This window comes from Bradyrhizobium semiaridum (assembly GCF_020329505.1).
In the GTDB taxonomy this organism is placed as follows: Bacteria; Pseudomonadota; Alphaproteobacteria; order Rhizobiales; family Xanthobacteraceae; genus Bradyrhizobium; species Bradyrhizobium semiaridum.
Genome location: NZ_JAGKJJ010000010.1, coordinates 112,900 through 168,046, shown reverse-complemented (window position 1 = coordinate 168,046; position 55,147 = coordinate 112,900). Strand labels below are relative to the sequence as shown.

56 protein-coding genes (2 of these 56 running past the window's edge) are annotated in these 55,147 nt (G+C 65.5%); 25 read left to right on the top strand and 31 right to left on the bottom strand.

The genetic code is table 11. The annotated features are described in order from the left end of the window. Window positions 1-1,140, bottom strand: partial view of an LLM class flavin-dependent oxidoreductase gene (locus J6500_RS14810; RefSeq protein WP_225713437.1) — the 5' portion only. The gene continues 66 nt to the left of window position 1, outside the view; only the first 1,140 of its 1,206 coding nucleotides appear in the window; the start codon lies at window positions 1,138-1,140; its stop codon lies off the left edge, out of view. 239 nt (window positions 1,141-1,379) lie between these two features. Between J6500_RS14810 and J6500_RS14805 the strand changes: the two genes are divergently transcribed. The 5 genes from J6500_RS14805 to J6500_RS14785 all read left to right on the top strand — a co-directional run bounded on the left by J6500_RS14805 (window position 1,380) and on the right by J6500_RS14785 (window position 5,075). Then, the gene (locus J6500_RS14805; protein ID WP_225713436.1) at window positions 1,380-2,489 is read left to right on the top strand and encodes an ATP-dependent DNA helicase; all 1,110 of its coding nucleotides are present in this window, start codon (window positions 1,380-1,382) and stop codon (window positions 2,487-2,489) included. A gap of 342 nt (window positions 2,490-2,831) precedes the next feature. After that, window positions 2,832-3,551, top strand: a complete 720-nt coding sequence (gene msrA / locus J6500_RS14800) for a peptide-methionine (S)-S-oxide reductase MsrA (RefSeq protein ID WP_225713435.1) — start codon at window positions 2,832-2,834, stop codon at window positions 3,549-3,551. Between the two features lie 167 nt (window positions 3,552-3,718). Next, window positions 3,719-4,132: a peptide-methionine (R)-S-oxide reductase MsrB gene (gene msrB / locus J6500_RS14795; protein ID WP_225713434.1), complete on the top strand. Its 414-nt coding sequence runs from the start codon at window positions 3,719-3,721 to the stop codon at window positions 4,130-4,132. 263 nt (window positions 4,133-4,395) lie between these two features. Continuing rightward, a complete protein-coding gene (locus J6500_RS14790; protein ID WP_225713433.1) occupies window positions 4,396-4,560 on the top strand; it encodes a DUF3309 family protein in 165 nt (54 codons plus the stop codon). Window positions 4,561-4,784: 224 nt separating this feature from the next. Further along, window positions 4,785-5,075, top strand: coding sequence for a hypothetical protein (locus tag J6500_RS14785; protein WP_016844322.1), 291 nt, complete (start codon window positions 4,785-4,787; stop codon window positions 5,073-5,075). Between the two features lie 79 nt (window positions 5,076-5,154). Here the strand turns inward: J6500_RS14785 and J6500_RS14780 are convergent, their stop codons facing one another. From J6500_RS14780 to J6500_RS14765, 4 genes are all read right to left on the bottom strand, one after another. Next, a complete protein-coding gene (locus tag J6500_RS14780; protein ID WP_225713432.1) occupies window positions 5,155-5,691 on the bottom strand; it encodes a DUF4112 domain-containing protein in 537 nt (178 codons plus the stop codon). Between the two features lie 241 nt (window positions 5,692-5,932). Next, window positions 5,933-6,370, bottom strand: coding sequence for a DUF5413 family protein (locus tag J6500_RS14775; protein WP_225713431.1), 438 nt, complete (start codon window positions 6,368-6,370; stop codon window positions 5,933-5,935). Window positions 6,371-6,549: 179 nt separating this feature from the next. Continuing rightward, window positions 6,550-8,097, bottom strand: coding sequence for a hypothetical protein (locus J6500_RS14770; RefSeq protein WP_225713430.1), 1,548 nt, complete (start codon window positions 8,095-8,097; stop codon window positions 6,550-6,552). Window positions 8,098-8,132: 35 nt separating this feature from the next. Continuing rightward, the gene (locus J6500_RS14765) at window positions 8,133-9,425 is read right to left on the bottom strand and encodes an adenylosuccinate synthase (RefSeq protein ID WP_225713429.1); all 1,293 of its coding nucleotides are present in this window, start codon (window positions 9,423-9,425) and stop codon (window positions 8,133-8,135) included. Between the two features lie 405 nt (window positions 9,426-9,830). On the opposite strand from J6500_RS14765, the gene ybaK reads away from it, so the two are divergent. Beyond that, on the top strand, window positions 9,831-10,313 hold the full coding sequence (gene ybaK, locus J6500_RS14760) for a Cys-tRNA(Pro) deacylase (RefSeq protein WP_225713428.1): 483 nt from the start codon (window positions 9,831-9,833) through the stop codon (window positions 10,311-10,313). A gap of 18 nt (window positions 10,314-10,331) precedes the next feature. Here ybaK and J6500_RS14755 read toward each other — a convergent pair whose 3' ends face one another. From J6500_RS14755 to J6500_RS14745, 3 genes are read right to left on the bottom strand one after another with little or no spacing between them, the layout of a single operon-like run. After that, window positions 10,332-10,550, bottom strand: coding sequence for a hypothetical protein (locus J6500_RS14755; RefSeq protein WP_225713427.1), 219 nt, complete (start codon window positions 10,548-10,550; stop codon window positions 10,332-10,334). Window positions 10,551-10,588: 38 nt separating this feature from the next. Then, window positions 10,589-11,944, bottom strand: coding sequence for a cytochrome P450 (locus tag J6500_RS14750; protein ID WP_225713426.1), 1,356 nt, complete (start codon window positions 11,942-11,944; stop codon window positions 10,589-10,591). Beyond that, complete coding sequence (locus tag J6500_RS14745; RefSeq protein ID WP_225713425.1) at window positions 11,883-12,560, bottom strand: acyl-homoserine-lactone synthase; 678 nt, start codon at window positions 12,558-12,560, stop codon at window positions 11,883-11,885. Before J6500_RS14745 ends, J6500_RS14750 begins: the two co-directional genes overlap by 62 nt. Before the next feature lie 82 nt (window positions 12,561-12,642). On the opposite strand from J6500_RS14745, the gene J6500_RS14740 reads away from it, so the two are divergent. The 5 genes from J6500_RS14740 to J6500_RS14720 all read left to right on the top strand — a co-directional run bounded on the left by J6500_RS14740 (window position 12,643) and on the right by J6500_RS14720 (window position 17,405). Beyond that, window positions 12,643-13,416, top strand: a complete 774-nt coding sequence (locus tag J6500_RS14740; RefSeq protein WP_225713424.1) for an autoinducer binding domain-containing protein — start codon at window positions 12,643-12,645, stop codon at window positions 13,414-13,416. 164 nt (window positions 13,417-13,580) lie between these two features. After that, window positions 13,581-13,976 (top strand): hypothetical protein, encoded by a 396-nt coding sequence (locus tag J6500_RS14735; RefSeq protein WP_225713423.1) that lies wholly within the window; start codon window positions 13,581-13,583, stop codon window positions 13,974-13,976. Between the two features lie 179 nt (window positions 13,977-14,155). Continuing rightward, window positions 14,156-15,085 carry a DMT family transporter gene (locus J6500_RS14730; protein WP_225713422.1) on the top strand — a complete coding sequence of 310 codons (930 nt, stop codon included), beginning with the start codon at window positions 14,156-14,158 and terminating at the stop codon, window positions 15,083-15,085. A 248-nt stretch (window positions 15,086-15,333) separates the two neighbouring features. Then, the gene (locus tag J6500_RS14725; protein ID WP_225713421.1) at window positions 15,334-16,143 is read left to right on the top strand and encodes an MlaD family protein; all 810 of its coding nucleotides are present in this window, start codon (window positions 15,334-15,336) and stop codon (window positions 16,141-16,143) included. A gap of 44 nt (window positions 16,144-16,187) precedes the next feature. Next, window positions 16,188-17,405 (top strand): alpha-hydroxy acid oxidase, encoded by a 1,218-nt coding sequence (locus J6500_RS14720; RefSeq protein WP_225713420.1) that lies wholly within the window; start codon window positions 16,188-16,190, stop codon window positions 17,403-17,405. Window positions 17,406-17,749: 344 nt separating this feature from the next. Here the strand turns inward: J6500_RS14720 and J6500_RS14715 are convergent, their stop codons facing one another. After that, a complete protein-coding gene (locus J6500_RS14715; RefSeq protein WP_225713489.1) occupies window positions 17,750-18,151 on the bottom strand; it encodes a DUF1330 domain-containing protein in 402 nt (133 codons plus the stop codon). 136 nt (window positions 18,152-18,287) lie between these two features. On the opposite strand from J6500_RS14715, the gene J6500_RS14710 reads away from it, so the two are divergent. The 3 genes from J6500_RS14710 to J6500_RS14700 all read left to right on the top strand — a co-directional run bounded on the left by J6500_RS14710 (window position 18,288) and on the right by J6500_RS14700 (window position 21,775). Beyond that, window positions 18,288-19,133 (top strand): HD domain-containing protein, encoded by an 846-nt coding sequence (locus J6500_RS14710; protein WP_225713419.1) that lies wholly within the window; start codon window positions 18,288-18,290, stop codon window positions 19,131-19,133. Between the two features lie 319 nt (window positions 19,134-19,452). Beyond that, window positions 19,453-20,418, top strand: coding sequence for a DMT family transporter (locus tag J6500_RS14705; RefSeq protein WP_225713418.1), 966 nt, complete (start codon window positions 19,453-19,455; stop codon window positions 20,416-20,418). A gap of 379 nt (window positions 20,419-20,797) precedes the next feature. Continuing rightward, on the top strand, window positions 20,798-21,775 hold the full coding sequence (locus tag J6500_RS14700; RefSeq protein WP_225713417.1) for a Bug family tripartite tricarboxylate transporter substrate binding protein: 978 nt from the start codon (window positions 20,798-20,800) through the stop codon (window positions 21,773-21,775). A 167-nt stretch (window positions 21,776-21,942) separates the two neighbouring features. Here the strand turns inward: J6500_RS14700 and J6500_RS14695 are convergent, their stop codons facing one another. After that, the gene (locus tag J6500_RS14695; protein ID WP_225713416.1) at window positions 21,943-23,628 is read right to left on the bottom strand and encodes a methyl-accepting chemotaxis protein; all 1,686 of its coding nucleotides are present in this window, start codon (window positions 23,626-23,628) and stop codon (window positions 21,943-21,945) included. 259 nt (window positions 23,629-23,887) lie between these two features. Here J6500_RS14695 and J6500_RS14690 point away from each other — a divergent pair, with 259 nt between their 5' ends. From J6500_RS14690 to J6500_RS14675, 4 genes are all read left to right on the top strand, one after another. Continuing rightward, window positions 23,888-24,931: a C-terminal binding protein gene (locus J6500_RS14690; protein ID WP_225713415.1), complete on the top strand. Its 1,044-nt coding sequence runs from the start codon at window positions 23,888-23,890 to the stop codon at window positions 24,929-24,931. Between the two features lie 169 nt (window positions 24,932-25,100). Continuing rightward, window positions 25,101-26,447 (top strand): ABC transporter substrate-binding protein, encoded by a 1,347-nt coding sequence (locus tag J6500_RS14685; protein ID WP_225713414.1) that lies wholly within the window; start codon window positions 25,101-25,103, stop codon window positions 26,445-26,447. A gap of 204 nt (window positions 26,448-26,651) precedes the next feature. After that, window positions 26,652-27,608: a carbohydrate ABC transporter permease gene (locus tag J6500_RS14680; protein ID WP_225713413.1), complete on the top strand. Its 957-nt coding sequence runs from the start codon at window positions 26,652-26,654 to the stop codon at window positions 27,606-27,608. A 52-nt stretch (window positions 27,609-27,660) separates the two neighbouring features. Continuing rightward, window positions 27,661-28,503: a carbohydrate ABC transporter permease gene (locus J6500_RS14675; RefSeq protein WP_376707807.1), complete on the top strand. Its 843-nt coding sequence runs from the start codon at window positions 27,661-27,663 to the stop codon at window positions 28,501-28,503. Window positions 28,504-28,804: 301 nt separating this feature from the next. Here J6500_RS14675 and J6500_RS14670 read toward each other — a convergent pair whose 3' ends face one another. The 7 genes from J6500_RS14670 to J6500_RS32095 form a co-directional block, all read right to left on the bottom strand. Further along, on the bottom strand, window positions 28,805-29,629 hold the full coding sequence (locus J6500_RS14670) for an energy transducer TonB family protein (RefSeq protein WP_512699711.1): 825 nt from the start codon (window positions 29,627-29,629) through the stop codon (window positions 28,805-28,807). After that, on the bottom strand, window positions 29,629-30,075 hold the full coding sequence (exbD, locus tag J6500_RS14665; RefSeq protein ID WP_225713410.1) for a TonB system transport protein ExbD: 447 nt from the start codon (window positions 30,073-30,075) through the stop codon (window positions 29,629-29,631). The genes J6500_RS14670 and exbD overlap by 1 nt, the downstream gene beginning before the upstream one ends. 3 nt (window positions 30,076-30,078) lie before the next feature. Next, the gene (gene exbB / locus J6500_RS14660; protein ID WP_225713409.1) at window positions 30,079-30,873 is read right to left on the bottom strand and encodes a tonB-system energizer ExbB; all 795 of its coding nucleotides are present in this window, start codon (window positions 30,871-30,873) and stop codon (window positions 30,079-30,081) included. 56 nt (window positions 30,874-30,929) lie between these two features. Beyond that, entirely contained in the window at window positions 30,930-31,439 is a 510-nt protein-coding gene (gene hutX, locus J6500_RS14655) for a heme utilization cystosolic carrier protein HutX (RefSeq protein ID WP_225713408.1), read from the bottom strand. Window positions 31,440-31,450: 11 nt separating this feature from the next. Next, complete coding sequence (gene hmuQ / locus J6500_RS14650) at window positions 31,451-31,786, bottom strand: heme-degrading protein HmuQ (protein WP_225713407.1); 336 nt, start codon at window positions 31,784-31,786, stop codon at window positions 31,451-31,453. Window positions 31,787-31,926: 140 nt separating this feature from the next. Then, complete coding sequence (locus J6500_RS14645; protein WP_225713406.1) at window positions 31,927-34,272, bottom strand: TonB-dependent hemoglobin/transferrin/lactoferrin family receptor; 2,346 nt, start codon at window positions 34,270-34,272, stop codon at window positions 31,927-31,929. 216 nt (window positions 34,273-34,488) lie between these two features. Next, a complete protein-coding gene (locus tag J6500_RS32095; RefSeq protein WP_312018217.1) occupies window positions 34,489-34,620 on the bottom strand; it encodes a hypothetical protein in 132 nt (43 codons plus the stop codon). Here J6500_RS32095 and hemP point away from each other — a divergent pair. From hemP to J6500_RS14620, 5 genes are all read left to right on the top strand, one after another. Next, on the top strand, window positions 34,568-34,744 hold the full coding sequence (hemP, locus tag J6500_RS14640; RefSeq protein ID WP_225713488.1) for a hemin uptake protein HemP: 177 nt from the start codon (window positions 34,568-34,570) through the stop codon (window positions 34,742-34,744). The two genes, J6500_RS32095 and hemP, sit on opposite strands and share 53 nt — an antisense overlap. Before the next feature lie 8 nt (window positions 34,745-34,752). Continuing rightward, complete coding sequence (locus tag J6500_RS14635; RefSeq protein WP_225713405.1) at window positions 34,753-35,697, top strand: heme/hemin ABC transporter substrate-binding protein; 945 nt, start codon at window positions 34,753-34,755, stop codon at window positions 35,695-35,697. After that, complete coding sequence (locus J6500_RS14630) at window positions 35,694-36,794, top strand: FecCD family ABC transporter permease (RefSeq protein WP_225713404.1); 1,101 nt, start codon at window positions 35,694-35,696, stop codon at window positions 36,792-36,794. The genes J6500_RS14635 and J6500_RS14630 overlap by 4 nt, the downstream gene beginning before the upstream one ends. Next, on the top strand, window positions 36,791-37,582 hold the full coding sequence (locus J6500_RS14625; RefSeq protein ID WP_225713403.1) for a heme ABC transporter ATP-binding protein: 792 nt from the start codon (window positions 36,791-36,793) through the stop codon (window positions 37,580-37,582). The genes J6500_RS14630 and J6500_RS14625 overlap by 4 nt, the downstream gene beginning before the upstream one ends. 125 nt (window positions 37,583-37,707) lie before the next feature. Continuing rightward, on the top strand, window positions 37,708-39,060 hold the full coding sequence (locus tag J6500_RS14620) for an esterase-like activity of phytase family protein (RefSeq protein WP_225713402.1): 1,353 nt from the start codon (window positions 37,708-37,710) through the stop codon (window positions 39,058-39,060). 274 nt (window positions 39,061-39,334) lie between these two features. On the opposite strand, the gene J6500_RS14615 is transcribed toward J6500_RS14620, so the two are convergent. Next, a complete protein-coding gene (locus J6500_RS14615; RefSeq protein ID WP_225713401.1) occupies window positions 39,335-40,996 on the bottom strand; it encodes a mucoidy inhibitor MuiA family protein in 1,662 nt (553 codons plus the stop codon). A 104-nt stretch (window positions 40,997-41,100) separates the two neighbouring features. Here J6500_RS14615 and J6500_RS14610 point away from each other — a divergent pair, with 104 nt between their 5' ends. Then, complete coding sequence (locus tag J6500_RS14610) at window positions 41,101-41,316, top strand: hypothetical protein (RefSeq protein WP_225713400.1); 216 nt, start codon at window positions 41,101-41,103, stop codon at window positions 41,314-41,316. Between the two features lie 62 nt (window positions 41,317-41,378). Here the strand turns inward: J6500_RS14610 and J6500_RS14605 are convergent, their stop codons facing one another. The 10 genes from J6500_RS14605 to J6500_RS14560 form a co-directional block, all read right to left on the bottom strand. Next, window positions 41,379-42,551, bottom strand: coding sequence for a thiolase family protein (locus J6500_RS14605; protein ID WP_225713399.1), 1,173 nt, complete (start codon window positions 42,549-42,551; stop codon window positions 41,379-41,381). A 350-nt stretch (window positions 42,552-42,901) separates the two neighbouring features. Continuing rightward, complete coding sequence (gene serA / locus J6500_RS14600; protein ID WP_225713398.1) at window positions 42,902-44,491, bottom strand: phosphoglycerate dehydrogenase; 1,590 nt, start codon at window positions 44,489-44,491, stop codon at window positions 42,902-42,904. Between the two features lie 202 nt (window positions 44,492-44,693). Further along, window positions 44,694-45,866: a phosphoserine transaminase gene (locus J6500_RS14595; protein ID WP_225713397.1), complete on the bottom strand. Its 1,173-nt coding sequence runs from the start codon at window positions 45,864-45,866 to the stop codon at window positions 44,694-44,696. Window positions 45,867-45,944: 78 nt separating this feature from the next. After that, window positions 45,945-46,157 carry a hypothetical protein gene (locus tag J6500_RS14590; RefSeq protein WP_225713396.1) on the bottom strand — a complete coding sequence of 71 codons (213 nt, stop codon included), beginning with the start codon at window positions 46,155-46,157 and terminating at the stop codon, window positions 45,945-45,947. Window positions 46,158-46,324: 167 nt separating this feature from the next. After that, the gene (locus J6500_RS14585) at window positions 46,325-46,795 is read right to left on the bottom strand and encodes a GNAT family N-acetyltransferase (protein WP_225713395.1); all 471 of its coding nucleotides are present in this window, start codon (window positions 46,793-46,795) and stop codon (window positions 46,325-46,327) included. 18 nt (window positions 46,796-46,813) lie between these two features. Then, entirely contained in the window at window positions 46,814-47,404 is a 591-nt protein-coding gene (locus tag J6500_RS14580; RefSeq protein WP_225713394.1) for a glutathione S-transferase family protein, read from the bottom strand. Window positions 47,405-47,473: 69 nt separating this feature from the next. Continuing rightward, on the bottom strand, window positions 47,474-48,373 hold the full coding sequence (locus tag J6500_RS14575) for an outer membrane protein (RefSeq protein WP_225713393.1): 900 nt from the start codon (window positions 48,371-48,373) through the stop codon (window positions 47,474-47,476). Window positions 48,374-48,554: 181 nt separating this feature from the next. Next, the gene (locus J6500_RS14570; protein WP_225713392.1) at window positions 48,555-49,406 is read right to left on the bottom strand and encodes an outer membrane beta-barrel protein; all 852 of its coding nucleotides are present in this window, start codon (window positions 49,404-49,406) and stop codon (window positions 48,555-48,557) included. A 413-nt stretch (window positions 49,407-49,819) separates the two neighbouring features. Next, the gene (gene glmM / locus J6500_RS14565; protein ID WP_225713391.1) at window positions 49,820-51,166 is read right to left on the bottom strand and encodes a phosphoglucosamine mutase; all 1,347 of its coding nucleotides are present in this window, start codon (window positions 51,164-51,166) and stop codon (window positions 49,820-49,822) included. A 215-nt stretch (window positions 51,167-51,381) separates the two neighbouring features. Continuing rightward, window positions 51,382-51,555 carry a hypothetical protein gene (locus J6500_RS14560; RefSeq protein ID WP_225713390.1) on the bottom strand — a complete coding sequence of 58 codons (174 nt, stop codon included), beginning with the start codon at window positions 51,553-51,555 and terminating at the stop codon, window positions 51,382-51,384. A gap of 164 nt (window positions 51,556-51,719) precedes the next feature. Here J6500_RS14560 and J6500_RS14555 point away from each other — a divergent pair, with 164 nt between their 5' ends. After that, a complete protein-coding gene (locus tag J6500_RS14555; protein WP_225713389.1) occupies window positions 51,720-52,856 on the top strand; it encodes an alpha-hydroxy acid oxidase in 1,137 nt (378 codons plus the stop codon). A gap of 189 nt (window positions 52,857-53,045) precedes the next feature. Here the strand turns inward: J6500_RS14555 and J6500_RS14550 are convergent, their stop codons facing one another. From J6500_RS14550 to J6500_RS14540, 3 genes are all read right to left on the bottom strand, one after another. Then, a complete protein-coding gene (locus tag J6500_RS14550) occupies window positions 53,046-53,654 on the bottom strand; it encodes a hypothetical protein (protein WP_225713388.1) in 609 nt (202 codons plus the stop codon). Between the two features lie 289 nt (window positions 53,655-53,943). Further along, entirely contained in the window at window positions 53,944-54,522 is a 579-nt protein-coding gene (locus J6500_RS14545) for a hypothetical protein (RefSeq protein ID WP_225713487.1), read from the bottom strand. Between the two features lie 132 nt (window positions 54,523-54,654). Next, window positions 54,655-55,147: the 3' portion of a shikimate dehydrogenase gene (locus tag J6500_RS14540; RefSeq protein WP_225713387.1), read on the bottom strand. It continues 350 nt past the right edge of the window; only the last 493 of its 843 coding nucleotides appear in the window; the start codon falls outside the window, past its right edge — the gene reads right to left on this strand; its stop codon occupies window positions 54,655-54,657.

Sequence of the window (55,147 nt, the reverse complement as noted above, 5' to 3'; positions counted from 1 at the left end):
CTCCGTGTCGATCTCCTCAAGCTGGATCGCGCCGGAGAGCACGCCCTTCTTCCATTCATCGTGCTCGGGGTCGTGCTGGAACTCCGGCATCACTTCCTTGCCGAACAGTTCGAGCGACTCGCAGATGTGCTCATGGGTGTTCTTGCCGGCCTGGTTGAGCAGGATCACCTGGTCGATATGCGACGACCGAAAACGCCGCAGCTTCCTGCGGAGAGTCTCCGGCGAGCCGATCAGGCCGCCGCGCAATGCCGCCTCCTGCGCCTCCGGATTGTCGCGCTTCCACTTGTTGTACTCGTCCCACATGTTGACGGTGCCGGGCGCCGGGCGCTGCCGGTTCTGCGACTGGCCGTAATAGCGCAGCGCAAACTGGAAGAAGGTGGCGCCGTCGGCGCGGCGGCGCGCCTCCTCGTCGGTCTCCGCGCACATGAAGAACGAGACCAGCGCCATGTTCGGATTAATCTCGTAGTCGGCGAGCTTGTTCAGCCGCTTGGTGATCGCGTTGTAATAGGCGTGCACCCAGGCATGCGCGGCCTCGGCGCTGACGAACTGGAAGCCGAGCGCGCCGAAGCCGTTCTGCCCGGCGCGCTCGATGGTCGGCAGCTGCGAGCAGGCCATCCAGAGCGGCGGGTGCGGCTTCTGCACCGGCTTCGGCACCACGTTGCGCAGCGGGATATCGAAATACTTGCCGTGATGCTCGGTGCCGACCTTGGTGAACATCGGGAAGATCGCAGCCACCGCCTCCTCGAACACCTCGCGCTTGGTCTCCATGTCGCGGCCGAACGGCGTCAGCTCGGTGATCGAGGCACTCTCGCCCATGCCGAACTCGCAGCGGCCGTTGCTTAAGAGATCGAGCACCGCGACCCGCTCGGCGACGCGCGCCGGATGGTTGGTGGTGAGCTGGAAGATGCCGTGGCCGAGCCGGATGCTTTTGGTGCGCTGGCTCGCCGCGGCGAGGAAGGATTCCGGCGCCGGCGAGTGCGAATATTCCTCGAGGAAGTGATGCTCGACCACCCAGGCATAGTCGTAGCCGAGCCGGTCGGCGGTCTCGAGCTGTGTCAGCGCGTTCTGGTAGAGGCGAAGCTCGTCGCCGTCATTCCACGGGCGCGGCAGTTGCAGCTCGTAAAAGATACCGAATTTCATGACGTCACTCCCAAGGTCGCGTTCTCGACCACTTTCTGTGGTCTCTGCCACGTGTTTGTGGTCCCCGACCTCCGTTGTTTTCGGCAAGTGTAGTGCCGCCTCGACCCAAGTCTAGCCTCGGACGCGAAACTCCAATTCCGTGCAGCGGAAGCTGGCTTGATCGAAACGCATGAATGTTTAGCTTGTGTCCGCCTGAGTCGCGGCGCTACCCGTCACGTCCTCGTTCCTCCGAAAGCCCCATGACCACCTTCACGCCGCATCAGGACAGAGCGCTGCAAGCCGTCGCCGACTGGCTGAAGGCCAAGCCCGGCCAGGGCAGCACGCCGCAGGTGTTCCGCCTGTTCGGCTATGCCGGAACCGGCAAGACGACCCTGGCCCGGCACATCGCCGAGGCCGTCGACGGCGAGGTGAAGTTCGCGGCGTTCACCGGCAAGGCGGCGCTGGTGATGCGCAACAAGGGCTGCGACAACGCCTCCACCATCCACTCGCTGATCTACCGCGCCCGCGAATCCGGCGTCGAGCAACCGAGTTTTGAGCTCTGGGACGATGCCCCGGCATCAAAGGCCAAGCTGATCGTGATCGACGAATGCTCGATGGTCGATGCCGAGCTCGGCCGCGACCTGATGTCGTTCGACTGTCCGCTGCTGGTGCTCGGCGATCCGGCACAATTGCCGCCGATCCAGGGCGGCGGCTTCTTCACCGACGCCGAGCCCGATGCGATGTTGACCGAAGTGCACCGCCAGGCGCAGGACGATCCGATCGTGCGGATGTCGATGGACATCCGGGAGGGCCGCGAGCTCGAGATCGGCCGCCACGGCGAGAGCGAGGTGGTGTCGCGCAAGGAGCTCGATCCGGACCGCGTGATGGGCGCCGACCAGGTGCTGGTCGGCCGCAACAGCACCCGCCGCGCCTACAACATGCGGGTGCGGCAGCGCCAGCACATCGAGGATCCGCTCCCCGTCGCCGGCGACAAGCTGGTCTGCCTGCGCAACAACCGCAAGAAGGGTCTGTTCAACGGCGGGCTGTGGCGGGTGAAGGCGCGGGCGCAGTCGAAATCGAAGATCATCACCATGCGCGTGATGCCGGACGAGGATTTCGGCCACAAGGTCACGAAGGTCTCGGTGCGCGGCGAGTGCTTCGACGGCGGCATCGAGGGCATCCCGTGGGAGCAGCGCAAGCCGTATGACGAGTTCGACTACGGCTACGTGCTGACCGTGCACAAGTCGCAGGGCTCGCAATGGGACGACGTCGTGCTGTTCGATGAGAGCTTTGCATTCCAGGATTCGCGCGCAAGATGGCTGTACACGGGGATCACGCGGGCGGCGAAAAGGTTGAGTATCGTCGTGTGATGTTCGCGCAAGCGCCACCAAACATTCGGCGTCGTCCTGGCGAAAGCCAGGACCCATTACCTCAGCCGGTTATTGTTGCGCACCGCCGGGGCCGCGATCCCGCTCACCATCAAATTTGGTGGTATGGGTCCTGGCTTTCGCCAGGACGACGGCGTGGAGGGGCCGCGGGCCGGAATCCACAACCGCACCGAACCTCGCAGATCTTCCTCACGAAGCCGTGTCGCGGTGGCCGTAACAAAATGCCCGGTGCCCCGTATCTTGAGGCGTCGGAGCGAGCCGGAGCGATTGCAGATGCCGGCTGCCGCTCTAAACTGGCCCCCAATGCGATCCCGTGAGGAACCCATGCCCAGCCGCTCCCTCAGCCGTCTCACGCTGTGCGCCGCCGCGATCGGCGCGGCGGCCGTTGCCGCTTTCGCCGTTGCGCCCTCGCGCGCCGCCGAGGAGGCCGTGATCATTCCGCCGCCCGCGACGGATTTCGCGGAGACCGGCGGCATCAAGACCGCAGTGCTGGCCGGCGGCTGCTTCTGGGGCGTGCAGGGCGTGTTCCAGCACACCGCCGGTGTCACCAGCGCGGTGTCCGGTTACTCTGGCGGCAGCAAGGCCACCGCCGATTACACCATGGTATCGACAGGCTCGACCGGGCACGCGGAATCCGTCGAGGTCAAATACGACCCGCAGAAAATCTCCTACGGCAAGATCCTGCAGATCTTCTTCTCGGTCGTGCACGACCCGACCCAGCTCAACCGGCAGGGCCCCGACACCGGCACGCAATATCGCTCGGCGATCTTCACCACCAGCGCCGAGCAGAAGAAGGTGGCGGACGCCTATATCGCCCAGCTCAACGCGGCGAAGGTGTACAAGAAGCCGATCGTCACCAAGGTCGGCCCGCTGGAGGCGTTCTATCCGGCGGAGAGCTATCACCAGGACTACCTGACGCTGCACCCGAACCAGCCCTATATTGCCTATAACGACATCCCGAAGGTCGAGAACCTGAAGAAGATCTTTGCCGAGAACTACGTCGAGAAGCCGACGCTGGTGAACGCCGCGAAGGTCACCAACTGATAAGACCACGAGCTGACGGAACGATCGCCGTCATTGCGAGCCGCCCGGTCGGGGCGAAGCCCCGCCGGATGACAAGCTCCGCGAAGCAATCCGTCCCCACTCGGGGACCGACGGATTGCTTCGTCGCTTCGCTCCTCGCAATGACGCTGTAACCGAGAGGAGTTTCCATGTCCGACACCAAGACCGACGGCAAGGTCCGCAAGAGCGAGGCCGAGTGGCGCAAGGAATTGACGCCGATGCAGTATGCAGTACTGCGGGAAAAGGCGACCGAGCGGCCCTTCACCGGCGAATACGAGCATGATCTGCGCAAGGGCACCTATGTCTGCGCCGGCTGCGGCCAGACGCTGTTCGAGTCCGACCAGAAGTTCGACTCCGGCTGCGGCTGGCCGAGCTTCTCGAAACCCGCGGTCGAGAGCCACATCGACGAGGAGCAGGACTATACTCACGGCATGATCCGCACCGAGGTGCTGTGCTCGAAATGCGACGGCCATCTCGGCCACGTCTTCAACGACGGTCCCGGCCCGACCGGCCTGCGCTACTGCATCAACTCGGCGGCGCTGAAGCTGCACGAGAAGAAATAAGGCCCTGTACACCAGCCGTCATGCGCAAGGTCGGCCTGATCGCCGGCGAGTAGCTGCGGGTCGAGCCCTGTGCGACGGCGCTGAAGGTGCTGCCGATCGACGAAGGCAAGAAGTGACGCGAAGGAGGCGTCGCTCCTGGGGCGGATTGTCCCGGAGCGACGCCGAAACCGATCGGCAAATGACGCGAAATGTGCTTTGCTCTGCTCGAGCGGGGCCCGACGGCGTCTCGCCAAGCGGCTGCCGCCCGTTCCGAGGAGGGCGCCATGACGCTTGGAGTAATCCTCATCATCCTGCTGCTGATCATCCTGCTGGGCGGCTATAGCGGCCGGCTCGGCGGTTATGGCTACGGTCTCGGCCACTCCGGAATGGGCCTTTTCGGGGTAATTTTGATCGTGGTTGCCATCCTGGCCTGGCTCGATAAGCTGTAACGGCCATAACGCATTGATATATAATAACTTTATAGATCGTTTCGGGCGCTATGCGTGGATTCAGCATGTGCCCTGCCGGGCCGCTTCTGGGGTCGCATTTCTGTCAAATGAGCCTATATTAGGGGTCGAAATGACGTGTACGGCGCGCTGCCGAGTGCAGGAGGCGCCGTCCCCAAAAATCCCTTACGCCGCGCTAGCGCCAAAAAGAGAAGAGGTCGTCGACCATGCGTCCTTTGCGTCCGTTCAACTACAATACGTCCGCCGAACTGTTCCCCGCCGCGATCCGCAAGAAGAAGCGGGCGGGCTTCGCCTATCGCCGTTTCGGCACCGCGGCTGAAGCCGTGCAGTTCGCGATGGAGCAGTTGCCGGCTGACTCGCTGAACGGCGCCTATCTGCAGGTCGAGGAAGCGCGTTTCGACCAGAACGGCATCCGCTCGCTGTATGAGAGCGAAGCCTTCCCGTTGCCGCGCCGTCCGCGCCCGGCCGCGAGCCAGACCGACGCCGACGCCGCGTAAGCCCTCACCTCTCGTTCTGACGAAAATGCCCCCGGCACGGCCGGGGGCTTTTGTTTTTGCGCGCGCGCCGAACGATCCGCTACAGCCGCGGCTGGCGCTCGAGCCAGCGCCGCAACAGCCGCACGTTGCGGATGTTGGCGCGGAACATGACGTCGAAGGCGTCGCCCGCGACCGGCACCAGGCCGACCACGCCGTCCAACGCGACGTTGCCGAGCATCCGCGCGGTGATGTGCCAGGGCGCGCCGAGCAGGCGGGCCTCACGGACCAGCCACAGCGAGATCGCGGTCGTGATGATGTCGCCGACCACAGGGATCAGGCCGATCAGCCCGTCGATGCCGTAGCGCACATTGGTGCCCGGCACGATGAAGGCGACGTCGAGCAGCTTTGCGATCGCCTCCAGTCGCGCCAGCCGCTGCTCGCGCGTCAGATTGCCGAACGGATTGGCGGTGGAGTTGCGGAAGTCGAACTGAAACGCCTCGAACTGCGGATGCCGCGCAGGATCAGGCAGCTCCCGCCCGTCCTGGTCGATGACCTTGCCGCGCGCCTGCACCCCGCCGAACGGCGGCCGCGATCGGTTGCGATGGGGCGTGAAGATGTCGTCCTCGGGCATGGCCATCACATGGTAACGCCGGCAGGGGGTTCAAGTTGCGTCACATTACCTCTCCGCAATGTCGTCCCGGCGGGGGCCGGGACCCATAGCCACAGAGTCAAATTGTCCTAGCGTTTTGCGGCCGCAGCGTTGCGCATCATGATCGGCGGTGGTTATGGGTCCCGGCCTTCGCCGGGACGACAAAGCTGAAGCTGCACGGGGGTGCGCAGCGTGCCCACCTAGGCCTTCGTGCGCGCGTTCACGGAAATCAACGCTGCGCCGAGGCCGGCGTCGCCGGCTCGTACAGCTCCTCGGCATATTTATGCGCCAGCCACGACGTGATCACGCCCGGGATAAAGCCGACCAGCCCGTAGAGGATGAACTGCACCGCGCCGCTTTCCGAGCCGTGCGAGGCGTAGGTCAGCGCCGCACCGATGAACGCCACCACGCCGACCATCAGCATCCGCGCCACCGGCGGGATGCGCCGCACATGCATGAGGATGTCGTCGACCGCCGCGAACATCAGCGACGGCACGAGGCCGAACAGATAATTGTACTGCAGCGACTTCACGAACACGACGAACAGCTTCGTCACCTCGCCGCTATTGGTTTCGGTCCAGTAGCCGGACTGATAGGTGGTCGCGAGCAACAGCAGGAAGCCGCCGATGAACGGCCCGATGGCTGCGAAGATGACGTAGCGTTTCATGGCGCACCCTTGCCCGACATGAGCCAAGTTTAGCGCAGACTCGAGACGGTTCTAGGGAAATTCGGAGGGACGCGTCGTGTTCCTCGGTGGCCATGCCCCGCTTCAAGCGGGGCATCCAGTACGCCGCGGCTCATCAATAAATGTCAGGGCAACGACAGGGAAAGGCGAGATCGCGTGCCCTACTCCCCCCACGCCGCGAACGCTTCGTTGAAGGCGCGTTCGCCGGGGGCGCCCTTTTCAATCGCGATGATGGCGCGGCGCTGGTTGGTGTAGACCAGCGGGACGTCGAACCAGGAGCGCTCCTTGAGGAGCTGCAGGTTGCGCGAGCGGTCGAGGTCGACGTTGGAGAGGCCGACCAGGAAGAAGCCGTCGGTGACCTTGACGGCGAGGCCCGAGAGCGGCGTGCCGCGGGCCTGCTCGTTCGACTTCATCAAGATGCCCGGCACGTTGCCGACGCCGCCATTGGCGAAATCCTGCGGCAGGATGAAGGTCAGCTCCGCGGTATGGCTCGCCGGCAGCGAGGTGTCGGTGTTGCGGCGGAACGACATCGTCATCTTGAACTTGCGGTCGGGGATGTCGATGTCGGCGCGCACCGCGATGTCGGGCTTCTGGTTGCCCGATGCCTTGACCTGCTCGGTGCGCCACACCACCGAGCCGACATACTGCTTGCCCTTCGGATCGGACGGATCCTCGTCATAGAGCACCACGCGCTGGGCGACCGGCGCGACCACCTCGCCCGAGCCCGGCTGGCCGACCCGGTCGGCGATCTTCTTGCTGGCCGGCGCGCCGGCATCCTTCGGCGCCTCGACGACGGCCGGCGCCGACGGCTTCATCAGGCTGCTGACGAAGGTCATGACCTGCTGGCGCATCAGGATGCCGGTGCCGACCAGGATCAGCAGGATGCCGACCGCGATCGCGGTCTTGAACGGGAACATCGAGCCGACGCGCGGCTTCTTCGGCTCGCGCTCGGCATTGCTGACGCGGGAGCGCTGCGGGGTCTGCGGCGGCTGCGGCGCGTAGCGCTCGGCCTCCTCGATCGCCTCGTCGTAGGAATATTGCGCGTCGGGATCGGCGCCGCGGTTTTCCAGATTCGGCTCGAGCCGGTCGAACTCCGGCGAGGGCGAGGGCACGTTGGCGTAGGTCTTGCGCGCGTTACGGCTGGCCTGCGCCGCGGCGCGGCCGAGGTCGTCGGCATCGGCGGTGATGTCGCGGAAGCCGCGCACGCCCGGCGAGGCCGGCGGGGCGCCTTCGGCTCCGCGGCGCGGCGCACCGGGACGCGGCGCGTCGGCAGACGGGACCGGCGGAGCCTGCGGCCGCGAGGGCGGCGTCGGCGGCGGTGCGTCAAGGCGCAGATTGCGCGGCGGGCGGGGTTCGGCAGGGCTGCGCGGACGGGCCGGCGCGGCCTCGGCGGCTGCACTGTCCGGCGGACGGGGATTGCTGCGGCGGAAGCCATCGCCGCCACGGGCCGGGGCACCACCAGCGCCGCCGCCGGGACGGGCGGCATCGCGGGCGCGCTGGGCGGCCTCGGACTCGACCTTGCGGACCGCCTCTTCCAGCGACAGCCGCTCGCGGGTGATCTCGGATTCGGAGAGCGGCGGCTGCACGCCGCGAAGCTGCTGGATCAGCGCAGTCCGCGCCCGCGCGTACAGCGCGCGACGGGCTTCGCCGGGAGCGTTGGGGTCCAATCCGGCGATGGCGCGGGCGATCAGCGGGTAGTAGTCAGCCATTTCCACACAATTGGTGGGATATAGGTAATATCCCGTTAAGCCTCGAACGGATTCTGTACCAGAATAGTATCCTCACGTTCCGGGCTGGTGGATAGCAGGGCGATCGGACACCCCACCAGCTCCTCGACCCGGCGGACATATTTGATGGCCTGGGCCGGCAGGTCGGCCCAGGACCGGGCATTCGCAGTCGGCTGCTTCCAGCCCTCGATGGTCTCGTAGATCGGCTCGACCCGGGCCTGCGCCCCCTCGCCGGCCGGGAGGTGGTCGATCTCCTTGCCGTCGAGCCTGTAGCCGGTGCAGACCTCGATGCTATCGAACCCGTCCAGAATATCGAGCTTGGTCAGCGCCAGCCCGGCAATCCCGCTGGTCCGGACGGTTTGTCGCACCAGCACGGCATCGAACCAGCCACAGCGCCGCTTGCGCCCGGTGTTGACGCCGAATTCCTTGCCACGGCGGCCGATCTCCTCGCCGATCTCGTTGTTCAGCTCGGTCGGGAACGGGCCTTGGCCGACCCGGGTGGTGTAGGCCTTGCAGATGCCGAGCACATAGCCGACGGCGCCCGGACCCAGGCCGGTGCCGGTCGCGGCCTGCGCCGCCACCGTGTTCGACGAGGTCACATAGGGATAAGTTCCGTGATCGACGTCGAGCAGCGCACCCTGCGCGCCCTCGAACAGGATGCGCTTGCCCTCGCGGCGCTTGAGGTCGAGCAGCCGCCACACCGTCTCGGCATAGGGCAAGAGCTTCGGCGCCATCGCCGACAGTTCGGCGAGAATCGCCTTGCCGTCGATCTCCGGCAAATTGAGGCCGCGGCGCAGCGCGTTGTGGTGCGCCAGCAGGCGGTCGATCTTGTGCGGCAGCGTGTCGAGGTCGGCGAGATCCATCAGGCGGATGGCTCTCCGGCCGGCCTTGTCCTCATAGGCCGGACCGATGCCGCGGCGAGTGGTGCCGATCGAGGTGATGGCATTTGACGATTCGCGCAACGCGTCGAGCTCTCGATGCAGCGGCAGGATCAGCGTGACGTTCTCGGCAATGCGCAGATTGTCGGGCCCGACCGCGACGCCCTGCCCCTTCAGCTTGGTGACCTCCTCGAGGAAGGCCTGGGGATCGAACACCACGCCGTTGCCGATCACCGCAAGCTTGTTGGGACGCAGCACGCCGGACGGCAGCAGCGCCAGCTTGTAGGTCTCGCCATTGATCACGAGCGTATGGCCGGCATTGTGGCCGCCCTGGAAGCGCACGACGATGTCGGCCTGCTCCGACAACCAGTCGACGATCTTGCCCTTCCCCTCGTCGCCCCACTGGGCGCCGACGACGACAACATTGGCCATTTCGAAGCTGTTCCCTTCAGGTGTTCTTCAGACCATGATCGCGGCGAAAACGCGTCCGCCCGCCGTCCGATCATGCGCTTATGCCCAGCCAGACGCAGGCTCAAGACACGGGCTTGGCCGCGCGCACGCAAGGCGCCTACCGGATAAAGGAAGCGGCCCGGCTGCGCAAGCAAGAAGGCCGCTCTTTAAGCCTTTTGGGTAGGCTACAACTCCTTGATATCCCCTGAAAATTCCGGAACACGCAGGCCCGGCCCAGCCTGGCGGGAATTTAATGTTGGAGCAGCCTTCGCGGCTGCTTTGGCGGCCCGCGGGTGACCATATGGATCATTGATCGCAGCCCGGATTACGGCGATCATGCCGCTTTCATCAAATCAGTTCGACCGATTCATTAAATCAGTTTGGTCCATGCCCAATTCCACACCTGCCACCATGGTGCTGCGCCGGCTCGGCATCGCCTTCAGGCTCCACACCTATGTCTACGATTCGTCCGCCGAAAGCATCGCCCTGCAGGCCGCCGAGGCGCTTGGCGTCGAGCCGAACCGGATGCTGAAGACGTTGATGGCCGAGCTCGACGGCAAGCCGGTGTGCGCCGTGGTGCCGGCCAACAGCGAAGTCAGCATGAAGAAGCTCGCGGCGGCACTCGGCGGCAAGTCGGCGAAGATGATGCGCCCGGCCGACGCCGAGCGGCTGACCGGCTACCATGTCGGCGGCATCAGCCCGTTCGGCCAGAAGAAGCGGGTGCCGACCGTGATCGACGAGGGCGCGCTCACCCATGCCACGGTGTTCGTCAACGGCGGCCAGCGCGGCTTGCAGATCGAAATCGATCCCAACGACGCCGCCCTCGCCGCAGGCGCCACCATGAAGGCGCTGACTGCGGCGCGGGATTGATGCGGCGAGCGCGCCGCGTCAGTGCGGCGCCTTGTGGCCCGAGAGCCCGGTGCCGATGAAGTCGGACAGGCCGGACAATTCCTCTTCCGAGATGTCGTTGACGTTGAGGCGCAGCTGCATGATCGCAAGGTCAAGCAGATGGCCGGCGAACGCCGCACCGGCCGCCATCACGATGCCGCGCTGCTCCGTGAGCACAGCAATGACATCGCGCAGGCGACGCAGCTGCACTTCGTCCATATTGTCTTGCACGGGACTGACTAATTTCAAATGTGTTGTCATTGGGCAACCGATTGCAGGGTTGAGAGGGGTGGTGCGTTGACCGGCAGCAGATACGGCACCTCGTCGCCAAGATGCATTCTGGGGCTGCGCACCTGCCGGACTTCGATGCCGATCGTCATTGGCGGCGGAATTAGCGTCACAGACGCCTTCGGCCACGGCGCCGGATTGGGGCTGACGCCGGTGAAGCGATAGGCGGCCGCGATCTCGAGCGCGAGCAGCTGCAGCTCGAGCATCGCCACCCCCATGCCGGCGCAGGCGCGCGGCCCGGCGCCGAACGGGACGTAGGCGTCGGTGGTGTAGCGCCGCGTCATCAGGAAGCGGTCCGGATCGGCGAAATGGCGCGGATCGCGCTGCAACTGCCACGGGCAGATCAGCAGTGAGGTGCCGACCTTGAGGTCGCGCCCGGCGATGGTCACCGGCTGCATCACCTCGCGGGAGAACCACCAGGCGCCGGGATAGAGCCGGCAGACCTCCTTGACCAGCGTCGCGCTGACGTCGGCGCGCCGCACCGCGTCGGGACGCAACTCGCCGCTGTCATCGAGGCAGCGATCCGCCTCGTCGGCGACCGCCTCCATCAGCTCCGGATCGGTCGCCATGTGGTACAGTACCCAGGCCGCGGTGGTGCCCGTGGTGTGGTGGCCGGCGAGCAGCAGCGTCAGGATCTCGTCGTGCAGGTCCTGGTCGGAGAGGCCGAGGACCTCGAAGTCCTTCAGCGCGCTGGTCGCCCGGGCCCGCTCGCGCAGCCGCTCGACCACGGTCGACATCGCCAGCTTGGCGAACTTGCGCCGCTGCTTGCGGCGGTGCCATCCGATCGGGCCGACCGGCAGCACGCGGAACATGTCGTCGGCCAGATCGTCCTCGATCATATTGACCGCCTGCACCAGCGCCTCCTCGTCGCCGGCGGAGATCACCTGGGTGCCGAACACGGCGATGCAGATGGTGCGCAGCGCCAGCGCCGCCGTGAACGCATGCGGATCGAACTCGCCCATGCGCGCGAGCTTGGCGCCGACGGCGCGGATCTCGGCGCACATCTGCGGCATGTAGCGCTCGACGCTGCCCTTGGCCATGTGCTTGTGCAGCACCGCGCGGCGCCGCTTGTGCTCGTCACCATGCAGCATCAGCGAGCTGCGGCCGAACACCGGGGTCAGCTTCTTGATCAGCCGGCCCTTGCCGATCTCGGTCTCCGGCGCTTTCAGGATCGGCCGGATCAGATCGGGATCGGTGACCAGGAAGACCGGCGCGGGCCCGAGATGCAGCGGCTCCAGCCCGAGCGGCGCGGCATTGCCGCGGTCAAGCAGGAACCGGAGCGGATCGTGCCGAAACGCGCGAACGTCCGAGAACATATGAGGCATCGTGGATCTCCAGTTGCCGTCCAAGGTCGAGGAATTTGGTCAGGCCGGGATTTTCGGCGAGGTCGAGCGGGATCTCGCCGGCGAGCGCGGTGAGCGGGCGGCCGAAACGGTCGCGGCCGATCACCTGGGGCGGGCCGTAGCGGCGGGTGCGGATGCCCATGCGGGCGAGGAAGCGCTCGTAGGTGAGGTCGGCCATCGCCACTAGGGCCTCGGCGCCGCGCAATTCGGCGAAGCGGAACATCAGCGCGTAGTTCAGCCTGGCGACATGAGCGCCGGCGGCCTGCGAGATCACGCCGAAGCGGCTGATCTCCCAGGCGTCGGGGTCGCTGGGAAAGCGCCCGGTGGCCAACTGCGGAAACACCGACTTGGTGAGATAGGGATGGTCGGTGCGGATCGCCCTGAAGCCGCCGACCAGTTCGGGACCGGAGAACAGCAGGCAATGTTCGGTGTACCAGCTGTCGAACTCGTCGCGTTCGACATCGCCGGTCGTCTGCAGCAGCCAGCCGCACTGGTCGACGAACAGTCGCTTGCGCAAGCGGAGCAGCGCCTGAACACGAACCGGATCGTGCGCCTCGGTCGTGATGAGGGCATGGTACCTGTCCGACGGGTGCGACATTTCCCTCTGCCTCCAAAATACGGGAACATCTGGAACGGAAGGGCTCACCTGTGATACCCCCGAAAACCGGGGGTTTTAGTCGATGGGTCTCGAAGACGCGATTTCGGCCATTGAGGCGTCCGACTCGATCGACGAGTTGCGCTCGTCATTGCACCGTATTGTCCAGGACTACGGCTTCTCCGGTTTTACCTTCATCGACGCCGGACGCCCCGAGCTCGATGTGCCCTACTACACTGGCACGCACCCGCCGGCGTGGGAGCGCGCCTATCTGCAATATGACTTCGTCCATAGCGATCCGGCGCTGGCGCGGGTGCGGCGGACCAACAAGCCGTTTCACTGGGGCAGCCTGAAGCTGCCGGAGCGGCAGGGCCACAAGCGTCCGCCGGAGGTGAAGATGATGGACGCCGCGCGCGACCACGGCTTTCGCGAAGGCCTCGTGGTGCCGTTCCATTATCGCGACCGGCTCGGCGCCGTGCATTCGAGCTCGACGGTGTTCTTCTGGGAAGACGATCCGCGCGCTTTCGACAAGCTCCTGATCTGCCACCGGCATGAGCTGCATCTGCTCATGATCTACTGGGTGCAGCGGGCGATGGACATCGTCAGCCGCGACCAGCGCAATGCGCCGACCATCCTCAAGCCCGCCGACGCCGCCGAGACGATCAAGCTGACCGGCCGCGAGAAAGAGGTGATGGCCTGGGCGGCCCGCGGCAAGACAGTGGCCGACACCGCGCAGATCCTCGGCATTTCGCCGGAGACGGTGGAGGGCTTCATCAAGCAGGCGCTGCGCAAGCTCAATGCGTCCAACAAGACTCACGGGGTGGCGAAAAGCATCGCGCTCGGGATCATCGATCTCTGAGCCGCGCGGGGTCCTTCCGGGACGATGCCGGCCGCAATGCATGCCGCGGTGGATATCAGGTTGGATTTGTTCCGTTCGTCGCCCCTTGATTGCATTCAACCACGATCTTGGTCATAAGTGCGGACTGGACGACTCACATGCGATGGAGATCGCCTGAACGCGTCATGAACACTTCGCAGGACGATATCGAGCAATTGGTGCAGGCGCGATGGCGCGCGATCGGGCTGTCGCAATCCGACCTCGCCGAAGTACTGTGCGCTGCATCCGTGCCGGACAGCAACGGCCTCGACGACACCACGAAGGTCGATGCCCGGCGCCTTGCGATCGTCGCCGACATGCTGGGGCTGGTCACCGGCATCGTCAGTCCTCAGGGCGCCACTGCGCAGACCGCCGGCCGGCCGCGCGGCGGTTCGCCCGCGGCGCAATCGCTGCAGTCGCTGCTCGAACTGCGGATGCTGCGCGTGTTCCGTGAAGTGCAGGATCCCGCCACCAAGCGCGTCCTGATCGAGCTCGCCGAGCAGATCGTCAAGCGCCAGACCACGCGATCCGACGCCGGCTAGCCCTCCGCGTCCTGCACGGACGTAGGCGTGAAAGGGGCCTTCATGCATGGTCGCGATGCATCCGGCGACGTTGCTGGCGCGGCAAAATGCGTGTCTGTGACAGGGGCCGGGCAATTCACACCGGCCTGGCGCTGGCCCGCCGGGCGGGCCGCGGCGTCATGAACCCGGGCCCTGTTCGAATGTCTGCTTCCGAATCCGCCACCACGCCTGCGTCCACCTCCTGGATCGCCAACCAGCCCTACGTGCTGCTGTGCATCACCGCGATGTGCTGGGCCGGCAACGCGATCGTCGGCCGGCTCGCCGCCGGCCACATTCCGCCGGTGACGCTGTCGTTCCTGCGCTGGACCGCGGCATTCCTGATCATCCTGCCGTTCGCCTGGAAGCACCTCGCGCGCGACTGGACCGCGATCCGGAAGCATCTCGGCATTATGGTGCTGATGTCGATCACCGGCATCTCCGCCTTCAACACGCTGCAATACTGGGCGCTCGAGCACACCATGGCGCTGAACACGATGCTGCTGCAATCGGCGGCGCCGCTGGTGGTCGCGCTGTGGTCGCTGATCCTGCTCGGCGCCCGGCTGACGCTGGCGCAGCTGCTCGGCGTGCTGCTCTCGCTGTGCGGCGTGCTGGTGATCCTGCTGCACGGCGATCTCACCACGCTGTCGAAGATCGAGTTCAACAGGGGCGATCTGATCTTCGTCGTCGCCTTGGTGATCTTCGCGCTGTACTCGGTGCTGACCTTGAAGCGGCCGAACATCCACGGCCTGTCGGTGGCCGCCTTCACGTTCGGCTGCGGCGCCCTGTTCCTGATCCCGTTCTTCGTCTGGGAGCTGTCGGCGCGTCCGGTGATGGAGATCACCACCAACAATCTGCTGTCGCTGTTCTACGTCGCCGTGTTCCCCTCGACGCTGGCCTATCTCTGCTTCAACCGCGGTGTGCAGCTGATCGGTGCCAACCGCGCCGCGCCGTTCTTCCACATGGTTCCGGTGTTCGGAACGGTGATGTCGATCGTGTTCATCGGCGAACATCCGCAAGCCTTTCATTTCATCGGCTTTGCCCTGGTGCTGGCCGGCGTGTTCGCGGCGTCGCGGAAGCAGAGCGCGGCGTGATCTCTCCACTCCCCCTCCCGGCTCTTGGCGGGGGCGAGACGAGCGAAGCTCGCTCTTGGAGGGTTGGGGTGAGGGGCTCTCTCCGCTTAAACGGTCGCAGATGGACTCGCGGAGACTCCCCCTCACCCGGATCGCATTTCATGCGATCCGGCCTCTCCCCGCAGGCGGGGAGAGGCGAAGAAGGGCGCGGTGACTATCTCGGCTAAATCGGCTATTTCTTACCTGCTTCGCGAACAGTTCCGGATCCGATGGCGCGCGCCAGCAATGTGATGATCGGCACCCTGACGCTGGCCCTGATCGCCGGCGCGCTGGGCGGCTGGCTCGGCTATCAGCGCTATGCCGGCATCAAGCGGCTGGTGCCGTTTCGCGTCGTGTTCGAGGGCTCGGCCTCGGGGCTGCGCCGCGGCGCTAGCGTCAATTTCGCCGGTGTGCGCATCGGCGAGGTGGTCTCGATCCGGCTCGACCGCCACCGCGTGGTGGCGATGACGCGGATCGAGCGCGACGCGCCGATCAAAAAGGACACCCAGGTCGGCCTGGAATTCCAGGGCCTCACCGGGATCGCCGCGATCTCCTTCACCGGCGGCACCGACGACGCGCCGGAGGCGCCCGCCGGCGCCGACGGCATTCCCGAGTTGACCGCCGATCCGGAAGGCACGATGGGCGTCCAGGAGAAGCTGCGCGTCGCGCTGCGCAACGTCGACCGCGTCATCGTCGAGAATGAGACCGAGGTGAAGGACACGCTGCGGGGCTTCGAGAACTTCACCAACTCGCTGTCCGGCAGCGGCGAATTGATCGCCGGCTTCGTCGACGCCGCCGAGGCCGGCGTCAGTGCGGCCGACGACAAGATGGTGTCAGCCGACAAGTTCCTGAAAACCCTCGGCAGCGACAAATATGGCGGCGAGCTGCTGCCCACTGTGATCTCGCTGCGCGAGCTGATCCAGAGCTTCGACAAGAAGTCCGGCGTGTTCATCGCCGAGACCCGCCGGACGCTCAGCGACGTCAGCCAGTCCGTCAACAGCTTCAACGCCAGAATTGTCGGGCCCGGCGGCAGGCGCTAGTCTGGCTGCCCAACCAAGAACCAAGAACAACGGAAACGCCTGCCGTGCACGACCGGACCGCCGTAGCTTCCCCGCCTCCCGCCACCGTCACCCGCGCCACCGATGCCGTCCCCCGGCGCTTGCAGCGCTACCTCACGCTCGACGATTTCGAGCCGCAGGCGCGGCGGCTGCTGCCGAAATTCCTCTACGGCTACATCTCCGGCGGCGCCGAGACCGACACGGCGCGGGCGGACAATCTGAGGGCGTTCCAGGACTACGGCTTCGTGCCGCGCGTGCTCAAGGACGTCTCCGGGCGCGACCAGACCACGACGCTGTTCGGCAAGAGCTACGCCTCGCCGTTCGGCATTCCGCCGATGGGCTCCTCCGCGCTGTGCGCCTATCGCGGCGACATCGTGCTGACGCGGGCCGCAGCCGCCGCCGAAATTCCGATGATCCTGTCGGCCTCCTCGCTGATCACGCTGGAGGACGTCCGCGCCAACAATCCGCAAGCCTGGTACCAGGCCTATCTCGCCGGCATCGATGCGCGCATCGAACCGCTGGTCGATCGCGTCGCGGCCGCCGGCTACGATACCTTCGTCGTCACCGCCGACGTGCCGGTGCCGCCGAACCGCGAGAACAACATCCGCAACGGTTTTCAGGTGCCGCTCGCGATCACGCCGCGCGTGTTCTGGGACACCATCACCCATCCCGACTGGCTGCTCAACACCTGGCTACGCACCGTGTTCAACCACGGCATGCCGCATTTCGAGAACATGGACGCCAAGCAGGGCCCGCCGGTGCTGTCGAAGAACCTGATGCGCAACATCGGCAGCCGCGACCAATTGGCCTGGAAGCATGTCGAACTGATCCGCAAGCGCTGGAAGGGCAAGCTCGTGGTCAAGGGCCTGATCTCGCCGGAGGACGCGCGGCTGGCGCGCGAGCACGGCTGCGACGGCGTGATGGTCTCCAACCATGGCGGCCGCCAGCTCGACTACACCTTCTCCGGCCTGCGCACGCTGCCGGAGATCGCGGCGCAGAAGGGCAGCATGACCGTGATGCTGGACGGCGGCATCCGCCGCGGCACCGACGTGATCAAGGCGCTGGCGCTCGGCGCCGACTTCGTCTGGGTCGGCCGCCCGTTCCTCTATGCCGCCGTGGTCGCGGGCGAAGCCGGCGTCGCCCGCGCGATCTCGCTGCTGCACGCCGAGATCGACCGCGACCTCGCCCTGCTCGGCATCCGCAGCCTGAAAGAGATCACCCCGGACCTGGTGCGCAAGTTCTGAGCTCAGGCGTAGCGGTGCAACATATCCAGCGTCGTCCCGGCGAAGGCCCTCATCTAGCCGATCTTGCTTAAGGCTGGACGGGAGGTGGGAGGGCTCTCTCCCCCCTTGCGGGGGAGAGTTGGAGAGAGGGGTAAGCCACAAACACTGTCCGCGCGGCTTACCCCTCTCCCTAACCCTTCCCCGCAAGGAGGGAGGGAACCCATCCGTTGGTGCCTTCCTGACTTGTAAGCCGTCGCACCAGATATGTGCATGCCCTCGGGCCTTCGCCGGGACGACACTGAATGCTTGGCGCCGCTGGTGGGCCTTACATTGAGCGCCCCCCAAGGCTGGCAGCCACCCACCTCTTACCCCACCTTGAACTTGCTATACGCCTCGCGCGTCGCGATGATCACGTGGGCCTCGCAGCCGTTGGTGCGGTGCGGGTCGCAGCGGGTCTCGTAGTCGGCCGAGGTCATCATGTCGATGAAGGCGGCGACGCTCGGATAGTAGACCAGTGCGATGTAGTCCCATTGGCGGCCAGCCGGCTCGCCGAGCGCCACCGCTTCGGCGCGGCCGGTCCACAGCAGCGTGCCGCCGCGCGCCTTGATCATCGGCACCGTGAGCGCGCTGTAGCGCAGATAGGCGTCCCAGCCCGACCCGTCGCCGTCGAGCGACCGCGCCCGAAAGCGCATCAAATTGACCATCACCACCGGCGCCGCGCGATCCAGCTCGCTCAGCCCTTTGACGTTCAAGAGATCGACGCCCATCATCTGCTCCTGCCAAGACCGGACTAGGCTCACCGGACCGCGTCCGGCCGCAAAGATTATGTCATATGCCGCCGCTACCCTGAAACGGCATGCGGGCCGCGAACTCACATGCCACCGCGATCTCGGAGGTCAAGCCATGATGACCCTTCCCGAACTGGCGGCCGACGCGCTCGGCAAGTTTCTCGGCGAGTACATGCAGCGCAGGTTCGGCAGCGCGCAGACCGAGCTGGTCGAGATGGTGCCCTCGATCGCGCGGATCGCGATCGAATGCATCGGCAACAGCGACGCGCTGTATCACAATGTCGAGCACACCATGCTGGTCACCTTGGCCGGCCACGACATCCTGCGCGGCCGCGCGCTGCATTCGCACATGACCGCGCAAGACTATGCGCATGTCATCATCGCCTGCCTCACCCACGATATCGGCTATGTACGCGGACTGTTCGATGCCGACGGCAAGGACGGCTATCTGATCGACGAGAGCGGACGCAAGGTCACGCTGCCGCGCGGCGCCTCCGACGCGGCGCTGCTGCCCCATCACGTCGACCGCTCCAAGATGTTCGTGATGGAGCGCATCAAGGGCATCGCCCAGCTCGACAAGAGCCGGATCGCCAGCGCCATCGAGGGCACGCGCCTGCCGCTGTGCGCAACGGATCAGACCGCGGACCTGAGCGAGGAAGCGACCGTGCTGCGCGCCGCCGACCTGATCGGCCAGCTCGGCGATCCCAACTACATCCGCAAGGCCAACGCGCTGTATCTCGAATTCGAGGAAGCCGGGCTGAACCGCGAGCTCGGCTACGATTCGCCGGCCGACCTCGTCCATCGCTACCCGCAGTTCTACTGGGACCGCGTCGCGCCGCAGGTGCAGCGCGCGATCCGCCACCTCAACATCACCTCGAGCGGGCGACAGTGGATCGCCAACCTCTACGGCAACGTGTTCCGCGCCGAGCGCGACATCTCGCTGTCCGGCCCGCAGACGTAGGCGGAGTGCGCGCCAGCAGTTTTTCGACCTGTCCCCGTCATCCTGAGGTGCTCGCGCCAGCGAGCCTCGAAGGGTGCACGGCCCGGCTCTATCCGCGGCTGCATCGGGGCCGCGCATCCTTCGAGGCTCGCACCTCAGGATAAGGGTGATAGAATTGTGGCGAGCTACCTCCCAACGCCGTCGTCCTGGCTTTCGCCAGGACGACGCTGACTGTTTGACACTGAATATTCGGCGCCGCTCGCGAACGTTCCCACGCATGGCACCAATCCGCTCTTTCGTCTTGTCGCGGCGGTAGTTTCAGGCACATCATTGCCTAACAATGTCCGATCGCCGCGCTTCGGCCGCACCCGCCGCTCCGACTACACGCTCGCCGTTCCGCTGGCTCAACAACCAGCCCTATCTGCTGCTCAGCCTGACCTCGCTGTTCTGGGCCGCCAACATCGTGCTGGCGCGGCATGTCGGCAGCCATGTGCCGCCGGTGACGCTGACCACGATCCGCTGGTTCGGCGTGTTCCTGATCCTGCTGCCGTTCGCCTGGCCGCATCTGCGGCAGGATTGGCTGAAGCTGCGCAGCGCGCTGCCGTTGATGCTGTTGCTGTCGCTGGTCGGCTTCGCGTTCAACAACGCGATCTCCTACTGGGCCATGCAGTACACCGAGGCGCTGAACGCGCTGCTGATCCAGTCGGCGGGACCGCTGTTCGTCGCGCTGTGGTCGCTGGTGCTGTTCGGCGTACGGCTGACGCCGGCGCAGCTCGCCGGCATCGCGATCTCGCTGGCCGGCGTGCTGACGATCATCCTGCGCGGCGATTTTTCCGCGCTCGCCAATATCCGGCTGAACCGGGGCGACATCATGTTCGGCGCGTCGCTGGTCTCGTTCGGCCTCTATTCGGCGCTGATCCCGCGGCGGCCGAAGATCCATCAGCTCTCGCTGATCTCGTTCACCACCTGCTGCGGCGCGGTGATGCTGCTGCCGTTCGCGATCTGGGAATTCTGCGCCGGCGCGACGCTGAAGTTCGACCTGCTGACGGCGGCCACGCTGGCCTACACGCTGATCTTCCCGTCGACGCTGGCCTATCTGTTCTTCAACCGCGGTGTCGCGCTGATCGGCCCTAACCGCGCCGCGCCGTTCTTCCACCTCGTGCCGGTGTTTGGCTCGGCGATGGCGATCCTGCTGCTCGGCGAGACGCTCGCCGCATTCCATCTGATCGGCTACGCGCTGGTGCTCGCCGGCGTCATCATCGCCTCGCGGCAGGGATCGGCCAAAGGCTCGGCGAAGCCCGGCTAACCCACCTTTCGCATACCGGCGGCGTTGCGCGGCGAATGCGGCTTTGCCGCCGCGTCGCCGGCGATGAAGTCGATGAACTTCCGCACCTGGGCTGGTCGCTCCGCCCCCAAAAGGTGAGTGGCACTGGCGCGATTTCGGAATATTGGAAGTATGACACTGAGTTGCCCGACATGTCAAGTTGAATGTCGGACAGTTGAATGTCGAATGCCGGCGCCGCCGGCTCCTTTGCATGGGGTTGTTTTTCGGTATTTGTGGCAGCGCGACCCCCGGAAGCGGCCATGCGGCGAAAGGCTGCTCCCGGGACGGCTTCCGCGGCCATGGCGGCCGGGCTAGCTTCGGCCGCCATGCGCCTGTTCAGGGCGCGCGGGGGGACGACGACATGATCAACGGATTGGGACGATTTTGGTGCCTGGCGGCTGCGGCCGCCACCGCGTTCGCGGCGATATCAGGCGCGGCGCAGGGCCAGAGCTACCCGACCCGCAACATCACGCTGGTGCTGCCGTTCGCCGCCGGCAGCGGCACCGACACCACGACACGGCTGATCTCCAAGGAGCTCGGGGTCGCGCTCGGCGTCGGCATGGTGATCGACAACAAGGCCGGCGCCAACGGCTCGATCGCGGCGAGCTATGTCGCCCGCTCGGCGCCCGACGGCTACACGCTGTTTGTCACCACCAACACGACGCATTCGGCCAATCCCTATCTGCTCAAGACCATGAGCTACGATCCGATCAAGGATTTCACGCCGATCGCGCGCACCGGCGATCTGCCCTTCATGCTGGTGATCCATCCGGACATTCCGGCGAACTCGGTCGCCGAGCTGATCGCGCTGGCCAAGAAGGAGCCGGGCAAATACTCCTATGCCAGCGGCTCGTCGTCGGCGATCGTCTCGGGCGCCACCTTTGCCCGCCTCGCCGGCATCGATCTCTTGCACGTGCCCTACAAGAGCTCGCCGCCGGCGCTCACCGACGTGATCGCCGGCCGCGTCTCGATGATGTTCATCGACGTGCCGACCGGGCTGCCGCATGTCAACGCCAAGGCGCTGAAGGCGCTCGCGGTCACGACCAAGCGGAAGTCGGCGCTGCTGCCGGAGCTGCCGACCATGGACGAGACCGTGCAGGGGTTTGATATCACCTCGTGGCAGGGCTATTTCGGCCCCGCCAACATGCCGAAGGACGTGGTCACCAGACTGAACGCGGAAATCCGCAAGGTAATCGAGCGGCCGGACATCAAGAGCCAGCTCGCCGAGCGCGGCATGGAGGCATTCTCCGGCACCCCCGAGGAGTTCGATGCGTTCCTCAAGGAGCAGCTCGTGCTGTGGGAAAAGCTGATCACTGATGCGGGGATCGAGAAGCAGTAGGCGCCGACGCCGTCATTACGAGGGGGAAGCACATCCGCTTTATCCCGTCACCCTGAGGTGGCCGCTTCTTCAGCGGCCCTCGAAGGGTCGACGGCCCGACTGGTGGCCGTGCATCCTTCGAGGCTCGCCGAAGAGGCTCGCACCTCAGGATGACGGGTTTAACTACGCTACGCCGCGCGCACCTTCTGCAGGAACTCGTCGACCGCCTTGCGCAGCGCGCCGGACTGGGTGTCGAGCTCGCGGGCGTTGGAGAGCACGTCGCTGGCCGCGGTGCCGGTCGCGGCCGCCGCCGAGGTGACGCCGCCGATATGCGCCGAGATCTCGCTCGAGCCGGCCGCGACCTGCTGGATGTTGCGCGCGATTTCGCGCGTCGCATCGCCCTGCTGGTCGATCGCGGTCGAGATCGAGGCGGTGATCTCGCTCATCTGCGCGATGGTCGCGGTGATGCCGCCGATCGAGGTCACGGCCTCGCCGGTGGAGGATTGCATCGCGGCGACCTGCGCCGAGATCTCCTCGGTCGCCTTCGCGGTCTGGTTGGCCAGCGCCTTCACCTCGGAGGCGACCACCGCGAAGCCGCGGCCGGATTCGCCGGCGCGCGCCGCCTCGATGGTAGCGTTGAGCGCCAGAAGGTTGGTCTGCGCGGCGATCGAGTGGATCAGCTTGACCACCTCGCCGATCTTCTCGGCGCCGGTCGAGAGCGCCTGCACGGTCGCATTGGTGCGCTCGGCATCGGCCACCGCCTGGCCGGCGACCTCGCTGGAGCGCGCCACCTGGCGCGCGATCTCGGCAACCGATGAGGAGAGCTCCTCGGCCGCCGCCGCAACGGTCCCGACATTGTTGGAGGCGCTGTCGGACGCCGCGCCGACGGTCGCGGCCCGCGCGCTGGCGTCGCTCGCGGTCGCGGTCATCGATTGCGCGGTGCTCTGCATGCCGGCGGCGGCGGTCGCCACGGTGCGGACGATACCGTTCACGCTGCGCTCGAAGTCGTTGGCGATGTTCTCCATCGCGGCGCGCCGCTCGGCGGTGGCACGGGCCTGGGTCGCGGCCTCAGCCTGTTCGAGGTCACGGATGCGGACGGCGTTGTCCTTGAAGATCTGCACGGTCGACGCCATCGCGCCGACTTCGTCGCCGCGGCCGACGCCCGGGATGTCGCCATCGAGCTTGCCGTCGGCGATTTCGCGCATGCGGGCGCCGAGCAGATTCAGCGGCCGCGAGATGCTTCGGCCGATCAGCCAGGCGACCGAGCCGGAGATGACGCCGATGCCGAGGATCGCAAGGCCGAGCAGCCAGGTGATCGGACGCAGCTTGGCGTCGATGTCGTCGAGATAGGCGCCGGTGCCGAGATACATGTCGAAGCCGGGGACCGCGACAGCATAGCCGAGCTTGCGGATCGGCGTCTCCTGGCCGGGCTTCACATATTCATAGAACAGCAGGATGTCGCTCTTGGCCTTCACGCCGTCCATCAGCTCCTGCGACAGCTTGCGGCCGTTGGTCACGACGTCCATGCGGTTGGTGCCGATCTGCTTCGGATCGGGCGCCATCACCGTGATGCCGTCATAGGACGTGCCGAACAGATAGCCGGCGCCGTTGTCGTAGGTCATGGCGTTGCCGCGCTTGCCGAGCTCGGCCAGCGCCGCCTCCTTGGTCATCTTGCCGGCGTCGACGTCCTTCTTCAGGCTCGCCGCCATGTTCTTCGCCATCTCGACCATTGCCTTGGCCTGGTCAATCCGCGCCTGCACCATCTCCCGCTGCATCAGGTGACCTGCGAGGAAGCCGGCCGCGCACAGGCCGAGCAGAGCGACTCCCACCAGAATGCCGAGCTTCGGCGTGATCTTCAGATTTGACAGTTTCACGGGAATCTCCGGGCGAGGTGGGGAACGCGGCGCGATTGGCGGGATTGATTCGGCTCACGGTAATGTGAGACCCTTTACCCGTTGGTTACGCCGGTTCACCGTAGAAGCCCGGAGAATTGGCCGCTGCACCAACTTGCAATTGTGGAGCCGGCAACGCAGTTCGCGTAGAACCATATGAGGCGGCGGCGCAAGGCCGTCAGCCCAATCAAGAAGCAAACCAGCAAGAAGCAAGAACAAGAGATCGGATCGGGAGCAGGCAATGTCGAAATTCAAGGTGGTGACGCCGAAGGGCGCGAGCTTCACGGTGGCCGGCGGCGGCTACGACTATGAGCGGGAGGCGCTCGACCCGATCGGCGCCGAGATCATCGAGGCCCCGGCCAACGAGGCCGAATTCATCGCCGCGGCGAAGAATGCGGACGCGATCTATGCCAAAGGCATGCCGATCACCAAGGCGGTGATCGACGCGCTGGAGAACTGCAAGGTGATCACGCTCGGCAGCGTCGGCGTCGATTCCGTCGATGTGAAGGCGGCGACCGCCCGCGGCATTCCCGTCACCAACATCCCCGACACCTTCATCGAGGAAGTTGCCGATCACGCGATGATGCTCTTGCTTGCCGGCTTCCGCCGCCTGATCGAGCAGGACAAGATGGTGCGCAGCGGGCGCTGGGCCGAAGGACGGCCGGCGCTCTTGAAGATTCCGCGCCTGATGGGCCAGACGCTCGGCTTCATCTCGTTCGGCCGCGTCGCCCGCGCGGTGGCCAAGCGGGCCGCGCCGTTCGGCCTCAGGATGATGGCCTACGATCCCTTCATCCAGGAAACGCTGATGTATGACCACGGCGTGATTCCCGCGACGCTGTCGGAGGTGCTGTCGCAGTCGGATTTCGTCTCGATGCACGCGCCGGCGCGGCCCGAGGTGCATCACATGCTGACCGAGAAGCATTTCCGCCAGATGAAAAAATCGGCCATCTTCGTCAACACCGGCCGCGGCGCCACGGTCGACGAGGAGGCGCTGATCAAGGCGCTGCAGGAGGGCTGGATCGCGCACGCCGCGCTCGACGTGCTGGAGAAGGAGCCGCCGTCGCACAACAATCCGATGCTCGGGATGGACAATGTTACCTTGACCGCCCACGTCGCCTCGGCCTCGGCACGTTTCGACGAGGCGCGCAAGCGCCGGGTGGGCTACGAATTGTCACTAGTGCTGCAAGGCATGTGGCCGGTAAGCTGCGTCAACCCGTCGGTGCTGCAAAACACCGCGCTGCGCCGCTGGCAGCCTGTCAGCATGGATCGCGGTCCGAACAGCTAAGACGGGGACGCGTTTTCGAGCACGAGCCTGTCCCGCATTGATGCGGGTTGGTTCGCGTGACGAAGACGCAGCAGGACTGCCAGGATACGAGCTGCGAGGATACAAGACTGCCAAAGAGCCCTTCACCGGCGAGCAACGCCGGGAAGGTAACAAGAAAATGGAGGAATGAATGAGGAACGACCTCACCCGTCGTGATGCGTTGGCGCTGGGTCTGTCTGCCGCGGCGCTGGCCGCAACCGGCGCTTCGGCGCAGGAGGCGTCGAAGGTGAAGGCGGCCGACGCCGCCGCGCCGTCGCTGCCGATCGAAAAAGGCGCGTCCCTGCGCATGCTGCGCCCGGTGCGCTTCGTCCAGGCCGACGAAGACGTGTTCCGCGCCAATGCCAAGAAGTTCACCGACAAGACCGGCGTCGAGATCAAGGTCGATTTCGTCGGCTGGGAAGACATCAACCAGCAGACTGCGGTGACCTCGAACTCCGGCGCCGGGCCCGACATCATCATCGGATTCGGCGACGCTCCGCACATCTATATCGACAAGCTGATCGAGTTGACCGATGTCGCCGACTATCTCGGCAAACGCTATGGCGGCTGGCTCGCGCTGGCGCAGCGCTACGGCATGCGCTCGAAGTCCAAGAGCTGGGTCGGCTTGCCGTTCGGCGCCTCGGGCGGCCCGCTGGTCTATCGCAAGTCGATCGTGCAGGCGGCCGGCTACGACAAGGTGCCGGAAGATCACGCCGGCATCCTCGAGCTCTGCAAGAAGCTGAAGGCCGCCGGCAAACCCGCGGGCTTTGCGCTCGGCAACGCCGTCGGCGACGGCAACGGCTTCGCCAACTGGCTGTTGTGGTCGCACAACGCCGCGCTGCTCGATGAGGAAGGCAACATCATCATCAACAGCAAGGAGACCATCGCCGCGCTGAAGTATCTGAAGGAGCTGTATCCGACCTTCATCGCCGGCACGCCGTCCTGGAACGACGTCTCCAACAACCGCGCCTACTCCTCGCAGGAGATCGGCCTGACTGCCAATGGCGTTTCGCTCTACTTCTCGCTGAAGAACGATCCCGCAACCAAGGCGATCGCCGACGATACCGAACATCAGCTGCTGCCGAAGGGACTGGCCTCGACCTCGCCGATGTCGGGCCTCACCCTGAACGCGATGGTGTTCAAGCACTCGCAGTATCCCAATGCGGCAAAGGCGTTCCTGCAGTTCATGCTGGAGCACGAACAGTACGAGCCGTGGCTGAACGCCAACTCCGGCTACTGGTCGCAGCCGCTGGCGGCCTATGCCGACGCGGCGGTGTGGTCCGGCGACCCCAAGGTCAAGCTGTTCAAGGACACGATGCGGAGCCCTTACTACAACGGCTACAAGGGCCCAATCTCGACCGCGACCGGCGCCGTCAACGCCGACTACGTGCTGGTGCAGATGTGCGCCTCAGTGGCGACCGATGCCGCTACGCCGGAAGCCGCGGCAGCCGAAGCCGAGCAGCGCGCCAAGCGGTACTTCCGGCGGCAAGGCCGGTAGGCAACGTTCATTGAACTGCGGAATGAGATCAACCGTCATTGCCAGCCAACGGGTCGGCGCGCAGCGCCGCCCGATGAGAGGCTCCACGAACCAATCCATCGCGCCACAAGGAAGAAATGGATTGCTTCGTCTGCGGAGTTCATCATCGGGCCGGCCAAGGCCGGACCCGTTGGCTCCCCGCAATGTCGAAACGGCGAGCATTCAATGTCCGTAACAACAATATCGTCCCGCACCTACGCGCAGCGCCAGCCGAACTGGCTGGTACGGCTGTTCGACTACAAGCCGTTTCTGATCGCGATGTGCCTTGCGCCCGCGATCGGCCTGCTCGCGGTGTTCCTGACCTATCCGCTCGGCCTTGGCGTCTGGCTCGCCTTCACCGACACCACGATCGGCCAGCGCGGCATCTTCATCGGGCTGGAGAACTTCCAGTACCTGCTCAAGGATCCCTTGTGGTGGAACGCGGTGTTCTACTCGATCTTCTACACCGCGGTTGCGACCTTCGGGAAATTCGCGCTCGGTTTCTGGCTGGCGCTGCTGCTCAACAATCATTTCCCGCTCAAGAGCCTGGTCCGCGCCATCGTGCTGCTGCCGTGGATCGTGCCGACGGTGCTGTCGGCGTTGGCGTTCTGGTGGATCTACGATCCGCAGTTCTCGATCATCTCTTATCTCTTGGTCGACGTGCTGCATCTCCGGGACAGCAATGTCGACTTTCTCGGCTCGCCCTGGCCGGCGCGGTTCTCGCTGATCGTCGCCAATATCTGGCGCGGCATCCCGTTCGTGGCGATCTCGCTGTTGGCGGGGCTGCAGACCATCTCGCCCTCGCTCTACGAGGCCGCGATGCTCGACGGCGCCACGTCGTGGCAGCGCTTCCGCTACATCACCTTCCCGATGATGATGCCGATCCTCGCCATCGTGATGACGTTCTCGATCATCTTCACCTTCACCGATTTCCAGCTGGTCTACGCCATCACCCGCGGCGGCCCGGTCAACTCGACCCACCTGCTGGCGACATTGGCGTTCCAGCGCGGCATCGCCGGCGGCGAGCTCGGCGAAGGCGCGGCGATTGCGGTGTCGATGATCCCGTTCCTGGTGTTCGCGACGTTGTTCAGCTACTTCGGCCTCGCGCGCCGCAAATGGCAGCAGGGAGAAGCCAATGACTGACGTCACCGCCTCACCGGGCAACAGCAACGTTGCCAGCGCCACGCCCGACACGATGGCGTGGGATTCCCGCGCGCGGCGCGTGGTGATGATCTATCTGCCGCTCGCCTGCTTCATCGTGATCCTGCTGTTCCCGTTCTACTGGATGGCGGTCACCTCGTTCAAACCGAACGCGGAGCTGCTGAACTACAAGGAGCACAATCCGTTCTGGATCACCTCGCCGACGCTCCTGCATATCAAGCATCTGCTGTTCGAGACCTCGTACCCGCGCTGGCTGAAGACCACGATGATGGTGGCGATCTGCTCGACGTTCCTGTCGCTGTTCGCCTCGACTCTAGCCGCCTATGCGATCGAGCGGCTGCGCTTCCGCGGCAGTCCCTATGTCGGCCTTGGCATCTACCTCGCCTACCTGGTGCCGCCATCGATCCTGTTCATCCCGCTTGCGACCGTGATCGTGCAGTTCGGCCTGTTCGATTCCCCGCTGGCGCTGATCCTGGTCTATCCGACCTTCCTGGTGCCGTTCTGCACCTGGCTGCTGATCGGCTATTTCAAGTCGATCCCCTATGAGCTCGAGGAATGCGCGCTGGTCGACGGCGCGACGCGGCTGCAGATCCTGCGCCGGATCACGTTGCCGCTGGCGGTACCCGGCCTGATCTCGGCCGGCATCTTCTCCTTCACGCTGTCGTGGAACGAGTTCATCTACGCCCTCGCCTTCATCCAGAGCGGCGCCAACAAGACGGTGCCGGTCGCAATCGTCACCGAGCTGATCACCGGCGACGTCTACCAGTGGGGGGCGCTGATGGCCGGCTCCCTGCTCGGCTCGCTGCCGGTCGCGCTGTTCTACTCGCTGTTCGTCGACTATTACGTGTCGTCGCTGACGGGCGCCGTGAAGGAGTAAGCGCGGTGCGCCTTCATTTGGTCGAAGCGCGCTCATTCTCGCCCCATCGTCCTGAGAGGGTGTGACGGGTGGGTTTGCTCAATTTACTCGGTGTCATCGCCCGATCCATGTGCGCAATTGCGCACAGGCCGGGCGCGATGACAGCGTGGGTGGGACAAAGCTTCACACCCTCTCAGGGTGACGGTGATAAATAAGGTGCGCCGACCCTATCCACGTCATTGCGGGCGAAGCGAAGCAATCCACTCCGCCACATGCGCGGCGGCATGGACCGAACTCGCAATGACGGGAATGCCGCGGAGAACTACCGCGGCACGAATGCGACCGGCACGGTGAAGCCGATCGCGCCCTGCGCGACCTCCGGCGGGATCGGGGGAAACGGCTGGGCCTGGCGCACCATCGCCATCGCGCGGGCGTCGAACGCTGGATTGCCGGAGGAGCCGCCGACCCGGCTCGACAGCACCTGCCCGCCGCGGCCGAGCGAGAATGTCAGCCGCACCACGCCGCGCTGGCCACGGCCCTCGGGAGGATAGGACTGGAATCGCATCAGATGCGCGCGAACCCGCGCATTGTAGGCCGCCAGCGCCGAGGCAGACGCGCCGGCACTGATCGCGGACGTGACCGGCGCCTGGCGTTCGGCCCGGCTCGGCGCACTGGTGCGCGGCGCCGGCGTCGCCTCGGACGGCTTCCTGGCGTCGCGGCGGACCACCTTGGGCTTGACCGGCTCCGGCTTCCGCTCGGGAATGACCTTTGAAGGCTCCGGCTTCGGCGGCTCCGCCTGCTGTTTCTGCTCCGGCGGCGCCACGACCTCGGGCTTCTCCTGGAGCGGCGTCGGCGCGATCTCCTGTACCGGCTGGGCGGCGGCAGGCTCCGGCGGAGACGCGTCCGCCTCCTGCATCGCCGGACCCGGCGGCACCTCCATCGGCGAGATCTCCGGCGAAGACGTGGCCGGCGCCAGGTCGACCAGCACTGCCGGTACTGCGACGCCGGGCGGCGGCACGGTGACCCAGTGCATGCCGAGCGCGAGCACCGCGGCATGCGCTGCAAGGATCGCAACCGCCGACAGGCACCAGCGCAGCAGCCAGATGTCCTCGCTCGATACATGAAGCGCGTAAGCACTCATCGCGATCAGCTTCCGCCGTCGAGGCCGACCAGCGCGATCTTGAGATAGCCGGCGTTGCGCAACAGGTTCATCACCTCCATCAACTCGCCATAGCTGACCGCCTTGTCGGCGCGCAGGAAGATGCGCTCGTCCTTCCTGCCCTGCGTGGCGCCATCCAGAGCCGAGATCAGTGCGTCGCGCGCGATCACATCTTCACCGACAGCGACCGATAGGTCAGGCTTCACGGTGACGAACACCGGTTTGTCCGGCCGCGGCTGCGGCTCGGCCGTCGAGGCCGGCAGATCGACACCGAGATCGACGGTAGCGAGCGGCGCGGCCACCATGAAGATGATCAGCAGCACCAGCATCACGTCGATGAACGGCGTGACGTTGATCTCATGCGCCTCGACGAGATCGTCATCGGCGCGCCGCCGCCCGCCGAGTGCACCGCTCGAGCCGAGCTTCGCGGCCATCGCCTACTCCGCGGCCCGCGCCAGGCGGAACGGGTTGCGGTCGCCCTCGCGGCTGACCTGCAGCATCACCATGGCCGACGCGTCGCCGAGCAGCGCCCGGTAGGCCGCGATCGCGCGCGTCAAGTGATTGTAGATCACGACCGCCGGGATCGCGGCGACCAGGCCGAGCGCGGTCGCCAGCAGCGCCTCGGCGATGCCGGGCGCCACCACCGCCAGACTGGTGGTGTGGGCCTCCGAGATGCCGATGAAGGAATTCATGATGCCCCAGACCGTGCCGAACAGGCCGACGAACGGCGCGGTCGCGCCGATGGTGGCGAGCACGCCGGTGCCGCGCGCGATCTGCCGCGACATCGCCGCCTCGACCCGCTCCAGCCGCAGCGCGATGCGCTCCTTGAAGCCGTCGTCGAAGACGCCGCCGGAGAGCGCTGCCTCGCGCGCCGCCGACTGGATGATCTGTGCCACCGCATCGCTGGCCTCGCGGCTCGCCTGCTCGACCTCGGCCAGCCGCGTGTCGCGCGCGAGCAGGCCGATCCGCTGCCGGGCCAGCGCGCTCTTGCGGCGGATCTCGATGGTCTTGGCAAGCCACACCGTCCAGGTGACCAGCGAGGCAATGGCGAGCCCGATCATCACCGCCTTCACGACGATGTCGGCGCTCTGGAACATACCCCAGGGCGACAGGTTGCGCGGCAGAAGCGCGGTGTCCGATGCAGCGAGGCAGGCGGTTGGAAACGATGTTATCGCGAACGAGGCGATCGCGATCGATAGCCTACTTCCCCCGTCGAATGTCCTGCCACGCATATTTGCCTCCACGCGCCCGTGTCACCTCGCCCCGCTTGCGGGGAGAGGGAGAAGACTCAGCCCGCCTTCGGCGTGAGACGATCCGCCAGCGCATGGAAGCGCACCAGCTGGTCGCCGCGCAGCGCGCGGGTCTCGTCGCGGCCGACGAACACCTTGAACATGATGCCGCCATCGACATTGAGGAAGGCGATGAACGCCGACACCTTTCCCATGAAGAGCCGCTCGACGAATGCGATCGCCGCGCAGCGTTCGTGGCGGAGGTGGCCATGCAGGCCCTTCGGCTGCATCAGGTTGAAATAGCCGCGGCCGACCTCGCCCTTGGGAATGCTGCCGGTGAACTCGAAGATCGCGTCATCGGTGTGCACGATCAGCGTCACCTCGCCCCACTCCGCGATGTCGCCCATCGCGGCCGCGAACTCGCTGCCGCCGATCCGCACCATGCTCTCGGGCAATGCTTCGAGTACCGCGCGCGGCGTCACCTTGCGTTCGCGCGCGACGTCCTCGATGACCGCGCCGGGATTGTCGGCCATATAGGCCTTTAGTTCGGCGAACTCGGCGTTCAGCATCGACGCCTCCGTCACGCCGCGGCGCTCTTCGCCCGCTCGGTGATCAGCACCTCGAAGCCTTCGAACCGGGGATGACCGAGATAGAGGCTGCCGCCGGTCTCGTTGCCGGCGCGGGAATGGGCGCGGCGGAACGCCTCCGACTTGGTCCAGTCCTCGAACGCGGTTCTGCTGGCCCACACCGTGTGCGTCGCATAGAGCGTGTGGTCCTCGGCCTCGGGGCCCTTCACCAGATGAAACTCGATGAAACCGGGCAGATCGCCGAGATAGGATTCGCGCGTCCGCCAGACCGTTTCGAACGCGTCCTCCTTGCCCTTGATCACCTGGAACCGGTTCATAGCGATGAACATGAATAGCTTCTCCTGTTTGGCGGCGGGCGCCCGATGGCGGTCCTGCCGGCTGGTCTCGTTGATAGCACGAACGCGCCAAGGCCGCGCTGGGGGCACCAGCGCGGCCGGAGCAACTTGGATGGAATGATCGGCTCGTCGCGTTACGCTCCACCTAGGTGAATCTTCAGCCCGGCCTTGTAGACGGTTCCCGGACCGGGGCTCGAAAACAGCACGTCGTTCTGCGTCTGGCCGTCGGTCGAGGAGCCCGGGATCGCATAAGGCCGGTAATACTGGTTCAGGAGGTTATCGACCGACGCCGTGAAGGTGATGTCCTTGGTGGCGTTCCAGGTCAGATAGAGATTGACGAGATCGTAAGCGGTCGAGGGCACGTAGCCCGCCGGCAGATCGTTGTTGGCGCCGAACGAGGCCCATTGCATCGAGAGGATCAGTGTGCGGTCGAGCAGCCGCACGCCGGCCGTGGTCGTCACCTTGCGCGGTGTGATGGTGGCGAGCCCGACATTGGTCTGAGTGTTCTTGCCGCGCATCAGATGGCCGGCGACGCCGAGGAACCAATCGCCCGCGTCATACATCGTCTCGAGCTCAAAGCCCTCGATGCGGGCGTGGGCGATGTTCTGATACTGGTAGAACTGGCTGAACGAGCCGAACGGCGTCCTGGTCGGTGCCGAGGCGACGAGATCGATATAGCCGTCGACATCGTTGCGGAACACATTGATCTTGCCGCGGAACGAGTCGCTCGCGGAGAAGATGCCGTCATACTTCAGATTGACGCCGGCTTCCTTGTTCTTGCCGACCTCGGGCCGCAGCGCCGGATTCGGCAGGAAGCAGAACAGGCCGCTGGTGCCGTCCGGACAGTTGAACAGCGCCGGGCCGCCGCCAGTGGCGTGGCCGCCGGCGATCAGCGTCTCGGTGATCGACGGCGCGCGGTAGCCTTCGGCGTAACTCACATAGGGCGTGAAGCCCGCCACCGGCGTGACGCCGGCCGTGATCTTCGGCGACAGCCGGTCGCCGTCGGTCGAGGTCTTGATCGAGGTGAGCTCATAGCGGTCGTAGCGAACCGCGCTGACGATCTCGAGCCAGGTCGAGTAATTCTGCTTCAACTGCACGAAGCCGCCCGACACCGTGCGCTGACCGCCCGGCGTCGTGATGTTGGAGTTGCCGCGTTGATCGAAAGTCTCGACATCGTCGCGGAACGTATCGAAGCCGTAGGTCACGGCGTTGCGCCAGTCGCCGAAGTTGAAGCGCGAGGTGTTGTTGACGTCGAGGCCGACGGTGTCGAGCGAGTAGCCGCGCTTGTCGCCGACGCAGCCGGAGATGTTGTTGCCGGGATTGGCCAGCGTGCAGACGCCGCCGCCGGTGGTGATGCGGTTGTTGTAGGTCTTGACCTGGTCGTTATCGATGCGGTTGCCGTAGACCGAGATGTTCCAGTCGAACAGCATGTCGTCGGGCTTGGCGTATTTCCAGCTCAGCGTGCCGGTGTAGTTCTTGGCATCGGAGGCATAGACCGAGGAGCCGGCGATCGCCGCCAGCGGCGCCGCCGTGGTGGTCGGGCCGCGGTTCGGCTGGCCGATATTGTACTGATAATCCTGGAAGATGCCGCCGATCTTGAACTCGTGGCCTTCGGCCGGGCGGATCGTCACCTTCATCAGGCCGGCGGTGATGTCGTTGCCGGTGTTGCCGATCTCGGTGCCGTCGCCGTCCTTGTAGTTGGATTGGGTGCGATAGACCGCGCCGCCGAACACGTCGACATCGGGATCGGCGCGCACGCCGCCGAACACCGAGCCCATGCCGCGGTCCTTGTTGGTGCCGTAGGATCCGCTCATGTCGACGCCCCAGCGCTCGCCGGGACGCAGCACGTCGTCGATGTCCTTGGTGCGGAACGCAACCACGCCGCCGATTGCGCCGGAGCCGTAGATGTTCGCGGTCGGACCGCGCACCACGTCGACGCCGCCGATCAGCTCGGGATCGAGGAAGAACGAGCCGTTGGCGTTGTGGCCGGTGCGCTGATAGTTCTGCCGCGCGCCGTCGACCACGACCGCGACGCGGCCGAAATCCTGCAGGCCGCGGATGTTGATCACGGTCGACGGATCGTCGCCGCGCTCCTGGAACGCGACGCCGGGCACGCTGTAGAAGATGTCGGAGGTGCGGTTCGGCTGCAGCCCCTGGATCTTCTCCAGGGTCACCGTGCTGACCGGCGCCAGCGCATCGATCGCGCGCTCCTCGGTCTTCGATGCCACGACCGTGATGGTGTCGAGCGACTGCACCGGCACCGCGCCAATCTGCGCACGCGCATTCATCACCGGCGAGGCGGCCTGCTGCACAGGTTGCGGCTTCGGTTTGCGCTTGGCCTGCTTCGGCCGTTCGGCCGCCGGACGCGCCGCGGATGAATCCGCGGTCTGTGCGCGGCTGCCCTCCGGCAGCGTTGCCGCAAATGAAAACACTGACGCGCCCAAAATCAGGGCGCGCGAATACCTAGCCCCGTCAGCCATAAGCCCAGCCCGATGATCGCTTGTTCTGGTTTGGCTGGCGTGCGCTCAGGCGAGCTTGCTGGCTCGAGCGGCTTGCTGGCTAACGCGTTACGATGCCCGGCAACCCCGCCCGCATCGTCATGATTGGTTACGTCCCGGCAACAAAGCGGTCAAGAATGCGGCGGCGCTGTTTATATCGATTGTAAAATGCACCTGTTGGAATGCGGCTTGGCCCACTTATACAAACAGGAAACATTTGAAATTCTCGAGGCGCAGCACCAGCACAATGTCGGCACCTTCCGGAGACAAGATCGGCGTGGCCGGCACCCAGGCGGAGACCCCTTCCGAGACAGGCAAGATGCTCATCATGCGCGGGAATCGTCTCGACAGCCGCGAGCTGTTTTCCTCCGAGCGCGAGATCATCATCGTGCATGGCGAGGAGACCTACCGGCTGCGGCTGACCTCGCAGAACAAGCTGATCCTGACCAAGTGACCGCATCGATGACAATTTGTCGCACGCTCGCTCTGCTCGCTCTTCTGCTGCCCGCGGCGACAGCCAGCGCCGAGGGCATCACGGTGCATGACGCACGCGACCGCGACGTCGTGATCGACAATCCTGCGCGGATCGTCTCGATCGGCGGCGCGATCACCGAGATCCTCTATGCGCTCGGCTTCGAGGATCGCATCGCCGGCGTCGATGCGACCAGCCTCTATCCGCCGTCGGCGCTGCGCGAAAAACCCGACGTCGGCTACATGCGCCAGCTGTCGCCCGAGGGCGTGCTCGGCCTCCACCCGTCGCTGGTGCTGGCGGTGCAGGGCTCCGGCCCGAAGGAGACTATGGACGTGCTCGAAGCGGCCAAGGTGCCGCTGGTGCTGGTGCCCGAGACGTTCTCCGAGGCTGGGCTGGTCGAGAAGATCAGGCTGGTCGGTCACGCGATGGGCGCCGATCCGCGCGCCGCCTGCCTCTCCGCCGCGGTGGAAGCCGATCTTGCGCAATTGCGTGTATTGCGCGCCAAGGTGACGAAGCCGGTGCGCGTGATGTTCGTGATGTCGATGGTGAATGGCCGCGCCCTCGCGGCGGGCCACAAGACCGCGGCGGACGAGATCATCCAGCTCGCCGGCGGCATCAACGCGATCGACGGCTATGACGGCTACAAGCCGGTCAACGACGAGGCGATCGTGGCCGCCAAGCCGGACGTCGTGCTGTCGATCGAGCGCGGCAAGGATTCGCCCAACGCCGATGCGGTGTTCGCGCATCCGGCCTTTGCGCTGACGCCGGTCGCGGCCAACAAGGCCTTCATCTCGATGGAAGGACTCTATCTGCTCGGCTTCGGGCCGCGCACCGCCGCCGCCGCGCGCGATCTCTCGATCAGGCTCTATCCGGCGCTGGCACCGCAGGCCGAGAGCTTCAGGCCGGCGGCGTCGACCGCGAATTGTCGGCAATGAGCGCGGTGGCCGAGCGTCCTGCGCGCGCCGATCAAGACCGCGGCGGCACATCGCTGCGGCCGGCCGCGACACTCACCATCCTCTGCCTGCTCGCCGCGCTCGCCGGCGCCGCACTGATCGCGCTGACAGTCGGCGCCGCCGGCATTCCGCTGGCGCGGCTTCCGGCCGCGCTCGGGCTGTGGGCCGATGGCACCGCCGGCCCGCTGCAGGCCCGCGACCAGCTCGTCGTGTGGTCGATCCGCATCCCGCGGATCGCCGCCGCCGCGATGGTCGGCGCGCTGCTCGCGACGTCGGGCGCGATCATGCAGGGCCTGTTCCGCAACCCGCTGGCCGATCCCGCGCTGGTCGGCGTCTCCTCGGGCGGCGCCTTTGCCGCGGCGGCCGCGATCGTGTTCACCGATAGCCGCTTCGGCGCGAGCCTGTATTTCATGCAGCACCAATTGCTGCCGGTCGCGGCGTTCGCGGGGTCGCTGGTGACGACCATCGTCCTCTACGCCATCGCCAGCCGCGGCGGGCGGACCTCGATCGCGATCTTCCTGCTCGGCGGCCTCGCGCTCGCCGCGATCGCCAATGCCGGCATCGGGCTATTGGTGTTCGTCGCCGACGACCGCCAGCTCCGCGACATCACCTTCTGGCTGCTGGGCTCGCTGAGCGGCGCGACCTGGAGCAAGCTGACGACCTTGGCACCTGTGCTCGTGATTGCTCTGATCGCCTGCCACTCGGTCGCGCGCGGGCTGGACGTGCTGGTGCTCGGCGAGGCCGAGGCATTTCATAGCGGCGTGGATGTCGAGCAGCTGAAGCGGATCTCGATCGTGCTGGTATCGGCGATGATCGGCGTCGCCGTCTCGATCTGCGGCGTGATCAGCTTCGTCGGCATCGTGGTGCCGCATTTGCTGCGGCTGGTGATCGGGCCGGGGCATCGCCTGCTGCTGCCGGCCTCGGCGATATCAGGCGCCGTGCTGCTGGTTGGTGCCGATACGGTGGCGCGCACCATCGTCGCGCCCGCGGAAATGCCGATCGGCATCTTGACCGCCGCGATCGGCGCACCGTTCTTCCTTGCCATGCTGTTGCGCCAGCGCGGTCTGGTGTCGCTATGAGCGCCCTGCTCGCGGCGCAGTCGGTGTCGATGGCGGTCGGCCGCGCGACGCTGGTCGATGACGTGTCGCTCGAGATCAGCGCCGGCGAGATGGTCGCGATCGTCGGCCCCAACGGTGCCGGCAAATCGACCTTGCTGCGGATGTTGTCCGGCGATCTCCGGCCGTCGCGCGGCATGATCCGGCTCAAGCAGCGTGACCTGCACGCCTATCGGCCGCGCGAGCTGGCGCAGCACCGCGCGATGCTGTCGCAGCATGTCAACGTCACCTTCCCGTTCACGGTCGAGGAGATCGTCACCATGGGCGCCGGCGAGAGTCCGCGGGCCGTGGCGCGTGGGCTGGTGGAGGCCGCGCTCGACGAGGTCGGGCTGACGCAGTTCCGTTTCCGGCAGCTGCCGACGCTGTCCGGCGGCGAACAGCAGCGCGCGCATTTCGCCCGCGTGCTGGTGCAGCTCGCCTGCGGCGAGGCCCGGCACGGGCCTGGGCTCGTGCTGCTGGACGAGCCGACATCGAGCCTCGACCTGCGGCACCAGATCGACCTCGTCGAGACGGCGCGGCGGCGCGCCGCACAGGGCACCGCGGTGATCGCGATCCTGCACGACCTCAACCTGGCGATGCGGTTCGCCGATCGCGTCCTGCTGCTGCATCGCGGCCGGCTCGCCATCGATGGCGACCGTACAGCGGCGGTGACGGCCGAGACCATCCGGCAGATCTTCGAGATCGACGCGGTGATCGCGCACACCGACCAAGGCGTGCCGTTCCTGCTGCCGCAGACCATGCGGCCGGTTTGAATGGCAACGGCGACCTAACGCCGCAACCCTTATCCCGCGACAAACACTGCCGTTCATAAATCTGTCAGGCGGCTGTAACAGGCGCCTCGGAGAACACCGCATCGTTTCTCTATTGGGAGGTCACCATGCGCCTGTCACTGCTCTGCTCCGTCGCGTCCGTCCTGCTCGCAACCAGCGCGTTCGCGCAAGGCGAAGGCGAATTTCCGGCGACGCTGGCGGGCCATGCCGTGATGCCGGCCGAGAGCTTCATCGAGGCGCCGGCGGATGCGCCCGCGGACCTGAAGACGTCAGGCAAATACACCACCGGCAAGCGCGTCGATGCGATCGGCACCGTGATGGGCAAATCCTACGAGCGGCCGACCGGCGTCTCGCTCCCGTTCAAGGGCCAGCCCCTGCAGGGCCATTCCGGCATCAAGGTGATGCCGGACGGCTCGTTCTGGGTGATCACCGACAACGGCATGGGCTCGCGCTACAACTCGGCCGACTCGATGCTGTACCTCAACCGCCACAAGATCGACTGGACGAGCGGCAAGATCGAGCGCCAGGAGACCGTCTTCCTGCACGATCCCGACAAGAAAGTGCCGTTCCGCATCGTGCACGAGGATACGACCAAGCGCTACCTCACCGGCGCAGACTTCGACACCGAAGGATTCCAGATCATCGGCGACACGTTCTGGATCGGCGACGAGTTCGGGCCCTACATCCTCAAGGCCGACAAGACCGGCAAGATCCTCGCCGTGTTCGAGACGATCGCCGACGGCAAGCCGGTGCGCTCGCCGGATCACTGGGCGGTGCAGTCGCCCGGCGCGCCCGGTGCCAGCTACAGCAACGTCAACCTGCGCCGCTCCAAGGGCTATGAGGGTTTTGCCGCCTCCAAGGACGGCAAGTTCCTCTACGGCCTGCTCGAAGGCCCGCTGTGGGATGCCGAGAAGAAGGACTGGGAGAAGGTCGACGGCAAGGAAGCCTCGCGCATCCTCGAATTCGATGTCGCCGCGGAGAAGTTCACCGGCCGCTATTGGCAATATGTGTTCGAGCAGAACGGCAATGCGATCGGCGATTTCAACATGATCGACCCGACCCAGGGCCTCGTCATCGAGCGCGACAATGGCGAAGGCATCGCCGACAAGGCCTGCCCGCAAGGCCAGCGCGGCGAGAACTGCTTCGCCGATCTCGCCAAGTTCAAGCGCGTCTACAAGATCGAGCTGTCCGATGCCAATGTCGGCAAGCCGGTGCGCAAGATCGCCTATATCGACCTGATGAAGATCCGCGATCCCGACAAGAAGGCGAAGAAGCCGCTCAATGACGGCGTGCTGGCCTTCCCGTTCTTCACCATCGAGAACGTCGATCGTGTCGACGACACCCACATCATCGTCGGCAACGACAACAACCTGCCATTCTCCTCGAGCCGCGACCCCAACAAGGCCGATGACGACGAGTTCGTGCTGCTCGAGGTCAGTGATTTCCTGAAGGCGAAGTGAGCGTGCTCCCTCTCCCCGCCCTTCGCGGGGAGAGGGTCGGGGTGAGGGGCCGCTTCAGCGAAGGCGGTGACAGCGAACTCGCGGAGAGTCCCCCTCACCCGGATCGCATTCATGCGATCCGACCTCTCCCCGCAGGCGGGGCGAGGTGAAGGCACCGCGCACAATTCCATCACCGTCATCCAAAGAGGGCGTGAAGCTTTGTCCCACCCACCGCTGTCATCGCCCAAAGGCCGGGACGACACCGAGTGTGTGGTGACGTCCGCAAGTCATATGCTCAGCCCGCCGGGACCATCACGACGCCCTTGTCTTTCGGCCAACGCATCCGCCAGCCGAAATTGATGTCTCTGCTATCACCCGGCTTGGCCTCGAACGCCCATTCCAGCACACCGCGCTTGTCGCGGACGTTGGTGGTGGTCGGCTGCGTCGACGACGGCAGCATCTCGACCACGATGTCTTCGGTCTCGCTGACCGGCAGCTGGTCCTGGATCGCGACCTTGATCGGGAAGTCGTGGCCGTTACGCACGATGGTCTTGAACGCGCGCTCGTCGGTCTTCGACGTCGTCACGAACAGGCCGGCGGACCCTTCGTTGCGCTTCAGCACCGTGCGCTCGATCTTGACTTTGTCGTCGGCGCCGAAGCCGAGCCGCACGGTCTCGTCCTTGGCGGCGGTCGCCATCCGGCTGCGTCCGACGAAGATGCCGTCGCGGTAGATCGCGACCAGCCCCGGCAGCAGCGGCGCATCGTCGGTCTGCACGAAGCTTGCTTCCAGGAATGCGGTCGGATCGATCACCGGGACCGCGCGGATCGCGAGATCCGGAGTGATCGTCGTCGTCGCGATGCGCAGGCTCTTTGCGCCTTCATTGGCGGCGACGCTGACGCGGCCGGGAATCTTGAAGGTGGCCTGGAAGGCGCCGGCGTCGGCGACCGCTTCCCGCTCGTCGGCGCGCTTGGCCATGTTTTCGGCCAGCTCCGGCGCCGGAGCCAGCGGAACGGCGCGCTGCTGAACGCTGTCGAAGGCCCGGCCCGCCGCCATCGGCCGCGGCACTTGCGGATATTGCACGAGCAGCGAATTGAGATCGGGCGCATTGCCGCCGCGGGCGACGCGCACGGTGGAGACGGCGAGCGCGACGTTCGACCAGTCCTCGCCGGTCGACTGGGTGATCTCGGCGCGGCGCACCAGCTCGATCACGGGCTTGCGGTCCTTGGCGCCGGTATCGAGACGGGCATCGTAGAGCGGCGTCCAACGGGCGTTGCGCACCGCATAGGTCACGCGCAGCGTCGCTTTGGTCGCAGCCGTGGAGGCAAGCTCGATCCGCACCTCGAACTTGCTCGAGGGCCTCGCGGCACGATCCGCGTCGAGCCGCGCGATCTCACGGTCGAGCTCGCGCTGCTTGCGCTTGGCCTCGCGGATCGCGTTGTCGGCGGTCGCGACCTCGTCGCCGACCGCGGAGAACGCAGCGCGCCACTCGCTCACCGGACGCGCCTCGCCCTTCTCGCCAAGCCCGACCGGCGACGCCTCGGCAAAACGCTCGGCAAATTTGCGCCGCGCCTCGGCCGAGATGATCATGCCTTGCAGATCCTCGCGCTGATCCTTCAGCGCCTCGATCCGCTTGTCGATCTCGGGCAGGTTCGCCGGCGGCGCCGGGCGCGGCGGGCGCGCATCGATCGCGCCGATCGTGAGCCGCGCGCCGGCATCGCCTTCCACCCGCAACGATGACGGATCGAGCCCAACAGGGAAATCCCTGGCGACAAGCGTGTTGTCGCCGGCTGGCAGGTCGAGCGTGATGACGCGGGTGACGCTCGCGCCATCGGGATAGACGGTGACGGCATCGACCTGCGACGCCGCATCGAGATCGGCCGCATGCAGCGGGCTTGCGACCAGCGCCGTCACCAGCACCAGGCTCGTGGTCACGAGATAGTTGGCAATCAATCGCATGATATCCCTCCGGAGTGCGCATCGCGCGAGATGTCGGAATGCGCCGGCTGCGCAGGCGCACCGCTTCTCGTGCGTGAGACGCGGCGAGGAAGGAACTGGTTCGATTGAGGATTCGGTGCGGCGCCGGCAAGGCGACGCCGCGGCCGCCGCGTGGCGCCGCGATGGCTTTACTGGTCAGCGTCCAGCCGCGCTGGAATGCGGCGATCCCGTCGGGCTTCGTGACCGGTGTCGCGGGAATGGCAACCGTGATCGCGCCACCAATGGCGAGCGCCGCATGCCGGCTCATGCTGATCACGCCGGAGCATCATAGTCCACAATGAAAAGCGGCCCGGCGTGATCCGCCGGGCCGCAACTGCTTCAGCCGATCAGGGCCGTCAGGCGCTCAGCTGTAGATCTCGAACAGGCCGGCGCCGCCCTGACCGCCACCGATGCACATGGTGACGACGCCCCACTTGGCCTTGCGGCGGCGGCCTTCCTGCAACAGGTGACCGGTCAGCCGGGCGCCGGTCATGCCGAAGGGATGGCCGATCGCGATCGAGCCGCCGTTGACGTTGTACTTCTCGGGATCAATGCCGAGCTGGTCGCGCGAATAGAGGCACTGGCTGGCGAAGGCCTCGTTGAGCTCCCAGAGATCGATATCGTCGATCTTCAGGCCCTGACGCTTGAGCAGCTTCGGCACGGCGTAGATCGGGCCGATGCCCATCTCGTCGGGCTCGCAGCCGGCCGAGGCCCAGGCCACGAAGCGGCCCATCGGGTTGAGGCCGCGCTTCTCGGCATCCTTGGCTTCCATCAGCACCACGGCGGCAGCGCCGTCGGAGAGCTGGCTGGCGTTGCCGGCGGTGATGTACTTGCCCGGGCCCTTCACCGGCTCGAGCTTGGCGAGACCTTCCAGCGTGGTTTCGGGACGGTTGCACTCGTCGCGGTCGACCACGTAGTCGACGATCGACTCGGCCTTGGTTGCCTTGTCGACCACCTTCATCTTGGTCTTCATCGGGACGATCTCGTCCTTGAACTTGTTGGCCTGCTGCGCGGCGGCCATGCGACGCTGCGACTCCAGCGAATACTCGTCCTGATATTCGCGAGACACCTTGTAGCGCTCGGCGACGATGTCGGCTGTGTCGATCATCGCCATGAAGATGTCGGGCGCGGTCTTGAGCAGGTCGGGATCGATCGACTCCTTCGGCGTGCCGCCGCCGGGGATCGAGATGCTCTCGACGCCGCCGGCGACGATGCAGTCGGATCCGTCGGAACGAATGCTGTTGGCGGCCATCGCGATGGTCTGCAGGCCCGACGAGCAGAAGCGGTTCACCGAGACGCCGGCGGTGGTCTTCGGCAGGCCGGCGAGCAGCGCCGCCTGCCGGCCGATGTTCGGCGCGCCATGCGCGCAATTGCCGAGATAGCAATCCTCGACATAATCTTTGTCGACGCCGGCGCGCTCGACGGCGTGCTTGATGGCATGCCCGGCCAGCGACATCGGCGGGGTGATGTTGAATCCGCCGCGGCCGGACTTCGCCAGGCCGGTGCGCGCGTAGGAAACGATGACGGCTTCACGCATTGTTTTCTCCCTTTGAGATCGCCGGATAGTGGCGCGTCTTGACGCCTTCGTACACCTAATTTCGGCCCGCACAACAGGAATACCAGCGGCCTTCGAACGACAAACGCCCCCTCCGGGTCCGAAGACGGCGTTCTGTTCCGCAGATCGGAATATTGGATGATACGAGATGGTGGCCTCGAGCTCGGTCCACCTCTCCCCGACGAGGAGAGGTCGATTTGCGTAAGCAAATCGGGTGACGGACCACAGCTCCAACGGGAGACCTGTCCCCCTCACCCGGCGCTACGCGCCGACCTCTCCCGAGGGAGAGGTGCACTTCCAATACTGCTCCTGTTGAACCCAGCTCATCGCGATCAGAACGACAGCGTCTTGGCCTGCTTCACCTGCGGCAGCGCCTGCACCTTGGCGAGCACCTCGGCAGGCACCGTGCCGTCGACCTCGACCAGCGCGATGGCGTCGCCGCCCTGCTTGACGCGGCCGAGATGGAAGGTCGCGATGTTGATCTTGGCGTCGCCGAGCAGGCTCGCGAACGCGCCGATGAAGCCCGGCTTGTCCTCGTTGGTCACGTAGATCATCGTCTTGCCGAACTCGGCATCGACGCGGATGCCCTTGATGTCGACGAGGCGCGGCTTGCCGTCGGCATAGACGGTACCGGACACCGAACGCTCCTGCCGCTCGGTGGTGACGGTGACCGTGATCAGGCTTTCATAGTCGCTCTGCGCCGCGCGGACGATCTCGTCCACCACCATGCCGCGTTCCTTGGCGACGACCGGAGCCGAGACGACGTTGACCTCGCCGAGCATCGGCCGCAGCAGGCCGGACAGCACCGCCGAGGTGATCGCCTTGATCTTCATCTCGGCGACATGGCCCTCATAGGTGATCTGGGTCTTGAGGATGCCGCTCTCGGTGAGCTGGCCGGCGAACGAGCCGAGCTTCTCGGCGAGCTCGATGAACGGCTTCAGCTTCGGCGCCTCTTCCGCGGTGATCGAGGGGAAGTTGACCGCGTTGGAGATCGCGCCGGACAGCAGATAATCCGACATCTGCTCGGCGACCTGCAGCGCGACGTTCTCCTGCGCTTCGGTCGTGGAGGCGCCGAGATGCGGGGTGCAGATCACGTTGGGATGGCCGAACAGCACGTTCGAGGTCGCCGGCTCCTCGACGAACACGTCGAAGGCAGCACCGGCGACATGCTTGGAATTCAGCGCATCGACCAGCGCCTGCTCGTCGACCAGGCCGCCGCGGGCGCAATTGATGATGCGCACGCCCTGCTTCATCTTGGCGATCGCGGCCGCGTCGATCAGGTTCCTGGTCTTGTCGGTCAGCGGCGTGTGCAGCGTGATGAAGTCGGCGCGCTTGAACAGGTCGTCGAGCTCGACCTTCTCGACCCCGATATCCTTGGCGCGCTCCGGTGACAGGAACGGGTCGAACGCGATCACCTTCATGCGCAGGCCGAGCGCGCGGTCGGCGACGATCGAGCCGATATTGCCGCAGCCGACCACGCCCAGCGTCTTGCCGGTGATCTCGACGCCCATGAAGCGGTTCTTTTCCCACTTGCCGGCCTGGGTCGAGGCGTCGGCCTGCGGGATCTCGCGCGCCAGCGCCAGCATCAGGGTGATGGCGTGCTCGGCGGTCGTGATCGAATTGCCGAACGGCGTATTCATCACGATGATGCCCTTGGCGGTCGCGGCCGGAATCTCGACATTGTCGACGCCGATGCCGGCGCGGCCGATCACCTTCAGCCGGTTCGCCTTTTCGATCAGCTTGGCGGTCGCCTTGGTGGCCGAGCGGATCGCGAGGCCGTCATAATTGCCGATGATCTCGGCAAGCTTCTCCTTGTCCTTGCCGAGATTGGGCTGGAAGTCGACCTCGACGCCGCGATCCTTGAAGATCTGCACGGCAGCGGGGGACAGCGCGTCGGAAATGAGAACTTTGGGTTTCGACATTTGGATGTTCCTTCGCCCTGCAGCGAGCGGGCGTCCTGGACCAACGGGTGAAGTCTCTGATCACTTCTCCCTCTGCCCGCTCTTGCGGGTAGAGGGGCGGGGTGAGGGGCAGCCACAGGCGAGGAGCAAGCCGACAGAGCCCTCACCCGGATCGCTGCGCGATCCGACCTCTCCCCGTAGGAACGGGGAAAGGTGAAAGAAACTAAGCTGCCTTGGGCAGCGCGGCCTTGGTCTCGGCAAAGGCCCAGTCGATCCACTGCGTCAGCAGCTCGACGTCCTTGGCTTCGACGGTGGCGCCGCACCAGATCCGCAGCCCCGCCGGCGCGTCGCGGTAGTAAGCGAAGTCGAAGCCGGCGTTCTCCTTCTCGACCAGCGCGACCAGCTTCTTGCAGAAATCGGCCTGCGCGTCAGCGGCAAGCGAGGTGATCGCGGGATCGGTGAACTTCAGGCAGACCGAGGTGTTGGAGCGGATCGCGGGATCCTTGGCCAGGAAATCGATCCACGGCGTCTTCGCCTTCCAGTCGGCAAGCACCTTGGTGTTGGCGTCGGCGCGCGCGATCAGCGCCTTGAGACCGCCGATCGACTTCGCCCAGTTCAGCGCATCGAGATAGTCCTCGACGCACAGCATCGACGGCGTGTTGATGGTCTCGCCTTCGAAGATGCCCTGGTTGAGCTTGCCGCCCTTGGTGAGGCGGAAGATCTTGGGCAGCGGCCAGGCCGGCTTGTAGGTCTCGAGCCGCTCCACCGCGCGCGGGGAGAGGATCAGCATGCCGTGCGCCGCCTCGCCGCCAAGCGCCTTCTGCCAGGAGAAGGTGACGACATCGAGCTTGGCGAAATCGAGCGGCTGCGCGAAGGCGGCCGAGGTGGCGTCGCAAATCGTGAGGCCCTCACGCTTTGCGCTGATCCAGTCGGCGTTCGGCACGCGGACACCCGAGGTGGTGCCGTTCCAGGTGAAGACGACGTCCGAGTTCGGATCGACCTTGGACAGATCGGGGATCTCGCCATAGCCCGCGTTGAGCTTGGTGACGTCCTTCAGCTTCAATTCCTTGACGATGTCGCTGACCCAGCCCTCGCCGAAGGATTCCCAGGCCAGCGTGGTGACGGGCCGCGCACCGAGCAGCGACCACAGCGCCATCTCGACCGCGCCGGTGTCCGACGCCGGCACGATGCCGATCTTGTAGTCGGCAGGCACCTCGAGCACTTCGCGCGTCAGCTCGATCGCGAGCTTGAGCTTGGCCTTGCCGACTTTCGCGCGGTGCGAACGGCCGAGGGCAGCATCCTTGAGATTTTCGGGGTTCCAGCCGGGGCGCTTGGCACAGGGGCCGGAGGAGAAATGCGGCACGTGAGGCCGCGAAGCGGGCTTCGCTGCAGTCATAATCTACCCTTCCAGATAGCTGCCTCTCGGTGGGGAGAGGTTTCCCGCCGCCGGGGATAGTGGAAAGGCGCTAAAACGTCAAGGAAGTTCAGACGTGTCGTGACGACGGCGCGGATCACGGCTGATTGAAGGGGATTCCCCGGCCTGCTGCGTCATCTCCTGATCGAGCAGATCCGCCGCCAGAGTCATGAGCTTAACCGCCTTGCGGCGGCTCGATATCTTCAGAATGCTCTTCTCGCCGGCCTGGACGATGTACTCGTTGCCGAGCCGCACGATCGAATATTCTGACATTTCAAATCCCCAAGCTGCCGCCGCGCCCCATGGGAGACGCCGACATAGCCCAGTCGTTCCTCTCCGTAAAATCCCGGGGGCAGGCTTAGTTTATTGGTCCTTAACCGAATAGCGGAGCGACGACCACCGCAGGCATGGCGCGTCAGAGAATACAACTCGATGCGAGGTCAGAACCGAAGCGTCATACCGACATGGCTGCGCGCAAATCCGAGCCGCTCATAGAAGCGCTGCGCATCGACGCGGGTGTGATGCGTCAACAGCTCGACGAGCACGCAGCCCTTGGCGCGCGCCTCGGTGATTGCCCATTTCACCAGTTGCTCGCCGATGCCGCGGCTGCGGCAATGCCTGGCGACACGAACGTCCTCGAGCAGGCCGCGCGAGGTGCCCTGCGAAGAGAGCCCAGCCATCACGGCGAGTTGCAGGCAGCCGATGACGGTGCCCTCGCCGTCGACCGCGACGACGAGCTGCAGATTGGAATCGCGATCGACCCGCTCGAACGCCTGATAGTAGATCTGGGGCAAAGGATCCTCGATCCGTTCGCGGCCGCTGCCAAGCGGATCGTCCGCCAGCATGCCGACGATGGCGGCGACATCGTCGCGGCGGGCGCGGCGGATCGTGACGGATGAAGCTGCGGTCATGTCGGTCTCTGTCGGATGTCAGCGTGCCGGCGGCAGGCCGAGCACGCGCTCGGCATCGGTGATCCAGCGGTTGATCACCGGATAGCGGTCGAGGTCGAGCCCGCCCTCATGCGCGACGCGGGTATAGGCGAGCAGCGAGACGTCGGCGAGCGAGAACGCCTCGCCGACCAGGAATCGCATGCCGCCGAGATGCCGCTCCAGATGGTCGAGCGCGACATAGCCGCGCTTCACGAGGTTCGGATCTAGATCGGCGACGGCCTTGCCGAGATACACAGTCTGGAAACGGCAGACCGCGACATAGGGCTCATGGGTGTTCTGCTCCCAGAACATCCAAGCGTCCATCTGCGCCGCGGCATAGGGATCGGCGGGAATGAGATCGCTGCCGCGCGCGAGGTAGCGCATGATGGCATTGGATTGCGCCAGGGTGCGGCCGTCATCGAGCTGCACCGTCGGCACCTGCCCCCAGCCATTCAGCTTGAGGAAATCCGCAGTCCGGCTGCCGCCCTTCAGCGTGTCGATCTCGATCCAATTGTAGGGCAGCGCGAGCTTGTCGCATACCCACTTCACCTTCAGGCAATTGCCGGAATTGGCGTCGCCGTAGATCTTCATCTGATGCGCTCCTCGCGGGAACGCATCCGACCAGCCGCGCTTCGCAGAGTCAAGCGAGGCGGCTTCGCCTCAGAACTTGTAGCCGAGGCCGGCGCGCACGCTGTTCAGCGAGATGTTGGTATCCTTGATCGGCGAGAACTTCACGTACTCGTATTCGCCGCGCATGAAGAGGCCGCCCCACAGGCAATACTCGAAACCGAGACCGGCGGTCCAGCCTGCCACGAAGGCATTGGTCTTGTGCTCGCTGACGGTCACCGATTGGCCCGGTATCTGGGTGAACACCGGAGCCAGGTTCGTCGTCGTGACGTTGCCGAATGCATCCGTCGTCGTGACAGTCTGGTCGTCCCGTCGCACCACGTTGGTGGAAACCGAGCGCGAAATGTCCATTCGGCCCACCGCCAAGCCGCCGAACATGTACGGCATGAAGCCGCCGAACGTCCAGCCGGCACGGCCGCGGAACGTCAGCACGTCCTTGATCGCCGCCGCCGCGGCGCCGTCCATCGACGTCTGGTAGGTGTAGGTGTGGTTGGGCGGCGCGGCCGAGCCCGGCGGATTGACGATGTTGAGCGCCAGCGAGCCGGTTGAAGAGCTCGCGATGTTGTTCATGTAATTGTAGTTGGCCTCGACGCCGACGACGATGTCGTCCCACTGAAAGTTGTAGCCGGCGAAGCCGCCGAAGTTGGTGCCTTGCGAGCTGTTCTTACCCAACAGCGACCATTGCGACGTCGGCTCTTGCAGCACGCTGTTGCGGAAGATGTGGTCCGTCAGCGTCACCACGCTGTTGCTGAAGTTCATGTCCGCCGACGAATATCCGACCTGGCCGCCGGCATAGAAGCCCTGCCAGTTGGTGTTCGAGCGGGTGAGTCCGTCGGTGTACGAGCCGCGCAGGACCGGAAGATCGGGAAGATCTGCAGCGTGCGCGGCGGTCACCGCCCCGAACATCATCGCCGCCAGCATGAACCTACGCATTGCAACGCGCTCCATCCAACCCATCAACTACGCGTTGATCATCGCCTGTTAACCTTAACCAATCGTTGTCGCCGGCCGCTTTTGCCTTGCTCGAGTTGCAGAACGCAGCCGTCGGCAAACGCAAAAACGGCGCGGGATGGTCCCGCGCCGTTCGCAAACGTTAACCGTGACGGCCTTGCTATTAACCCTTGCGGATCAGCGGCGGGGGCGGCGGCGGGGGCGGCACGTCGCAGCACGGCAGGGCGAAGCGCACGCCGAGCTTGACGTCCTGCGAGGTCAGGTCGCGGAAGGTGAAGGACGACGGACCGGCATTGCTGCCGTCGAACGAGCGGCCATTGCCCTGCTTCGCGGTGCCCATGTCGAGATAGCGATAGGCCAGTTCGACCGTGAAGTTGTTGGTGACCTTGTAGGCGACACCGGCATGCACCGCCCAGGCGAGATTGGTCTTGCTGGCGCCGTCGGCGATGTAGGTGCCGGTGAGGCCGGATCCGCTCGGGAACGTGGCGACATCGGAGAACGCCGTGGTCTTGATCGACGCGGCACCGACGCCGGCGCCGATGAACGGCGTCAGGCACCACCAGGTGCCGAGATCGGCATAGACGTTCACGAGGCCGACCCAGCTCGTGTAACCGCCATGGTAGGCGTCGGCGAGCGGGTTGGTGGGAAAGGTCGCGAAGTCGGTGCCGTTGAAGCTCACCTTCGAGCGATATTCACCGGTGATGTCGGCGCGGAACCAGCTGTTGAACTGATAACCGACGCCGATGCCGTAGAGCATGCCGCTGTCGAAGCCGTGGCCGTACTGGTTGAGCGTGGCACCGGCCGGCAGCGTGTCGTAGGCGTTGACGTGCAGCTTGCCCTGGGTGTTGGTCATGCCGATGTCGCCGCGCAGGTACCAGCCGCCGAAGTCCTGCTGAACCGGCGGAGGAGCGTACGCCATCTGGGGCGGCGGCATGATGGGCATGTCGGCAGCGAACGCCGCGGTGGACAGCAGGGATGCCGCGCCTGCGGCAATCAGAGACTTAACGCTACGCATTGGCTTCGTCCTTTTGGCCAAGTGAGGCGACACGAAAGCCCCACGTCTGAAACTCACGGGCCGGACGATGGCAGCAAATGCTTAAGCGGCACTTAACCCTAATTTTTAAGGTTGATTTTCTCTCACCGTTTTGTGTCGCTGTTGCTTATATGCCTATAAGAAGCCTGCGCGGAGCCGCCAGACACCGCGAAACCGCCACAAGTGCTAACGATGTGTTGACGAGTGCGCCGTCCGGGCCGCAAGTGTTAGTGAAGCCTTAATGCCGCCGCGTCCGTCCTCACCCACCGCTGTCATCGCCCGGCCTGTCGCAATGCGCACAGGCCGGGCGACGACAGTGGTGGATAAAGGACAAAGCTTCACATCCTCTCAGGATGACGGGGCTGGCAGGCGGACTGCGTGAAGCAGCGAGGCGCCTAAGCCGCGGCGGCGTGGCCGAGTGCGTTGACGATGTTGTCGACGACCTCTTCCACCAGGATTCGGTCGTCGCCCTCGCCCATCACGCGGATCACGGGCTCGGTGCCGGAGGGGCGAATCAGGAGGCGGCCATGGCCGTTGAGGCGGTTCTCGCCGTCGGTGATCGCGGACTTCACCTCGGCGGAGTCGAGCGGCTTGCCGCTGCGATAGCGGACGTTCTTGAGAATTTGCGGCAACGGATCAAAACGCCGGCAGACTTCGGAGACCGGACGGCGCAGCTTCTGCACCACCGCCAGCACCTGGAGCGCGGCGACGAAGCCGTCGCCGGTGGTGGCATAGTCGGAGAGGATGATGTGGCCGGATTGCTCGCCGCCGAGATTGTAGCCGCCGCTCAGCATCTGCTCGAGCACATAGCGATCGCCGACCGGCGTGCGGATCAGCTGCACGCCGTGGCCCTGCAGGAAGCGCTCCAGCCCGAGATTGGACATCACGGTGGCGACGATGCCGGGCTTGCTGAGCCGGCCGTCTTCCTTCCAGCTCTGCGCGATCACCGCGAGCAGCTGGTCGCCGTCGACGATGTGGCCGCGCTCGTCGACCAGGATGACGCGGTCGGCGTCGCCGTCGAGTGCGATGCCGATGTCGGCGCGCATCTCGCGCACCTTCCTCGCCAGCGCCTCCGGCGAGGTCGAGCCGCACTCCTTGTTGATGTTGAACCCATCGGGTTCGACGCCGATCGGCACCACGTCGGCGCCGAGTTCCCACAGCGCTTCCGGCACCACCTTGTAGGCGGCGCCATTGGCGCAATCGATCACGACGCGCAGACCGTCGAGGGAGAGGTCGCGCGGCAGCGTGCGCTTGGCGAATTCGATGTAGCGGTCATGCACGCCGTCGATGCGGCGGGCGCGGCCGAGGCTCGCGCTCTGCGCCAGGCGGCGGTCGAGCGATTCGTCGAGCAGCTGCTCGATCTGCTTCTCGACGTCGTCGGAGAGCTTGAAGCCCTGCGGCCCGAACAGCTTGATGCCGTTGTCCTCGAACAGATTATGCGAGGCCGAAATCATCACGCCGAGATCGGCGCGCATCGACTTGGTCAGCATCGCGACTGCCGGCGTCGGCATCGGGCCGACCAGCAGCACGTCCATACCGACCGAGGTGAAGCCCGCGACCATGGCGTATTCGATCATGTAGCCGGACAGCCGCGTGTCCTTGCCGATCACGACGCGGTGGCGATGGTCGCCACGCTGAAACACCAGGCCGGCGGCCTGCCCCACCTTGAGCGCGAGCTCCGGCGTGATCAGCCCATTGGCGCGGCCTCGAATCCCGTCGGTCCCGAAATATTTGCGGCTCATGTCACCCCCAACAAGGGCCTCTCAACCACCCGATGAGAGCGTCCCGAATGCCCACCAGTCTAGCGTGCATCGGCCTTATAGACCGTCAGGCGCTAAAATGACTTCAAAAAATATGATGAATCATTACCACGGCCAAACGGCTTGGCTCGGGCTTAATCTATTGAAAAATATACGATTGCTGTCATGAACGCAATCGGGAAGGGTAGTCGTGGCCGCTACTTCTCGCCACGGCGCTTGACGTGCTGGTCGCCCTTGGAGGGGGCCGGCTGGGTCACATTGACGGGGTCGGAACCGGGAAAGGTCTCCTCCAGCCCCTCCTCCAGGGCTTCATCGAGCCGGCGCTTCTCGGCGTTCTCGTCGGGCTTCGGTTTGGAGCCTGATGGCGACATGGTGCTCTCTCCGCTGTTGGTTTGATGCGCTTTCCGCAGCCGGAATCCGCATCGCCCGAAACCGCTCCCGCGCCGATTTGGCGGACGGTCCAACCATGCTAGATGACGGCGGGACCTCACAGCTGCAACCAGACTTGCGACAACAAGAAGGACCGGGAACGTCCATGAAGCACATTACCTGCATCGAGGATTTGCGCCAGCTGCACAAGCGCCGGGTGCCGAAGGCGTTCTTCGATTATGCGGACCGCGGCTCCTACACCGAGGATACCCTGCGCGCCAATTCCGCCGATTTGCAGCAGATCAAGTTCCGCCAGCGCATCCTGGTCGACGTCTCCAGGCGCGACCTGTCGACCACGATCCTCGGCGAGAAGGCGGCGATGCCGCTGATCCTGGCGCCGGTCGGCCTGCTCGGCATGCAGCACGGCGACGGCGAGATCTACGCCTGCCGCGCAGCGCAGGCGGCCGGCATTCCCTTCACCCAGAGCACGATGTCGATCTGCTCGATCGAGGACATCGCGGCCGCGGTCGACAAACCGTTCTGGTTCCAGCTCTACGTCATGAAAGACCGCGGCTTCATCAAGTCGCTGATCGAGCGCGCGATCGCCGCCAAATGCTCGGCGCTGGTCTTGACCGTCGACCTGCAGGTGATCGGCCAGCGCCACCAGGACATCAAGAACGGCATGACGGTGCCGCCGGAATGGTCGCTGTCGAAGCTGATCGATTTCGCCACCAAGCCGTCCTGGGTATCCGGCGTGCTGCGCGGCAAACGCCGCACCTTCGGCAACATCGCCGGTCACGTCAAAGGCGCGGACGATATCGTCAAGCTCTCGGAATGGACTGCATCGCAGTTCGACACCACGCTGAGCTGGAAGGACATCGACTGGATCCGTTCGATCTGGCCGGGCAAGCTGATCCTGAAGGGCATTCTCGATGTCGAGGACGCCGAGATTGCCGCCAAGAGCGGCGCCCAGGCGATCGTGGTCTCCAACCATGGCGGCCGCCAGCTCGACGGCGCGCCCTCCTCGATCGAGGTGCTGCCGGAGATCGTCGACGAGGTCGGCTCCAAGCTTGAGATCATGTTCGACGGCGGCATCCGCACCGGCATGGACGTGATGCGCGCGCTCGCGCTCGGCGCCAAGTCCTGCATGATCGGCCGGGCCTACGCCTACGGGCTCGGCGCAGGCGGCCAGGAGGGCGTCGCGAAAGCGATCGACATTCTGGCGAAAGAGCTCACCACCACGATGGGGCTATGCGGCGTCAACACGATTGCCGAGATCGACGACAAGGTGCTGGCGGTGTAGCCGCCGATGCAGCCCGGATGAAGCGCAGCTCTATCCGGGCTACGCGTCGCTCTTCCCTTCCCCCTTGTGGGAGAAGGTGGCGCGCGAAGCGCGACGGATGAGGGGTCTCTGTCCGCGAAGCGCAGACCCCTCACCCCGCTTCACTGCGCGAAGCGACCCTCTCCCACAAGGGGAGAGGAAGAGCGCACATCACATCGGCGGGGTGATGCCGTCGCGGCCGACATTGACGCGGTTGGCTTCCAGCACGCCGTCATCCTTCCTGGTCGCGCCGAAGATAATGATCTTGGCGCCCGGCTTCAGCTCCGACTTGTCGCCGGCGACGAAGGTGACGACCGGGGTGCCCGGCGGCACCACGACTTTTTTCTCGCCGTCCTTGTACTTCACCGTGATGTTCTGGCCGTCGGTACCCTTCACCGTCTCGGCGACGGTCGCATTGGTCATGGTCGAGTTGGCGCGCAGATCCCACGGACGAAAGCCTTCGGCAGCGCCGCGCTGGTTCTCCGGGAAGATGTGAACCGCGATCGCCTTCTGCGTGCCGTCAGGTTCCGGCAGTGCGGTGACGCCGATATAGGAGCCGGGCTTGATTTCCGACAGATCGGTCTTGGCAACGCCGAACACCGCGACGTTGTCCGTCGTCCGCACCTTGATGTCGGCGCCGTCGCGCGACTTGATCGACAGCATCGGGCCGTCGACGGCCTCGATCGTGCCACGGATGCGCACCGTCGGCGGCTGCTGAGCTGATGCGACCGACGCGAAGGCAGCGGCGAACAGCGCCGCGAACAGAAGCGATTTTGACATGATGTCCCTCGGGAAGTTGGCTGGCGGATTCACGAACACCGGGCCGTTGACGGTATTCCGCGCTCCTGACCTTCCCTGGAAGAAGGTGGCGGCGCATTGCGAGATACGCGCCGGATGGGACTTTGTTACTCTCCACAGCAGGCGTGCCGTAGCCCGGATGGAGCGCAGCGCAATCCGGGACAGCTTTCCACGGAGAAAATCCCGGATTTCTCCACGCTCCATCCGGGCTACAATTCTTCGTCGTCCCGGCGATGGCCGGGGCGACGTGTGGAAATACCCTTGCTCCACCTCACATCGGCGGTGTCAGCCCGTCGCGGCCGACGCCGATGCGGTCGGTCTCCAGCGAGCCGTCCGGCAGCTTCTTCATGAACGCGATCACTCTGGCGCCAGCTTTCAATTCCGATTTGTCGCCGGGAACATAGGTCACGACAGGCGTATCCGGCGGCACCTCCACCTTCTTCTCGCCGCCCTTGTACTTCACCAGCAGCGTATGGCCGTCATTGCCGACGACGGAATCCGCAACCGTCGCATTGGTCATGCTGCTGTTGGGCTTGAGATCCCAGGCGCGGGACCCCTCGCCGGTGCCGCGCATGTTTTCCGGGAACACGTGTACCTCGACCGCCTTCTGCACCCCATCGGACCCGGGCACCGTGGTGGTGCCGATGAAGGAACCGACCTTGATGTCCGACAGGGCGACCTTGGTGAGGCCAAGCACGACCAGGTTGCTCGCCATGTGCAGCTTGACGTCCTCGCCGCTGCGCGACTTCACCGCGAGCGTATCGCCGTCGACCTTCTCGACGGTTCCACGAACGCGCGTTGGGGTCGGCGGCTGCTGCGCGATCGCCGCGAGGGTCGATGCCGTCACCATCGCAAGCGCAATGAACGGACGAACGAGGGGTGAACGAGGCGACGGCATGATAGGCATCTCCAGTGAGTCATATCCAGTAAGTCATGGGCTGACGTAACACTGGACACCCGTCACGCGGCGCTATTCCGCGCCTCAAGCCTTTGTGAGATCGGCCTCAACAAGCTGACGCAATTCTGATGTGACCTGCGGGCGCTGGCCGAACCATAGTTCGAAACCGCGCACCGCCTGATGCAGCAGCATGCCGAGGCCATCAGCGGTCTTCAGCCCGCGCGCCTGCGCGGCTGCAAGCAGCGGCGTCACCAGCGGCACATAGACGAGATCGGACACCACGGCGTTTTGCGGCAGCCGGCCGACATCGATGTCGAGCGCCGGCTGGCCATGCAAGCCGAGCGAGGTCGTGTTCACGAGGAGGCCTGCGCGCGGCAGCAGTTCGCCTACCGCGTCCCAGGCCGCCGGATGCACCCGGGCGCCGAACTGTCCGGCCAGCGCGCGGGCACGATCGACGGTGCGGTTGACGACATGCACGCGCGCGATGCCGCGCTCGATCAGGCCGAACACCACCGCGCGCGCCGCGCCACCGGCCCCTAACACCAGCGCATCTTCGGTCTTGTCCCAGCCAGGCGCG

Excerpts from the sequence above, each read along its gene's own strand:
- J6500_RS14725 (WP_225713421.1), top strand. The coding sequence starts at position 15,334 with ATGGCGCGCGCCAGCAATGTGATGATCGGCACCCTGACGCTGGCCCTG.
- J6500_RS14775 (WP_225713431.1), bottom strand. The coding sequence starts at position 6,370 with ATGAAACGCTACGTCATCTTCGCAGCCATCGGGCCGTTCATCGGCGGC.
- J6500_RS14605 (WP_225713399.1), bottom strand. The coding sequence starts at position 42,551 with ATGCGTGAAGCCGTCATCGTTTCCTACGCGCGCACCGGCCTGGCGAAG.
- J6500_RS14740 (WP_225713424.1), top strand. The coding sequence starts at position 12,643 with ATGGGTCTCGAAGACGCGATTTCGGCCATTGAGGCGTCCGACTCGATC.
- J6500_RS14745 (WP_225713425.1), bottom strand. The coding sequence starts at position 12,560 with ATGTCGCACCCGTCGGACAGGTACCATGCCCTCATCACGACCGAGGCG.
- J6500_RS14750 (WP_225713426.1), bottom strand. The coding sequence starts at position 11,944 with ATGCCTCATATGTTCTCGGACGTTCGCGCGTTTCGGCACGATCCGCTC.
- J6500_RS14715 (WP_225713489.1), bottom strand. The coding sequence starts at position 18,151 with ATGGGCGTCGATCTCTTGAACGTCAAAGGGCTGAGCGAGCTGGATCGC.
- ybaK (WP_225713428.1), top strand. The coding sequence starts at position 9,831 with ATGCCCAATTCCACACCTGCCACCATGGTGCTGCGCCGGCTCGGCATC.
- J6500_RS14620 (WP_225713402.1), top strand. The coding sequence starts at position 37,708 with ATGCGCCTGTCACTGCTCTGCTCCGTCGCGTCCGTCCTGCTCGCAACC.
- J6500_RS14805 (WP_225713436.1), top strand. The coding sequence starts at position 1,380 with ATGACCACCTTCACGCCGCATCAGGACAGAGCGCTGCAAGCCGTCGCC.
- J6500_RS14790 (WP_225713433.1), top strand. The coding sequence starts at position 4,396 with ATGACGCTTGGAGTAATCCTCATCATCCTGCTGCTGATCATCCTGCTG.
- J6500_RS14585 (WP_225713395.1), bottom strand. The coding sequence starts at position 46,795 with ATGACCGCAGCTTCATCCGTCACGATCCGCCGCGCCCGCCGCGACGAT.
- J6500_RS14675 (WP_376707807.1), top strand. The coding sequence starts at position 27,661 with ATGGCGTGGGATTCCCGCGCGCGGCGCGTGGTGATGATCTATCTGCCG.
- J6500_RS14555 (WP_225713389.1), top strand. The coding sequence starts at position 51,720 with ATGAAGCACATTACCTGCATCGAGGATTTGCGCCAGCTGCACAAGCGC.
- J6500_RS14645 (WP_225713406.1), bottom strand. The coding sequence starts at position 34,272 with ATGGCTGACGGGGCTAGGTATTCGCGCGCCCTGATTTTGGGCGCGTCA.
- J6500_RS32095 (WP_312018217.1), bottom strand. The coding sequence starts at position 34,620 with ATGATGAGCATCTTGCCTGTCTCGGAAGGGGTCTCCGCCTGGGTGCCG.
- J6500_RS14755 (WP_225713427.1), bottom strand. The coding sequence starts at position 10,550 with ATGGACGAAGTGCAGCTGCGTCGCCTGCGCGATGTCATTGCTGTGCTC.
- J6500_RS14625 (WP_225713403.1), top strand. The coding sequence starts at position 36,791 with ATGAGCGCCCTGCTCGCGGCGCAGTCGGTGTCGATGGCGGTCGGCCGC.
- J6500_RS14570 (WP_225713392.1), bottom strand. The coding sequence starts at position 49,406 with ATGCGTAGCGTTAAGTCTCTGATTGCCGCAGGCGCGGCATCCCTGCTG.
- J6500_RS14765 (WP_225713429.1), bottom strand. The coding sequence starts at position 9,425 with ATGGCCAATGTTGTCGTCGTCGGCGCCCAGTGGGGCGACGAGGGGAAG.
- J6500_RS14575 (WP_225713393.1), bottom strand. The coding sequence starts at position 48,373 with ATGCGTAGGTTCATGCTGGCGGCGATGATGTTCGGGGCGGTGACCGCC.
- J6500_RS14590 (WP_225713396.1), bottom strand. The coding sequence starts at position 46,157 with ATGTCAGAATATTCGATCGTGCGGCTCGGCAACGAGTACATCGTCCAG.
- msrA (WP_225713435.1), top strand. The coding sequence starts at position 2,832 with ATGCCCAGCCGCTCCCTCAGCCGTCTCACGCTGTGCGCCGCCGCGATC.
- J6500_RS14545 (WP_225713487.1), bottom strand. The coding sequence starts at position 54,522 with ATGGTGACGGCATCGACCCTCGCGGCGATCGCGCAGCAGCCGCCGACC.
- J6500_RS14680 (WP_225713413.1), top strand. The coding sequence starts at position 26,652 with ATGTCCGTAACAACAATATCGTCCCGCACCTACGCGCAGCGCCAGCCG.
- exbB (WP_225713409.1), bottom strand. The coding sequence starts at position 30,873 with ATGCGTGGCAGGACATTCGACGGGGGAAGTAGGCTATCGATCGCGATC.
- J6500_RS14735 (WP_225713423.1), top strand. The coding sequence starts at position 13,581 with ATGAACACTTCGCAGGACGATATCGAGCAATTGGTGCAGGCGCGATGG.
- J6500_RS14780 (WP_225713432.1), bottom strand. The coding sequence starts at position 5,691 with ATGGCCATGCCCGAGGACGACATCTTCACGCCCCATCGCAACCGATCG.
- J6500_RS14730 (WP_225713422.1), top strand. The coding sequence starts at position 14,156 with ATGTCTGCTTCCGAATCCGCCACCACGCCTGCGTCCACCTCCTGGATC.
- J6500_RS14710 (WP_225713419.1), top strand. The coding sequence starts at position 18,288 with ATGATGACCCTTCCCGAACTGGCGGCCGACGCGCTCGGCAAGTTTCTC.
- J6500_RS14770 (WP_225713430.1), bottom strand. The coding sequence starts at position 8,097 with ATGGCTGACTACTACCCGCTGATCGCCCGCGCCATCGCCGGATTGGAC.
- J6500_RS14595 (WP_225713397.1), bottom strand. The coding sequence starts at position 45,866 with ATGACTGCAGCGAAGCCCGCTTCGCGGCCTCACGTGCCGCATTTCTCC.
- J6500_RS14785 (WP_016844322.1), top strand. The coding sequence starts at position 4,785 with ATGCGTCCTTTGCGTCCGTTCAACTACAATACGTCCGCCGAACTGTTC.
- hutX (WP_225713408.1), bottom strand. The coding sequence starts at position 31,439 with ATGCTGAACGCCGAGTTCGCCGAACTAAAGGCCTATATGGCCGACAAT.
- J6500_RS14705 (WP_225713418.1), top strand. The coding sequence starts at position 19,453 with ATGTCCGATCGCCGCGCTTCGGCCGCACCCGCCGCTCCGACTACACGC.
- J6500_RS14635 (WP_225713405.1), top strand. The coding sequence starts at position 34,753 with ATGACAATTTGTCGCACGCTCGCTCTGCTCGCTCTTCTGCTGCCCGCG.
- glmM (WP_225713391.1), bottom strand. The coding sequence starts at position 51,166 with ATGAGCCGCAAATATTTCGGGACCGACGGGATTCGAGGCCGCGCCAAT.
- hmuQ (WP_225713407.1), bottom strand. The coding sequence starts at position 31,786 with ATGTTCATCGCTATGAACCGGTTCCAGGTGATCAAGGGCAAGGAGGAC.
- J6500_RS14690 (WP_225713415.1), top strand. The coding sequence starts at position 23,888 with ATGTCGAAATTCAAGGTGGTGACGCCGAAGGGCGCGAGCTTCACGGTG.
- J6500_RS14580 (WP_225713394.1), bottom strand. The coding sequence starts at position 47,404 with ATGAAGATCTACGGCGACGCCAATTCCGGCAATTGCCTGAAGGTGAAG.
- J6500_RS14630 (WP_225713404.1), top strand. The coding sequence starts at position 35,694 with ATGAGCGCGGTGGCCGAGCGTCCTGCGCGCGCCGATCAAGACCGCGGC.
- J6500_RS14685 (WP_225713414.1), top strand. The coding sequence starts at position 25,101 with ATGAGGAACGACCTCACCCGTCGTGATGCGTTGGCGCTGGGTCTGTCT.
- msrB (WP_225713434.1), top strand. The coding sequence starts at position 3,719 with ATGTCCGACACCAAGACCGACGGCAAGGTCCGCAAGAGCGAGGCCGAG.
- exbD (WP_225713410.1), bottom strand. The coding sequence starts at position 30,075 with ATGGCCGCGAAGCTCGGCTCGAGCGGTGCACTCGGCGGGCGGCGGCGC.
- J6500_RS14615 (WP_225713401.1), bottom strand. The coding sequence starts at position 40,996 with ATGCGATTGATTGCCAACTATCTCGTGACCACGAGCCTGGTGCTGGTG.
- J6500_RS14550 (WP_225713388.1), bottom strand. The coding sequence starts at position 53,654 with ATGTCAAAATCGCTTCTGTTCGCGGCGCTGTTCGCCGCTGCCTTCGCG.
- J6500_RS14560 (WP_225713390.1), bottom strand. The coding sequence starts at position 51,555 with ATGTCGCCATCAGGCTCCAAACCGAAGCCCGACGAGAACGCCGAGAAG.
- serA (WP_225713398.1), bottom strand. The coding sequence starts at position 44,491 with ATGTCGAAACCCAAAGTTCTCATTTCCGACGCGCTGTCCCCCGCTGCC.
- J6500_RS14700 (WP_225713417.1), top strand. The coding sequence starts at position 20,798 with ATGATCAACGGATTGGGACGATTTTGGTGCCTGGCGGCTGCGGCCGCC.